The organism is Mesorhizobium sp. WSM1293, assembly GCF_000513875.1.
GTDB classification, from domain to species: Bacteria; Pseudomonadota; Alphaproteobacteria; order Rhizobiales; family Rhizobiaceae; genus Mesorhizobium; species Mesorhizobium ciceri.
The window spans coordinates 1-55811 of sequence record NZ_AZUV01000032.1 but is presented as its reverse complement, the minus strand read 5'-3'; the positions used below and the strand labels follow the sequence as shown (position 1 = coordinate 55811).

61 protein-coding genes are annotated in these 55811 nt (G+C 61.4%); 23 read left to right on the top strand and 38 right to left on the bottom strand.

Annotated elements, in window-relative coordinates:
* Positions 1 to 15: 15 nt before the first annotated feature.
* Complete coding sequence (locus M729_RS0127725; RefSeq protein WP_013531544.1) at positions 16 to 852, top strand: alpha/beta hydrolase; 837 nt, start codon at positions 16 to 18, stop codon at positions 850 to 852.
* 26 nt (positions 853 to 878) lie between these two features.
* Here M729_RS0127725 and M729_RS0127720 read toward each other — a convergent pair whose 3' ends face one another.
* The 4 genes from M729_RS0127720 to M729_RS0127705 all read right to left on the bottom strand — a co-directional run bounded on the left by M729_RS0127720 (position 879) and on the right by M729_RS0127705 (position 4546).
* Complete coding sequence (locus M729_RS0127720; RefSeq protein WP_027163498.1) at positions 879 to 2219, bottom strand: sorbosone dehydrogenase family protein; 1341 nt, start codon at positions 2217 to 2219, stop codon at positions 879 to 881.
* Positions 2216 to 2656, bottom strand: coding sequence for a DUF2231 domain-containing protein (locus M729_RS0127715; protein ID WP_050596360.1), 441 nt, complete (start codon positions 2654 to 2656; stop codon positions 2216 to 2218). The genes M729_RS0127720 and M729_RS0127715 overlap by 4 nt, the downstream gene beginning before the upstream one ends.
* 132 nt (positions 2657 to 2788) lie before the next feature.
* The gene (locus M729_RS0127710; protein WP_032809461.1) at positions 2789 to 3406 is read right to left on the bottom strand and encodes an alpha-ketoglutarate-dependent dioxygenase AlkB; all 618 of its coding nucleotides are present in this window, start codon (positions 3404 to 3406) and stop codon (positions 2789 to 2791) included.
* 390 nt (positions 3407 to 3796) lie between these two features.
* Complete coding sequence (locus M729_RS0127705) at positions 3797 to 4546, bottom strand: Crp/Fnr family transcriptional regulator (RefSeq protein WP_027163495.1); 750 nt, start codon at positions 4544 to 4546, stop codon at positions 3797 to 3799.
* A 571-nt stretch (positions 4547 to 5117) separates the two neighbouring features.
* On the opposite strand from M729_RS0127705, the gene M729_RS0127695 reads away from it, so the two are divergent.
* The 4 genes from M729_RS0127695 to M729_RS1000000137790 all read left to right on the top strand — a co-directional run bounded on the left by M729_RS0127695 (position 5118) and on the right by M729_RS1000000137790 (position 6533).
* The gene (locus tag M729_RS0127695) at positions 5118 to 5417 is read left to right on the top strand and encodes a PRC-barrel domain-containing protein (RefSeq protein WP_013531539.1); all 300 of its coding nucleotides are present in this window, start codon (positions 5118 to 5120) and stop codon (positions 5415 to 5417) included.
* Between the two features lie 73 nt (positions 5418 to 5490).
* Positions 5491 to 5925 carry a GFA family protein gene (locus M729_RS0127690; protein ID WP_027163494.1) on the top strand — a complete coding sequence of 145 codons (435 nt, stop codon included), beginning with the start codon at positions 5491 to 5493 and terminating at the stop codon, positions 5923 to 5925.
* A gap of 78 nt (positions 5926 to 6003) precedes the next feature.
* Entirely contained in the window at positions 6004 to 6204 is a 201-nt protein-coding gene (locus M729_RS0127685) for a KTSC domain-containing protein (RefSeq protein ID WP_013531537.1), read from the top strand.
* A gap of 164 nt (positions 6205 to 6368) precedes the next feature.
* Positions 6369 to 6533, top strand: a complete 165-nt coding sequence (locus M729_RS1000000137790; protein WP_084652738.1) for a hypothetical protein — start codon at positions 6369 to 6371, stop codon at positions 6531 to 6533.
* 57 nt (positions 6534 to 6590) lie between these two features.
* Here M729_RS1000000137790 and M729_RS1000000137785 read toward each other — a convergent pair whose 3' ends face one another.
* From M729_RS1000000137785 to M729_RS0127660, 4 genes are all read right to left on the bottom strand, one after another.
* Positions 6591 to 6803, bottom strand: coding sequence for a hypothetical protein (locus tag M729_RS1000000137785; RefSeq protein ID WP_063168031.1), 213 nt, complete (start codon positions 6801 to 6803; stop codon positions 6591 to 6593).
* A gap of 91 nt (positions 6804 to 6894) precedes the next feature.
* Positions 6895 to 7134, bottom strand: coding sequence for a hypothetical protein (locus tag M729_RS0127670; RefSeq protein WP_027163493.1), 240 nt, complete (start codon positions 7132 to 7134; stop codon positions 6895 to 6897).
* Between the two features lie 207 nt (positions 7135 to 7341).
* The gene (locus M729_RS0127665; protein ID WP_027163492.1) at positions 7342 to 8520 is read right to left on the bottom strand and encodes an acetate/propionate family kinase; all 1179 of its coding nucleotides are present in this window, start codon (positions 8518 to 8520) and stop codon (positions 7342 to 7344) included.
* On the bottom strand, positions 8517 to 10928 hold the full coding sequence (locus M729_RS0127660) for a phosphoketolase family protein (RefSeq protein ID WP_024505216.1): 2412 nt from the start codon (positions 10926 to 10928) through the stop codon (positions 8517 to 8519). Before M729_RS0127660 ends, M729_RS0127665 begins: the two co-directional genes overlap by 4 nt.
* 262 nt (positions 10929 to 11190) lie before the next feature.
* Between M729_RS0127660 and M729_RS0127655 the strand changes: the two genes are divergently transcribed.
* From M729_RS0127655 to M729_RS1000000137780, 4 genes are all read left to right on the top strand, one after another.
* Complete coding sequence (locus M729_RS0127655) at positions 11191 to 13182, top strand: protein-L-isoaspartate(D-aspartate) O-methyltransferase (protein WP_013531531.1); 1992 nt, start codon at positions 11191 to 11193, stop codon at positions 13180 to 13182.
* A gap of 97 nt (positions 13183 to 13279) precedes the next feature.
* Positions 13280 to 13486, top strand: coding sequence for a hypothetical protein (locus tag M729_RS0127650; RefSeq protein WP_013531530.1), 207 nt, complete (start codon positions 13280 to 13282; stop codon positions 13484 to 13486).
* A 47-nt stretch (positions 13487 to 13533) separates the two neighbouring features.
* Complete coding sequence (locus tag M729_RS0127645) at positions 13534 to 14004, top strand: YbhB/YbcL family Raf kinase inhibitor-like protein (RefSeq protein WP_013531529.1); 471 nt, start codon at positions 13534 to 13536, stop codon at positions 14002 to 14004.
* Positions 14005 to 14087: 83 nt separating this feature from the next.
* Complete coding sequence (locus tag M729_RS1000000137780) at positions 14088 to 14246, top strand: hypothetical protein (RefSeq protein WP_013531528.1); 159 nt, start codon at positions 14088 to 14090, stop codon at positions 14244 to 14246.
* Positions 14247 to 14336: 90 nt separating this feature from the next.
* Here M729_RS1000000137780 and M729_RS0127635 read toward each other — a convergent pair whose 3' ends face one another.
* A complete protein-coding gene (locus M729_RS0127635; RefSeq protein WP_013531527.1) occupies positions 14337 to 14765 on the bottom strand; it encodes a hypothetical protein in 429 nt (142 codons plus the stop codon).
* Between the two features lie 192 nt (positions 14766 to 14957).
* Here M729_RS0127635 and M729_RS0127630 point away from each other — a divergent pair, with 192 nt between their 5' ends.
* Positions 14958 to 16865, top strand: a complete 1908-nt coding sequence (locus tag M729_RS0127630) for a DUF4396 domain-containing protein (protein ID WP_027163490.1) — start codon at positions 14958 to 14960, stop codon at positions 16863 to 16865.
* A 55-nt stretch (positions 16866 to 16920) separates the two neighbouring features.
* Here the strand turns inward: M729_RS0127630 and M729_RS1000000137775 are convergent, their stop codons facing one another.
* Both M729_RS1000000137775 and M729_RS0127620 read right to left on the bottom strand, forming a co-directional pair.
* Positions 16921 to 17079: a hypothetical protein gene (locus tag M729_RS1000000137775; RefSeq protein WP_013531525.1), complete on the bottom strand. Its 159-nt coding sequence runs from the start codon at positions 17077 to 17079 to the stop codon at positions 16921 to 16923.
* A 131-nt stretch (positions 17080 to 17210) separates the two neighbouring features.
* Positions 17211 to 17438 carry a hypothetical protein gene (locus M729_RS0127620; protein WP_027163489.1) on the bottom strand — a complete coding sequence of 76 codons (228 nt, stop codon included), beginning with the start codon at positions 17436 to 17438 and terminating at the stop codon, positions 17211 to 17213.
* Between the two features lie 250 nt (positions 17439 to 17688).
* Between M729_RS0127620 and M729_RS0127615 the strand changes: the two genes are divergently transcribed.
* From M729_RS0127615 to M729_RS01000000135900, 3 genes are all read left to right on the top strand, one after another.
* A complete protein-coding gene (locus M729_RS0127615; RefSeq protein WP_013531523.1) occupies positions 17689 to 18084 on the top strand; it encodes a hypothetical protein in 396 nt (131 codons plus the stop codon).
* Positions 18085 to 18139: 55 nt separating this feature from the next.
* Positions 18140 to 19330, top strand: a complete 1191-nt coding sequence (locus M729_RS0127610) for an NADH-quinone oxidoreductase subunit D (protein ID WP_013531522.1) — start codon at positions 18140 to 18142, stop codon at positions 19328 to 19330.
* A gap of 402 nt (positions 19331 to 19732) precedes the next feature.
* Positions 19733 to 19918, top strand: coding sequence for a hypothetical protein (locus tag M729_RS01000000135900; protein ID WP_013531520.1), 186 nt, complete (start codon positions 19733 to 19735; stop codon positions 19916 to 19918).
* 39 nt (positions 19919 to 19957) lie between these two features.
* On the opposite strand, the gene M729_RS0127595 is transcribed toward M729_RS01000000135900, so the two are convergent.
* A complete protein-coding gene (locus M729_RS0127595) occupies positions 19958 to 20707 on the bottom strand; it encodes a metallophosphoesterase (RefSeq protein WP_013531519.1) in 750 nt (249 codons plus the stop codon).
* On the bottom strand, positions 20700 to 21509 hold the full coding sequence (locus tag M729_RS0127590; RefSeq protein WP_013531518.1) for a nucleotidyltransferase family protein: 810 nt from the start codon (positions 21507 to 21509) through the stop codon (positions 20700 to 20702). The genes M729_RS0127595 and M729_RS0127590 overlap by 8 nt, the downstream gene beginning before the upstream one ends.
* Before the next feature lie 376 nt (positions 21510 to 21885).
* On the opposite strand from M729_RS0127590, the gene M729_RS0127585 reads away from it, so the two are divergent.
* A complete protein-coding gene (locus M729_RS0127585) occupies positions 21886 to 22797 on the top strand; it encodes an agmatinase (RefSeq protein WP_027163487.1) in 912 nt (303 codons plus the stop codon).
* A gap of 2 nt (positions 22798 to 22799) precedes the next feature.
* On the opposite strand, the gene M729_RS0127580 is transcribed toward M729_RS0127585, so the two are convergent.
* The 10 genes from M729_RS0127580 to M729_RS0127535 form a co-directional block, all read right to left on the bottom strand.
* Positions 22800 to 23456, bottom strand: coding sequence for a DUF1629 domain-containing protein (locus M729_RS0127580; RefSeq protein WP_027163486.1), 657 nt, complete (start codon positions 23454 to 23456; stop codon positions 22800 to 22802).
* A 64-nt stretch (positions 23457 to 23520) separates the two neighbouring features.
* On the bottom strand, positions 23521 to 24183 hold the full coding sequence (locus M729_RS0127575) for a glutathione S-transferase family protein (RefSeq protein WP_024505208.1): 663 nt from the start codon (positions 24181 to 24183) through the stop codon (positions 23521 to 23523).
* Positions 24184 to 24233: 50 nt separating this feature from the next.
* Positions 24234 to 24704: a hypothetical protein gene (locus M729_RS0127570; RefSeq protein ID WP_027163485.1), complete on the bottom strand. Its 471-nt coding sequence runs from the start codon at positions 24702 to 24704 to the stop codon at positions 24234 to 24236.
* The gene (locus M729_RS0127565; protein WP_027163484.1) at positions 24694 to 25599 is read right to left on the bottom strand and encodes an aldose 1-epimerase family protein; all 906 of its coding nucleotides are present in this window, start codon (positions 25597 to 25599) and stop codon (positions 24694 to 24696) included. The genes M729_RS0127570 and M729_RS0127565 overlap by 11 nt, the downstream gene beginning before the upstream one ends.
* Positions 25600 to 25772: 173 nt before the next feature.
* Positions 25773 to 26489, bottom strand: a complete 717-nt coding sequence (locus tag M729_RS0127560; RefSeq protein WP_027163483.1) for a Bax inhibitor-1/YccA family protein — start codon at positions 26487 to 26489, stop codon at positions 25773 to 25775.
* A 23-nt stretch (positions 26490 to 26512) separates the two neighbouring features.
* The gene (locus M729_RS0127555) at positions 26513 to 27286 is read right to left on the bottom strand and encodes an anti-sigma factor (protein ID WP_027163482.1); all 774 of its coding nucleotides are present in this window, start codon (positions 27284 to 27286) and stop codon (positions 26513 to 26515) included.
* Complete coding sequence (locus M729_RS0127550) at positions 27283 to 27798, bottom strand: sigma-70 family RNA polymerase sigma factor (RefSeq protein WP_224674198.1); 516 nt, start codon at positions 27796 to 27798, stop codon at positions 27283 to 27285. Before M729_RS0127550 ends, M729_RS0127555 begins: the two co-directional genes overlap by 4 nt.
* Before the next feature lie 157 nt (positions 27799 to 27955).
* Positions 27956 to 28489, bottom strand: a complete 534-nt coding sequence (locus M729_RS0127545) for a response regulator transcription factor (RefSeq protein WP_024505205.1) — start codon at positions 28487 to 28489, stop codon at positions 27956 to 27958.
* Positions 28479 to 29801 carry an ATP-binding protein gene (locus M729_RS0127540; RefSeq protein WP_024505204.1) on the bottom strand — a complete coding sequence of 441 codons (1323 nt, stop codon included), beginning with the start codon at positions 29799 to 29801 and terminating at the stop codon, positions 28479 to 28481. Before M729_RS0127540 ends, M729_RS0127545 begins: the two co-directional genes overlap by 11 nt.
* Positions 29798 to 31111, bottom strand: coding sequence for an MFS transporter (locus M729_RS0127535; protein WP_024505203.1), 1314 nt, complete (start codon positions 31109 to 31111; stop codon positions 29798 to 29800). Before M729_RS0127535 ends, M729_RS0127540 begins: the two co-directional genes overlap by 4 nt.
* Before the next feature lie 166 nt (positions 31112 to 31277).
* Here M729_RS0127535 and cyoA point away from each other — a divergent pair, with 166 nt between their 5' ends.
* From cyoA to mazG, 7 genes are all read left to right on the top strand, one after another.
* Complete coding sequence (gene cyoA / locus M729_RS0127525; RefSeq protein WP_027163479.1) at positions 31278 to 32447, top strand: ubiquinol oxidase subunit II; 1170 nt, start codon at positions 31278 to 31280, stop codon at positions 32445 to 32447.
* Positions 32448 to 32462: 15 nt separating this feature from the next.
* Positions 32463 to 34475, top strand: a complete 2013-nt coding sequence (cyoB, locus tag M729_RS0127520; protein ID WP_024505201.1) for a cytochrome o ubiquinol oxidase subunit I — start codon at positions 32463 to 32465, stop codon at positions 34473 to 34475.
* Between the two features lie 5 nt (positions 34476 to 34480).
* Complete coding sequence (gene cyoC, locus M729_RS0127515) at positions 34481 to 35107, top strand: cytochrome o ubiquinol oxidase subunit III (RefSeq protein WP_027163478.1); 627 nt, start codon at positions 34481 to 34483, stop codon at positions 35105 to 35107.
* Positions 35104 to 35484 (top strand): cytochrome o ubiquinol oxidase subunit IV, encoded by a 381-nt coding sequence (gene cyoD, locus M729_RS0127510; RefSeq protein WP_013531503.1) that lies wholly within the window; start codon positions 35104 to 35106, stop codon positions 35482 to 35484. The genes cyoC and cyoD overlap by 4 nt, the downstream gene beginning before the upstream one ends.
* 96 nt (positions 35485 to 35580) lie before the next feature.
* A complete protein-coding gene (locus M729_RS01000000135895) occupies positions 35581 to 36288 on the top strand; it encodes an SURF1 family protein (protein WP_032809458.1) in 708 nt (235 codons plus the stop codon).
* Between the two features lie 244 nt (positions 36289 to 36532).
* Positions 36533 to 37717, top strand: coding sequence for an amino acid aminotransferase (locus M729_RS0127500; RefSeq protein WP_024505198.1), 1185 nt, complete (start codon positions 36533 to 36535; stop codon positions 37715 to 37717).
* Positions 37718 to 37797: 80 nt separating this feature from the next.
* The gene (gene mazG / locus M729_RS0127495) at positions 37798 to 38622 is read left to right on the top strand and encodes a nucleoside triphosphate pyrophosphohydrolase (protein WP_027163477.1); all 825 of its coding nucleotides are present in this window, start codon (positions 37798 to 37800) and stop codon (positions 38620 to 38622) included.
* A gap of 63 nt (positions 38623 to 38685) precedes the next feature.
* Here the strand turns inward: mazG and hflX are convergent, their stop codons facing one another.
* The 8 genes from hflX to dusB all read right to left on the bottom strand — a co-directional run bounded on the left by hflX (position 38686) and on the right by dusB (position 48821).
* Positions 38686 to 40077 carry a GTPase HflX gene (gene hflX / locus M729_RS0127490; protein ID WP_027163476.1) on the bottom strand — a complete coding sequence of 464 codons (1392 nt, stop codon included), beginning with the start codon at positions 40075 to 40077 and terminating at the stop codon, positions 38686 to 38688.
* Positions 40078 to 40323, bottom strand: a complete 246-nt coding sequence (hfq, locus tag M729_RS0127485; protein ID WP_006202172.1) for an RNA chaperone Hfq — start codon at positions 40321 to 40323, stop codon at positions 40078 to 40080.
* A 145-nt stretch (positions 40324 to 40468) separates the two neighbouring features.
* Positions 40469 to 41332: a D-amino-acid transaminase gene (locus tag M729_RS0127480; protein ID WP_027163475.1), complete on the bottom strand. Its 864-nt coding sequence runs from the start codon at positions 41330 to 41332 to the stop codon at positions 40469 to 40471.
* Positions 41333 to 41430: 98 nt separating this feature from the next.
* Complete coding sequence (locus M729_RS0127475) at positions 41431 to 42792, bottom strand: sigma-54 dependent transcriptional regulator (protein WP_013531496.1); 1362 nt, start codon at positions 42790 to 42792, stop codon at positions 41431 to 41433.
* Complete coding sequence (locus M729_RS0127470; RefSeq protein ID WP_027163474.1) at positions 42782 to 45067, bottom strand: PAS domain-containing sensor histidine kinase; 2286 nt, start codon at positions 45065 to 45067, stop codon at positions 42782 to 42784. Before M729_RS0127470 ends, M729_RS0127475 begins: the two co-directional genes overlap by 11 nt.
* 129 nt (positions 45068 to 45196) lie before the next feature.
* Complete coding sequence (gene ntrC / locus M729_RS0127465; RefSeq protein WP_013531494.1) at positions 45197 to 46657, bottom strand: nitrogen regulation protein NR(I); 1461 nt, start codon at positions 46655 to 46657, stop codon at positions 45197 to 45199.
* Entirely contained in the window at positions 46654 to 47796 is a 1143-nt protein-coding gene (locus M729_RS0127460) for a nitrogen regulation protein NR(II) (RefSeq protein ID WP_027163473.1), read from the bottom strand. Before M729_RS0127460 ends, ntrC begins: the two co-directional genes overlap by 4 nt.
* Positions 47793 to 48821 (bottom strand): tRNA dihydrouridine synthase DusB, encoded by a 1029-nt coding sequence (gene dusB / locus M729_RS0127455; protein WP_027163472.1) that lies wholly within the window; start codon positions 48819 to 48821, stop codon positions 47793 to 47795. The genes M729_RS0127460 and dusB overlap by 4 nt, the downstream gene beginning before the upstream one ends.
* 243 nt (positions 48822 to 49064) lie before the next feature.
* Here dusB and M729_RS0127450 point away from each other — a divergent pair, with 243 nt between their 5' ends.
* Positions 49065 to 50294 carry a bifunctional 2-C-methyl-D-erythritol 4-phosphate cytidylyltransferase/2-C-methyl-D-erythritol 2,4-cyclodiphosphate synthase gene (locus M729_RS0127450; RefSeq protein ID WP_027163471.1) on the top strand — a complete coding sequence of 410 codons (1230 nt, stop codon included), beginning with the start codon at positions 49065 to 49067 and terminating at the stop codon, positions 50292 to 50294.
* Complete coding sequence (locus tag M729_RS0127445; protein ID WP_027163470.1) at positions 50291 to 50773, top strand: CinA family protein; 483 nt, start codon at positions 50291 to 50293, stop codon at positions 50771 to 50773. The genes M729_RS0127450 and M729_RS0127445 overlap by 4 nt, the downstream gene beginning before the upstream one ends.
* Before the next feature lie 45 nt (positions 50774 to 50818).
* On the opposite strand, the gene plsY is transcribed toward M729_RS0127445, so the two are convergent.
* The 7 genes from plsY to M729_RS1000000137765 form a co-directional block, all read right to left on the bottom strand.
* Entirely contained in the window at positions 50819 to 51493 is a 675-nt protein-coding gene (gene plsY / locus M729_RS0127440; protein ID WP_027163469.1) for a glycerol-3-phosphate 1-O-acyltransferase PlsY, read from the bottom strand.
* Positions 51494 to 51502: 9 nt separating this feature from the next.
* On the bottom strand, positions 51503 to 51958 hold the full coding sequence (locus M729_RS0127435) for a type II toxin-antitoxin system RatA family toxin (RefSeq protein WP_013531488.1): 456 nt from the start codon (positions 51956 to 51958) through the stop codon (positions 51503 to 51505).
* A 12-nt stretch (positions 51959 to 51970) separates the two neighbouring features.
* On the bottom strand, positions 51971 to 52936 hold the full coding sequence (gene lipA / locus M729_RS0127430; protein ID WP_013531487.1) for a lipoyl synthase: 966 nt from the start codon (positions 52934 to 52936) through the stop codon (positions 51971 to 51973).
* 138 nt (positions 52937 to 53074) lie between these two features.
* A complete protein-coding gene (locus M729_RS0127425; protein ID WP_013531486.1) occupies positions 53075 to 53332 on the bottom strand; it encodes a GlsB/YeaQ/YmgE family stress response membrane protein in 258 nt (85 codons plus the stop codon).
* 89 nt (positions 53333 to 53421) lie between these two features.
* A complete protein-coding gene (gene lpdA, locus M729_RS0127420; RefSeq protein WP_013531485.1) occupies positions 53422 to 54867 on the bottom strand; it encodes a dihydrolipoyl dehydrogenase in 1446 nt (481 codons plus the stop codon).
* A 12-nt stretch (positions 54868 to 54879) separates the two neighbouring features.
* Positions 54880 to 55515, bottom strand: a complete 636-nt coding sequence (locus tag M729_RS0127415) for an SGNH/GDSL hydrolase family protein (RefSeq protein WP_013531484.1) — start codon at positions 55513 to 55515, stop codon at positions 54880 to 54882.
* 149 nt (positions 55516 to 55664) lie between these two features.
* Positions 55665 to 55811 (bottom strand): 2-oxo acid dehydrogenase subunit E2 (locus M729_RS1000000137765; RefSeq protein WP_198032143.1); only part of this gene is annotated, 147 nt, incomplete at its 5' end.

Sequence of the window (55811 nt, the reverse complement as noted above, 5' to 3'; positions counted from 1 at the left end):
GAAAATGGATAGACGATGCTCGTCCAGACCCTCGAAGCAGGCGATATGCAGCTGGCGGTATCCACGGCCGGCGATCCGCGCCGACCGGCCTTGATCCTTCTGCACGGCTGGCCCCATTCCCGGAAAATCTATGATGGCGTGATCGATGAACTCGGCACACGGTACTTTACGCTGGCTTTCGATCTTCCGGAGATCGGTGAATCGCGTGGCACTCCGCCGTCGGCGGAAAAGAAGGTTCTTGCCGGTATTGTGATTTCAGCCGCCGAGGCGCTTGGGGCCAAATCCATCGTCGTTGCAGGCTTCGATGTGGGCGGCATGATTGCCTTCGCTGCTGCTCGCCATCATGGCGGTCGCATCGTCGGCGCGGTGCCGATGAATACGGTTATCCCCGGCCTTCATCCATGGACGAAGGTAGTCGCAAACCCGGGCATCTGGCACTTTGCGTTTCATGCGGTGCCTGAGTTGCCGGAGTTGCTGGTGACGGGCCATCAACGCGCCTACTTCGATTTTTTCTTCGATCTGCTCGCCGGCCGTCCCGAAGCATTGACCAATGAAATGCGGGAGACGTTGACGCAGGCCTATGCGAGGCCGGAGGCACTTAAGGCCGGTTTTGATTGGTATCGCGCGTTCAAGCAGGATGCCGAGGCCAATGCCCCGGCGCGCATCGAAGTTCCGATCCTCTATATCCGCGGCGACGCGGATTTTGGATCGATCGACGATTACCTCGAAGGTCTGAGGATGTCTGGCGCAAAGAACCTGCAAGGTCACATGATCGCCAACTGCGGCGAATTCCTGCCGATCGAGGCACCGGCAGAATTCGTCAAGGCGCTGGTGGAATTCGCACCGAGATAGTGAAGCGATCAGCGTTATGCAGGTGCCTACTGGCTCGTGGAAGTTACGCGCCAGACCGTGTTCCCGACATCGTCGGCGATCAGCAGCGCGCCGGATTTGTCGACGGCAACGCCGACGGGCCGCCCGTGCGCCTTGTTGTCCTTGCCGAGGAAACCGGTGACGACGTCCTGCGGCTTGCCATCTGGATGACCGTCTTTGAACGGCACGAAAACGACCTTGTAGCCGTTGAAGCTCTTGCGGTTCCAGCTACCATGCTCGCCAACAAAGGCGCCGTTGCGATAGAGCTCCGGCAGGTTGGTTCCAGTGTAGAACGTCAAGCCCAGAGGTGCGACGTGGGAACTCAAGGCATAGGCGGGAGGGATCGCCTTGGCGACGAGGTCCGGCCGCTGCGGCATCACGCGCGGGTCGACATGCTGACCATAGTAGCTGTACGGCCAACCATAGAACGCGCCGTCCTTGACCGAGGTCATGTAGTCGGGAACCAGATTAGGACCGAGCTCGTCGCGCTCGTTGATCACAGCCCACAGCGCGCCGCTCTGCGGCTCCCAACTCAGCCCGTTGGGATTGCGCAGGCCGCTCGCGAAAATACGATAGCGGCCAGTGGCCCTGTCGACTTCCCAGATGGCGGCCCGGTCCTTTTCCGCCTGGATGCCGTTCTCGGTGATGTTGCTGTTGGATCCGATGCCGACATACAGCCGAGACCCGTCGGGGCTGGCCACGAGAGACTTTGTCCAGTGGTGATCGATAGGTCCGCCGGGCAATGGCGTCAGCACGGCGCCCGGCGCGGTGATCTTGGTGTCGCCCGACGTGTAGGGATAACGCACGATGGCGTCGGTGTTGGCGACGTAGAGATCGTTGCCGACCAGGGCCACGCCAAAGGGCGAATTGAGATGATCGAGGAAGACCTCCTGGACATCGGGCAGACCATCGCCGTTCGTATCCCGCAGCAGGGTGATACGGTTGCTTCCTTCGGTGCCGCCGCCCGAGGTCGCCATCGACTCGATCCAGCCCATGATCAGGTCTTTCGGCCGCTTGATCGCGGCACCGGGCGGCGCCACGGATTCGACCACCAGAACGTCACCATTCGGCAATGTGTAAAGCGAGCGCGGATGCCTCAAGCCCTTGGCAAAGGCCTGGATTTGCAAACCCTTGGCGACGGTCGGCTTCTCGTCTTGTTTCCAACCGACGACCGACGCGACATGCATGGGCGGCACCAGATACTGAATAGGTTCAGGCAGCGTCGGGTTTGCTCCGACCTGATCGGTGGGATCCGGTTCGTTATCGCTGCATGCGGGCAGCGCCAAAATCGATCCGAACAGCAGACCGAGGCTCGCGATACGCCGGATATGTCTGGCGGAGACATTCATTCGACCACCTCCACGTGAGTGCGACCGGAGCTCCATCCCAGCAGTCCCAGCAAGAGGATAACGATCACGGCGACGGCGGACAGGATGAGCCCCGTCGGCACGACCGAGGTCCAGGCATCACGGCTGTGCACCAGTGCGTTGAAGAGCGATATGACGAGCACGACGAGGCTGCCAAGGAGATATGGCCATGCAGGCCCGGCTTGACGGGCAATTCGGCCGGTAGACAAATCGACAAGTGCTGCAAGGACCGCGAGCACGCCTACAACCAGGCCGGCAAGGAGCAGCCAGGCGGAAAAATCTGCCCACATCATTTCAGCGCTTCGCCAATAGGCAACGTCGGTCAGCAATGTGCCGACGAAACATGCGTTTGCGACCGCCATCGGCGTTTTATGGAACGGACGCCTGGCTGCCACCAACACGGATCGGGCACGGGCCATGGACATTCTCCACCTTTGAAGCTGTACCTGTCCTCCAAACCAACTTGTGGTTGGGAGGTTCCCGGAACCGTTTTGCGTTCAAGAACTCGTGATGGCGCTGGCAATGCGACAGAACGGCTCGGCGCGCGATGCTCATGCGGAGTTGGCGCGCAATGTCCTCAAGGTGATCGAGTAGCGGTGCAGGTCAACCGCCGGAATGCTGTGCTCCCATTCCATGCGCGATGGTCCGGTCATGAGATACGCCGACCTTGGTTCGACGACGATGGTCCGGCGGTCCCATTTGGTGCCATTCTTCCGCCGGAGCCGGAAGCTGCAAGGCGCCAGCAACGAAACACCCGCAACGTCTTCGAAATGAGGCTTGTCTCGATGCCAGCCGATGCCGGCGCCGGGCCGGTATTCGTTGATCAACACTTGCGCGAAGGCGTTGGCGGGCCGGCCTGCCAACGCTGCGATCTTGTCGCGCAGGGACAGCAGGAAGTCAGGGATCGGCGGCGCCTCGACGACCTGGCGTCTGTCGTAGTCGTAACGCAGGCCAAAACCGACGACGCGCCGGTTTGCCAGATGGCCATGGAAATCGAACGCCTCGAACGGCAGGCCTTCCAGATGCCGGGCGAGTTCCGTTTCTTCTTGCGCCGTGATCAACTCGGGCTGATAGAAGAAACCTTCCGGCAGGTCGTCGGCAGCACCAAAGAGATCGTGCTGAAGCCCGGATGAGCCGGAGTCGAGTGTTTTCGATTTGGGTGTCGCCATCCCAGCTAAGATGGTGAAGGCCAGCCCGCCTGGCAATATCGGAACCTGGCCAGCCAATCTGCACCCACCCTGCGGACGTCACCCCAACGACGGACAGGGCCTGCCAATCCGGACTTTATCGAGGGACTGTATTCAACTCAGGATTTCGCGAGCATGCCTTGAACGCGACCGAGGGAGTTGCGTGCATGTACGTACGGTTCTTACCAAACCGTGAGCCTTCGTTGCCAGTTGCTTGTCGGCAACTAGATTGGCAACGCGGCATCCCCAAAACATGCCGCAGTGGCCGGCGCGGGTTTAGGCAACGGTGTCTCACCGGCATCATCGCGCCGGCCACTCGAAATGTCCTGTTGTCGGCTCAGTGGCGGAGAAGCCTCCGTTGGCCCGGCGCGCTCAAACGAGAGGCCGCTCCTGCCTCGCGGGATGCTTCGAGCCCAAATCTCCGACCAGCCGGCGGTACTGGGTTTCGGGTGGACCGTAAGAATCTCGCGCCAACGTCATGAGACCGTCTCGATCGCGGATCGTAATCTCTCCGCGGCGCGCTCGGATATAACCATAACTTTCGATCATCTGGAGGCCGACGGTAACCCCCGGACGCCTCACACCAAGCATGATGGACAGAAATTCATGGGTTATCATAAGCCTGTCGCCGACAGTGCGGTCGCTGCACATCAAAAGCCATCTTGCCAGTCGAACTTCCAGGCTCTGCCGCGCGTTGATCGATGCCGTATAGCTTGTCTGAACATGGAAATATTGGACATAGCGCAACAGGAACGACCGCAATGTAGGGCTGTCCTCCAGGGCTTCGACGAAGGGGACAGCCTCTATCCGGAGAGCCTCGCATGTCGACTGGACGTAACAATCAAAGTTGGCCTGGTCGTCCCCCATGACCAGGGCCGAACCGGTCATTCCTTCGAACCCGATGATTCCGACTTCGGCTTCGGTCGCAGGCGAAGTCCTCGCCACTACCGAGGCCAGCCCGCTTTCCAGAAAATAGACGGCTTCGATCTTCTGCCCCGCGGTCTCCAGCGGCGCGCGCAACTCAAGAAAAACACTCACCAGATGCGGACGTAGCCGCGCGAAATCGTCCGCGCTCATCCGGCGAAGCAATTCGCTCTTGGCTTGCAGTGTCTGGTAATCCACGAGACTCTTTTCCCTTGGGCAAGAGCACTGGGATCTCTTAGCCGGCCGCGCCCGTCGAACGAGCGGACGGTAACGAACCATAGACTTCGTCTCGCGCAGCACTAGACGGGCGGGCGCGTTGGTATGAAACCGACAGTTACTGCTGAAGACTCGAAGGCCTTGTTGGCTGACTATCTTTCGCCAGCAAACGAGCCTCCCGCAGGATAGAGGCGCGATCGAACCCGAGGAGCGATATGATTTCGCGTATCTGTTGTTCAGTGGCGCCTGTATCCCGCGCCAGCGCGGTCATCGCGCCCACTGGCAGACCGGGGTGCTCGGGCTCCTTCGCCGTGCAACACCATGCCTCGTGATGGGCAAGAGCGATGGTCACTCCCAAGCGTCAGCGCCCCAACTGTGCTGCTGACGATTTCCTTTTGTACGCTTCCGTACGGAGCTTTGCGAGTCAATTCGGACGGAGGCTGAGTTGAGGCTTCTAGCGTCCTTGCGTCGTCCGTCCGTCGCCCCCGGAATTGTTCGGAACGATTGCTCGGCTGAGAGGTTCAAATATTCCACCCAACAGGAGTCTCGAAAGATGGATCACACCAACCACGTACGCCTCACAAGCACCGAACTGACACCAGACATTCTCGAAGACGCCACGATTTACGACGCAGACGACAACAAAGTCGGCAGCGTTTCGCATGTGCACGGCTCAGGAGCCGCCAGTCAGGTCGTCATCGATGTCGGCGGCTTTCTCGGCATTGGCGCCAAGCCGGTGGCCGTTCCCGCAAGCCAGTTGGAATTCATGCGCGATGAAGACGGCGACGTTCACGCGGTGACGAACTGGACCAAGGATCAGCTCAAGAGCATGCCCGAGCATCACGATGCATGATTTCAAGGACTTCACCTTGAACGGGAGCGGCCACTCGGCCGCTCTCTCTTAGGCGCAACAGGGTGGACAGACGATGCGGCGCGAAACCGGAGCCTGCTTCTGCGGAGGGATCGCCGCAGCCCTGGACGGAGAGCCTTTCTGGATATGCTACGATCACGACGACGATTGCCGCCGGGCCATCGGAAGTCCGCTGACGATCTGGGTTGGTTACCGGCCGAAGCAATTTCAGCTCCTTAGAGGGACGCCGAAGGCCTTTTCCGAAACGCCAGGCGTCACCCGCACGTTCTGCCCAGACTGTGGAAGCTCGATAGGCTATAGCGACGAAGGCCTGCCGGACGAGTTCTATGTGACGATCGGCTTCTTTGACAACCCTGAAGGGTTTCGGCCGCAAGCCCATGCCTATTGGGACCTGAGGCTGCCGTGGATCGAGTTTGATGACAGCCTGCCACGCATCGACCGATATTCAAGGAAGCGCGACCCGAAGTTCGGCAACCCGCGCGACCGGTAGTCGCGGTGCGTGACGCCAGGATCGGCGGAACCTGACGATCGCTAACGGGTTATTCGGGCAGACCTGTCGGGTGCGACCATGCCATCGACCGTGATCCGAAATGCGCAATACGATCCCGCCACCAGGATCCTGTCGGTCTGGTTTGTGCCGAGCGGCAGACGCTACGAATATGAGGATGTTGCACCGGCAACTTATGCCGCTTTCACCAAAGCTTCCTCAAAAGGCCGCTTCTTCAATGAGTTCATCCGCGACCGCCATCGGTACCGCCGCGTGGCGTGACAAGTTTGGACATGAGCAGGCGATGCACGGAACCTGACCGGCATCGTCTCGTTGACGTCTCGTCGTCGAAGCAAGCCAGGCAACGACAGTGTTCATCTGGACATGCTCAGGTGTTCGCACCGGCAAAGATCGATCGGAAAAGGCTTCAAGGGAGTTCAAGAGCCATGACGGCCAAGAGGCAGAAGACCGAAAGCAAGGACAAGAAGGCATTGCGCTTGGCAGAGACCACCGACGTCTCACCCAAGCAGGCCAAGGAGCTCATGCAAAAGCATGGCAAGGACAACCCCAAGGTCGAGAAGGAAGCCAGAAACTTCAAGGCGGAAGGATAGGATCCGCATGAGGCGACCTGTATGGCCCTTGCAGGTGATCGGCCAGGCAATTCGGGATTAAGGGGGTGCCCCGGCCTTTTCGGCCGCGAGCGCAAAAGGAAAGCGCAGCACCAGGTTGCGGTTCTCGTCAAAAATCTCGAAGGTCAATCCGGTACGCAGCGGCCTGCCATGCAGCAGCTCTTCGGCAAGGATTTCCTTCGCCGACGCCATCGCGTTTTCCTCAGCGCTCGCGAGATCAGAAAATTCCTGGCCCTCGGGATCCTCCTGCAAGCTTCCGCTCTCATCTCGAAGGTCGAAAAAGTACCTGGACATGCCGACTGAACTCCTGCTCATCGCGACGGTGGCATCGGAAGCGCCTGCCTCAGACTTCAGTGCCTGATGTCCCCGGATTGTCGAAGAGCACAGCGAGGCCATGCTCGATGGCGCAGGCCGCTATCAGATCATCGAAGGCCTTTCCGGAAACCGGGCAACTTGGCATCACCTCTCGAATTGCGGTCCCGGCCTTGGCGGTAGAGATCACATCGTGGCGTTTCTTGCGTGTCTCGACATATTGCTCGACCAGGATTTTCAGGCGCCTCACCGCAACGTCGTCCGTAAACATGGATTCCTCAGCCAATGCCTGAAGTAAGGCTGTCGGCCTGATCATCCGCCGACGATCTCGGGGTTAGCCGGGATTGCTCGCACAATATTTCTATGGGCAGTTGGTTCCCCCGACCGCTTGCTTGGTAATTTTCGTACAGGGAATACCCTTGCCCGCGCTTTCATCGGGCCGAATCGACAGCCGATTTTCCGATGCCGAGGCGAGCGTTCAGGCTTGCATCACCATGCGGATGTGACGTGCAACGACACTTTCCTCATCGGTCGCAATCACCCGTACTTCCACCTTGCTCTCGGGACGACTGAGGATCTCGGCGTGGGTGTTGTTGGCGCGATCTTCAAGCACCACGCCAAGCCAGGTCAATTTTTCGCATATGGCCTTGCGGATGGTCGCGGACCGTTCGCCGATGCCGGCGGTGAACACCAGGCATTCAAGGCCACCCATCGTGTTTGCAAGCGCCGCGGCCTCTCTCGCGGCGCGAAAGGCGAAAAGCGCCATCGCCTCTTGCGCGCGAGGATCATTGCTCGCTTCGAGCGTCCTCATGTCGCCGGAAATACCGGATACGCCGAGCAGGCCCGACTTCTCGTAGAGCATCGCCTGCAGTTCTTCCGCCGCGATGCCTCTTTCCAGCAGGAAATACAACAGCACGCCGGGATCGATGGCGCCGCACCGCGTGCCCATGACGAGGCCATCCAGGGCCGAAAAACCCATCGTGGTATCGATGCTTTTGCCCCCGTGCAGGGCGCAAAGACTTGCCCCATTGCCGAGATGGGCGACGATCGTGTGTTTCGCCGCGAAAATTGGCGATATCTCGCTGAGCCGCCCGGCGATGTATTCATAGGAGAGACCGTGGAACCCGTAGCGGCGCAAGCCTTGCTCTTCATACTGGCGCGGAAGGGCAAAGCGCCGCACGAGCGGATCGATCGTCTGGTGGAAAGCGGTGTCGAAACAGCCAACCTGTGGCAGGTCCGGTTGCAAGGCGGCTATTGCACGGACGGGCGCGAGACTGCGAGGCTGATGCAGCGGAGCAAGCGGCGTAAGTTTGTCGATGGCGTCGATGATGTCTGGGGTCAGACGGACAGGTTCGATGAACTCGCTTCCGCCATGCACGATGCGATGGCCGGCGCAGATCAGGTTTCTTTCCCCAATTTCGCCCTGCACCCAATTCAGCATCTCGCCTATGGCCGCGTCACGCCGCTTGTCGGCGGTGAGCGGACGATCGCACTGCACCGTTCCGTCGGCCGCTTTTGCGCGCAGTGTGGGTTTGTCGCCCAGGTCCAGCGTGCCGCGTGAAACGAGTTGCATATCCCGTGATGAGACAAGATCGTAAAGCGCGAACTTGATGCTGGACGAGCCGGCATTCAGCGCCAGGATCGACCGACGCGTCATTGGCGCCCCTTTGTCGCGGCTTTGTCGGGCCAGCTCCATTTCTGGATTTCGGGCATGTCTTCGCCGTGCTCGCGCACATAGGCCTTGTGCTTCGCCAACCTGCCGTGGAGTTCGCCGGCAAGCCCTTCGGCCCTTTCGGCCAGTCCCGGCACGCGTTCGATGGCGGCGAGCGCGAGATGGTAGCGGTCGAGTTCATTGAGCACCACCATGTCGAATGGCGTCGTCGTGGTGCCCTCCTCGCGGAAGCCATGCACATGCATGTTGTCATGGTTGGCGCGGCGGTATGTCAGGCGATGAATGAGATAGGGATAGCCGTGATAGGCGAAGATGACGGGCCGTGTTTTCGTGAACAACGCGTCGAAGTCCCCGTCGGGCAGGCCGTGCGGATGCTCCGTGTTCGACTGCAATGTCATCAGATCGACAACATTGACGACGCGGATTTTCAGGTCGGGGATCGCGGAGCGCAGAATGTCTGTCGCGGCCAGTGTTTCCAGGGTCGGCACATCGCCGGCGCAGGCCATGACCACATCGGGCTCCTCGTGCTGAGCAACCGTGCCGGCCCATTCCCAGATGCCCGCTCCAGCTTTGCAATGCGCTCCGGCTTCTTCAATGGACAGCCATTGCGGTCCCGGCTGCTTGCCGGCGGTGATGACATTGATGCGGTTATAGGTTCTCAGGCAATGATCGGTGATCCACAACAGGGTGTTGGCGTCCGGCGGGAAATAGAGCCTTACCGTGTCGGCCTTCTTGTTGGCGACCAGATCGGCAAAGCCCGGATCCTGATGGCTGAAACCATTGTGATCCTGCCGCCAGACATGCGAGGTCAAAAGGTAATTGAGCGAGGCGATCGGCTTGCGCCAAGCGAGCTCGCCGGAGGTCTTCAGCCATTTGGCATGCTGGTTGACCATCGAATCGACGATATGAATGAAGGCCTCATAGCATGAAAACAGGCCATGGCGGCCGGTGAGCAGATAGCCTTCAAGCCAGCCCTGGCAGAGATGCTCGCTCAGCACTTCCATGACGCGACCATCACGGGAAAGATGGACGTCATAGGGCTCGATGCGCTCCATCCAGATCCGATCGGTGACCTCGAACACGTCGTCGAGGCGGTTGGAGGATGTCTCGTCCGGCCCCATCAGGCGGAAGTTTCGCGCCTCGGCATTGAGGCGGAACACCTCGCGAAGATAGCTTCCGCAAATCCGCGTCGCCTCGGCAATGACGCCACCTGGACGCGGCACTTCCAGGGCCAGGCTTTTCCAATCTGGAAGCATCAGATCGCGCTTCAGCAGGCCGCCATTTGCGTACGGGCTTGCGCCCATGCGCCTTGTCCCTGTCGGGGCAAGTGCCGCAAGCTCCGGCAACAGGTGCCCGCTTTCGTCGAACAGCTCTCCCGGTTCGTAGCTTCGCATCCAGTTTTCGAGGATCTTGCGGTGCTCCTCATTCCCTCGAGCGTTCGATACCGGCACTTGATGCGAGCGCCAGAAACCCTCGACTTTTTCGCCATCGACCTCCTTCGGCCCGGTCCATCCCTTGGGGCTGCGCAGCACGATCATCGGCCATTTCGGGCGTTGACCATGCCATCCCGGCGCCCGTGCCTGCTCCTGAATGGAACGGATGCGATCGAGCACCGTGTCGAGCGTCGCGGCCATGGACCGGTGCATGGCAAGCGGCTCGTGGCCTTCGACGAAGAACGGTTCGTAGCCATAGCCGGCGAAAAGGTCTCGCAATTCCTGATCGTCCATGCGGCCGAGGATCGTCGGATTGGCGATCTTGTAGCCGTTTAGATGCAGGATCGGCAGGACGGCGCCGTCCGACGCTGGGTTCAGGAACTTGTTGGAATGCCATGCCGCCGCCAGCGGACCGGTCTCGGCTTCGCCGTCACCAACGACGCAGGCAACCACCAGACCCGGATTGTCGAAGGCCGCACCGAAGGCATGAACCAATGCATATCCCAATTCGCCGCCCTCATGGATGGAGCCTGGCGTCTCGGGCGCGGCATGGCTTGGCACGCCACCGGGAAAGGAAAACTGCCGGAACAGTTTCCTGAGGCCGTCTTCGCCCTGCCCGATATCGGGATAGATCTCGCTATAGGTGCCCTCGAGCCATGTGTTGGCGACCATTGCGGGACCGCCATGGCCCGGGCCGCAGATAAACAGAACATCGAGGTCGCGTTCGCGGATAACGCGGTTCAGATGCAGGTAGAGAAAATTCAGGCCCGGCGTCGTGCCCCAATGGCCAAGTAACCGAGGCTTGACGTGCTCGGCCTTCAACGGTTCGCGCAACAGCGGATTGTCGAGCAGATAGATCTGGCCGACCGAGATGTAATTCGCGGCGCGCCAGTAACGGTCCATGAGGTCGATCCGTTCGTGGCCGATAGCCTGCGGCGTCGCGGCAGCCTTGTCGTTCATCGACATCTCCAGCTTTCGGTTCGCTGGTGATAACTGGGGCATCTTTGCGCTTGAGCAACCCCCGACTGCCGCCGTCCGGGACAGTGTCGCGACCCGAGCGGCCAAGAGAGGTCGCTATCCCGCTGGAGCGAGCGGCTCTGTCCGCAAATAGGCGGGAACCTTGAAGTCCTCCAGCGGTTAGAAACTGGAATCGCGAAGGCCAGGTTCAAGGCAGCTACCGCGAAGGACAACCTCGAAGCGTTGCACCAAAGGGAGCTAAAAAATGCTCGATCTTCCTCGTGCCCGTGATCGAATGGTCAATATCCACGTCGGCCGGCGTGGCATCCATGACCGTGAAATTCTGCAGGCGATGCGCGAAGTTCCACGCGAGGCCTTCGTAGAACCCGGTTTCGAGGAATTTGCTTATGAAGACACGCCGCTGCCGATCGCCGACGGCCAGACCATATCGCAACCCTACATCGTCGCATTCATGATCGAAATGGCGGACGTCAAACCGGGTGACCACGTGCTCGAAATCGGCACCGGCTCGGGTTACGCCGCCGCGGTGATGAGCCGGATCGTCGAACAGGTCTACACCATAGAGCGTCATCCCGGTTTGGCAGAAACGGCGAAACGGCGGTTTGAAAAACTCGGCTATCGAAACATCGAGGTCCGGACAGGCGATGGCACCAAGGGCTGGCCGCAGGCGGCGCCGTTCGATGCCATCGTGGTGACAGCCAGCGGTCCCGGCGCACCGCTCGCCCTTCAGGAGCAACTCGATGTCGGCGGCAGGCTCGTCATTCCGGTCGGCGACGACCCCGATTTGCAACGCCTGCTCAAAGTCACCCGGACAGGTGCCGCAACCTACAGCGAGGAGGATTTCGGCGGCGTGCGCTTCGTCCCTCTCATCGGCGAGCAGGGTTGGTCGGAAAACGGCACCGTCACCAAGGTCGGTCGTCCACTTCGACATCCGCATCCAATCAGCCTGCCCGATATGATCGCGGCCGCGGCTGAACCGCTGCCCGATTTCGACGATCCGGCCTTCGGCGCATTGTTCGACCGGTTCGCCGACCGGCGCGTCGTTCTGCTTGGCGAGGCAAGCCATGGCACGTCCGAGTTCTACAGGGCGCGCGCGGCGATCACCCGCAGGCTTATCGAACGGCACGGCTTCACCATCGTCGCGGTCGAGGCGGACTGGCCCGATGCGGCGGCGATCGACCGCTACGTTCGCCATCGTCGGCCGCGAACAGGCGCCGGTGCGCCATTCCAGCGGTTTCCGACGTGGATGTGGCGCAACACCGATGTCGCGGCCTTCTCCGACTGGATGCGCCGTCGCAACGAGAAGCTAGAACCTTCGGAGCAAGCAGGGTTCTACGGCCTGGACATCTACAATATGAGCGGGTCCATAGGCGCGGTCCTCGACTATCTCGACCGGGTCGATCCCCAGGCAGCCAAGATTGCACGCGAACGGTATGGTTGCCTGACGCCCTGGCAACACGAACCGTCTACCTACGGCCGTGCGGTGCTCACCGCCGGCTATAAAAAATGCGAGAAAGCCGTGCTGGAACAATGCCGGGACTTGCTCGCCAGACAACTCGATTATGCAAAACAGGACGGAACCGACTTTCTCGACGCCAGTCAGAATGCCCGGCTGATCGCGTCCGCCGAACACTACTACCGGATCATGTACTATGGCGGTGCGGAGTCCTGGAACCTGCGCGACACCCATATGTTCGAGACCTTGGAACATTTGTTGGACGCCGGCGGCCCCAACTCCAAGGCGGTGGTGTGGGCGCACAATTCCCATATCGGCGATGCCCGCTTTACCGAGATGGGTGTCGTCAGGGACGAACTGAACATCGGTCAGCTCTGCCGGCAGCGTTTCGGCGATGAGGCAGCGCTAGTCGGTATGGGCACGCATTCCGGCACTGTAGCGGCCGCAAGCGACTGGGATGGCGAAATGGAGGTGAAGCAGGTTCGCGCGTCGCACGCCGACAGCTACGAACGGCTTTGCCACGATTCTCTCGTGTCGCGGTTCCTGCTCGACCTCGGGCGCGACAAGACGCTGCGTGAGCGGCTGCTGGAACGCAGGCTGGAGCGATTCATCGGGGTAATCTACCGGCCGGAAACCGAGCTGGGCAGCCACTATGCGGACGCTTCCTTGCCCCAGCAGTTCGACGCGTTCCTATGGTTCGACAAAACCGCGGCAGTGACGCCGCTTGGCCCGGAGCATGCAAGAACCGGCGTTCCCGACACCTATCCATTCGGGCTCTAACCGGCGCGCGCGGCGAGCCGATGAAGCAGAGCCCTGGAACCGGAACGGTTATCTGGCTTGCATTTTTAAACTGAAATCCCGTCGAAGGAGTTTTCTCATGACCGGAACCAAACATCCGAAATGGAAAAAACCCAGCGATGCCGACTTGGCGAACAATCCTGGTATCGGGACTTCCAAGGGAACGATCAAGGAAGGCGAAGAGTTCGAGCTTGAAGGCGAGAACACGGTCGAAGGCGATGTCGAGAACGACACGACCGCTGCTGGCGGGATCGATCCAAGACAAAAGATGCGGACCAACAAATAGCATGCCGTTGGCATCGCTGCGATCAACTTCCCCGGAAGGAGTGAACCATGCCACTTGCCCTCAGCAGCGCCGCCTTTGCCGAAGGCGGACCAATTCCCGAAAGATATACACGAGACGGCAAAAACGTATCGCCGCCGCTGAAATGGTCTGGAGTACCGGACGACGCCAAAAGCCTCGTTCTCGTCGTTCAGGATCCTGATGCGCCGAGCGGAACGTTTGGTCATTGGGCGGTGTTCAACATCTCCGCGGAGACAAGGGAACTTCCCGAGGCGGAAAGCGGCAAGCCAGGTCCCGGTGCCCTTAGGCAAGCAACAAACGATTTTGGCAACGCCTATTACGACGGCCCTGAACCCCCGGTCGGACATGGCGTCCACCATTACCATTTCCGGCTGGCCGCGCTCGACACGCCGAGCCTTGCCATTCCGGCCAGCGCAGGCGTCGAGCGCATCTGGCGGGAGGCGCAGAAACACTCGCTCGAGCAGGCAGAACTCATCGGAACCTACGAACGCAATCCGTAAGTTGATGACCGAGGTGGCATTACCCTGCTGCTGCGCGGAACGGTTCTCCTCCTTGCCGGTTGTCTGGGAAAGGAGATGCCGCCATGTTTGGAGATATCATGTGGTTGGTCGTCGTTGCCGGCGGCCCATTGTTGCTGATCGTGCTGTTGGCCTATGCCGTTATCGCACGCCGCCGGCGTGGGCCCGCCGAACGAAGGGAAAGCGACCGGGCGACCGACCGGCTATACCAGGACAAGCGTTGATCCGCATCGCAAGATATCCGATCGGAAGACATCCAATCGGCAAGACAGGGGATCGTAAGCCGCAGCGGGCGACGACGATCCCCAACTGGGTCAGCGCATTATCCTTTGCCGCAACCACGCAAAGAACCTGCCGCTGACGGCTGAGCGGACTCGCGTCGCAGCCCAGCGCGCTTTCATGGTTGAGCCGACGTGGCAATCGCAGACGATGTCGTGCAACTGCCAGTCGTTCAGCTCGAAAAAGCGCTTTGCCTCGCCGTAGGTATCGTCTTTCAAACCCGATGCGCGCAGCACGGGATCTTCGAAAGCAACCGAAATTGCGGTTCCCTCGCCCCGCATCATTGCACGTGCTTCGGGGTGCAGATGTTCGGTGCCTGCAAACGCGCCAAGGCATCGCTCGGGATTACGCTCCAGCAGTTCAGCCCAGCGCTCTATGCGCTGATTTCGTGTCATTGCGGAATATGCAGCCGACGATTCAATCTTGGCGACGGCATGCAGTTGGTCGAGTGTTTGATGTTTCATGGCCAGCTCCTGTTGAGGCAGCGAAGCGCCCACGCCTTCAAGGGAATTACCGCGCCGTAATGCTTCGACAAGAGCGCCAGGCTGGAGAATTCGACACAACCGGATTGGGCCGGCGGGATCATAAACACACGTGCTGCGTTCATCGGCGGGGGCTGCTTGTGACAAGCCGCTGATCCGCGACGGGATGCATCCATGTTCATCCAGCCAATCGACTATTTCCTTGCCGTCTGGTTCGCTCTTGCCGCCGCCTCGACGCTCTATGTCGGCTTCGATCAATACCGCAACAATCCCGAACCGGTGGTGATGAAATGGGGTTTCATCCTGGTGACCCTCTATATGGGTCCATTGGGGCTGCTGCTTTATGTGCTTGCAGACAAGGAGCCACGACCGGGCGAGTATGAAGACTTCACCAGGCCGCTGTGGAAGCAGGGCGTCGGTTCGACCATCCACTGCGTTGCCGGCGATGCGACCGGCATCATTCTCGCGGCAGTCATCACGGCAACGCTTGGCCTGCCGATGTGGCTCGACCTCATCGTCGAATATCTGGCGGGTTTCGCCTTCGGCCTGTTCATCTTCCAGTCGCTGTTCATGAAATCGATGATGGGCGGCACCTACTGGGAGAATGTGCGCAAGAGCTTCCTGCCCGAGTTCATCTCGATGAATTTCATGATGGCCGGCATGGCGCCCGTCATGAGCTTCCTGATGATGGGGCGCGACATGCGCGCGATGGAGCCGACCGAGCTCTTGTTCTGGGGCGTGATGTCGATCGGCGTCATTGCCGGCTTCACACTTGCTTATCCCGCCAATGTCTGGCTGGTCGCCCGCGGACTGAAGCACGGGTTGATGACGCAGCGCCCGCAGGCGGCCGAAATGAGCAGTCGAGAGCCGACCGCCCAGCAACAGCACGCTACGCATCATGCCCGCGCCGGCGATGATCGACGACAAGGCCACGCCAACACATCCCACAAATCCAAACGCAACGGCCATCAGATGGAGACGGACGCCACGACGCCGCAGATAGCAGCCCTCGGCATGGTCTCGGTGCTGGCGCTGGCGATTGGCATGGCCGCACCGGCGAACTGGCTGAACCTGACGCTTTCGGCACGTGACGTCGGCGGGGCGATCATGCCGCAAGGCATGATCATGGGCCGCGACACGCCGGCGGAAGCCATGCGTGACATGGCTGCAACCGATCCGCATCGCGTCACGGCATCCTATGGCCTTGCCGCCAAGGGCGACCAGGAACTGCCATTCCGCCTGGAGAACGGCGTCAAGGTGTTCGACCTCAGGCCCTCAGTGGTCCGCTGGCAGATCCTGCCCAATGTCGCGGTCGACGCCTATGCCTACAACGGCCAGATTCCCGGTCCGCGCATCCACATTCGCCAGGGCGATAAGGTTCGCATCGACGTCACCAATGACCTGCCTGAGGAGACCACGGTGCATTGGCACGGCATGATCCTGCCGAACCAGATGGATGGGCCCGCCGAGATCACCCAGCCGCCGATCGAGCCTGGGCAATCCTATTCCTACGAATTCACCGCGACCCAGCACGGGACCTATTTCTATCATCCGCATGCCAAGCCGGACCGTACCCAGGCGCTGGGGCTCTATGGGGCGCTGATCATCGACCCTGCCAATCCCGCCGACGAGATTCAGGCTGACCACGACTATGTGATCGAACTTCAGGAATGGCTGGTGCGCGATGGACTGACCTATCCTTCGATGCCGATGGAAGGCGGTATGCCGAACTTCTTCACCATCAACGGCAAGGCCTATCCCGCAACCGACGCCATCCCCATGAAGGTGGGCGAGACGCTGAAGGTGCGTTTCATCGGCACCAATAATGGCTTCGTCCATCCCATGCATATCCATGGCGGACCCTTCGAGGTCGTCGCTCGTGACGGTGAGACGCTTCCTCCCTCGGCGCGCTTTCTGGCCGATACGATCAATGTCGGGCCAGGACAGCGCTATGACGTCGTCTGGAAGGCACGGCGTCCCGGCAAGTGGCTCATCCATTGCCACATCCCGCATCACACGACGAACAACAATGTCGAGGAAAAGGGCGGCGGCGGGCTGATGGTCGTGATCGACGTCGGTTAGATCTGCCACCCCCCTGTGGATTTACCTGTGTCATCCGGGGGCGCATTGTTGCGCGCTACTTCTTGATAATGGTTCCGTTGCGCAAGTCGAATGCTTCGGTACCGCGAGCCTGGCGGTAGAAATCATCCTGCAATTCACCCCATTCGCCGAGAAAGGCGCCGCAATTGCTGCAATGAATTGGCGTCGACTCGTTGGCGTCGTCGGGAATGTCCATTTGGATGGTCCCACAAGCCTTGCAATCGAGTTTGTCGTCCAGCCGTCGTCCCATTTCCCAATGATTGCGCATTTTCGACCATGAGCCAATTGTCGATTTCGTACCAAATCGCATCGACCATGGCTCATCGGTCAATCGCGAGAGTCAAAAAGGACGGCCAGACCCAGTTCCCGTGCCAGATCGACGATCGTCTCCATCAATTCATCATCTGTATCCTGCAAATAAGGCGCGTCCCTGCGAGCGGCCTCTATCGCCGCTTTGACCGAAACGATGTCGCCGTATCGCGCACTTCGAAGCTCTTCTGCCAGAAACGCCTTGGCGGTACCGACAGGTCTTATTGCCCATCTGGCGATGCTCATGCGGCTCCCTCCCATGGTCACCTCAGCTTCATTTTGATCCTGTCCAAGGTGCAGATCAATCGATGGTACGATTCCGTACGGAGCTGCCCAACCGGTTGGAGACAGCCGTGTGACGAACGCCTTGGCCAGGTTTTCGGCGTCTCTCTGGGGTGAGTTGGGGCGAAATCGCCCGGTGGGACCGGCCTTGCGGAACCATCGCTCAGCATGGGGGTTTCTTCAAAATCTCCCTCGAAGAATGCAAGGAGCGACCATGCGCATGTTGACGATAGCTGTCGCGCTTTCCGGGGCGGTCACCATTCAGCCCGTCTACGCCCAAACTATCGGACCGCAGCTTCCCCAGGTGACGCCACCGCAGGGCGAAGCGCAGCCGGAGCTGGCGCCGCCCGATCCAGGCTCTGCCGGTTTGAATTTCACCGGCGTCGCCATTGTCGCCGTCGAGGATTTGCCGGACGAAATCAAGGCGCAGGCCGATGCCGTGATTAACCAGACCAGCGCCGAAGATTTGCTTCGCCTGCAAAGCTCCGTCGATGCCTCACCTCAGGCGACGTCGGCTTTGAGAGCGAATGGGCTCAATTCCTCGCAGGTTGTCGCTGCAAACATAGATGGCGATGGCACGCTGACGCTGATCATTCAGACGACGACTTGAGGCATCGAACCATACGCATCACTGAATCGACGAAATGCAGTCGCGGAGAGCAGCAATGGTCGAAGCCGCCGTTCGCAACTTCACCATCAATTTCGGGCCACAGCATCCCTCCGCCCATGGTGTTCTTCGGTTGGTGCTCGAACTGGACGGCGAGATCGTCGAGCGTGCCGATCCGCATATTGGCTTGCTCCATCGAGGCACCGAAAAACTCATAGAGCACAAGAACTATTTGCAAGCGCTGCCCTATTTCGATCGGCTCGACTATGTCGCGCCGATGAACCAGGAGCATGCGTTCTGCCTCGCCGCCGAAAAACTGCTCGACATAACAGTTCCAAAGCGTGGGCAGCTTGTCCGTGTTCTTTTTTGCGAAATTGGCCGGCTTCTGTCGCATCTCCTCAATGTCACGACCCAGGCCATGGATATCGGCGCCCTGACGCCGCCGCTTTGGGGATTTGCGGAGCGCGAGAAGCTGATGGTCTTTTACGAGCGCGCCTCCGGCGCTCGCATGCATGCGAATTACTTCAGAATCGGCGGCGTGCACCAGGATTTGCCTGCGAAGCTTCTCGACGACATCTGGGCTTTCTGCGATCCGTTCCTCAAAGTCTGTGACAACCTCGACGATCTGCTCACCGGCAGCCGCATCTTCAAGCAGCGCAATGTCGATGTTGGTGTGATCGGGCTGGATGATGCCTGGCGCTGGGGGTTTTCCGGCGTGATGGTACGCGGATCGGGCGCGGCATGGGATTTGCGCAAGGCACAGCCATACGAATGTTACCCTGACATGGATTTCGACATCCCCGTCGGCAAGAACGGAGACTGCTATGACCGTTATCTCGTCCGTATGGAGGAGATGCGCCAGTCGGTGCGGATCATGAAGCAATGCCTGGAAAAACTGCGGTCACCCGAAGGCCAGGGGCCGGTCGCGATTCCGAACCAGAAGATCACGCCGCCGCGGCGCGCCACGATGAAACGCTCTATGGAAGCGACCATCCAGCATTTCAAACTTTATACCGAGGGGCATCGCGTGCCGGCGGGAGAAGTCTACGCCGCGGTTGAAGCGCCAAAGGGAGAATTCGGCGTTTATCTGGTTTCTGACGGGGGCAACGTCCCTTACCGGTGCAAAATACGTGCGCCATCTTTCGCCCATCTGCAGGCGATGGATTTCCTGTCTCGAGGGCACATGATCGCCGACGTTGCCGCGATCATCGGGTCGCTCGACATCGTGTTTGGCGAGATAGATCGTTAGTCCTCGGGAGGTTGCGCGCTTGCCCCGCGATGCAGAAACTCCCGTCTCATGCGTGGACGGGAGGCTCTTCATTCTCGTCGGGGTTGGGCAGCGGAGTCTCGTCCGGAAGCGTTTCCGGTTCGGGTTCCTCGATCGGCTCCGGCTTCCATGTTGGAGGCGGCACGGGCATATCGCGATTTGGGTCTGGCTGTCTTGGCTGTGGCATCTAACTATCTCCGTTCAGTCGGAACAACTCGTCCGCCGTGGCATGGTTCCTGGCAGAATCCAGTCATCGAGATCGTTGCGCCCTCAAGGCAGGCGCACGTTGGTCCGCCCACGGATGCCGGCGCAAAAGTTGCAGATCGTTCGGAACCGGTCGGATTTTCGAGCCGTTGTCGTCGAAATCGACCAAGGAGAAGCGTGATGAAGGACAAGTCAGGAGATATCGACCATACACTGCCGCAGGTCGCCATCGACGATCAGCAGGTGCGACAGCTGGCCGCCACGACCGATTTGCCGTCAAGGCAGGCACGCGAACTGGTGCGCCGTCACGGCAACGATCCCCGCAAGCTGGAAGAGTTGGCGAGGTCGATCAACGCCACCAACTGAGTCCAGGCCAATGGGCATCGACGGCGCAAGCCGTTGGCATCAGATTTCCAGCAAGGCGTAGGGGCGGCCGCCAGGTTTGGCCACATGCATGGCGACGTTGTAGACCTTGGCTCCGCCAGGCGTTTGGCCTTCGTAAGAACCGCGATGTGCATGACCGTGCACGACAGCACTGACCTGGAATCGATCGATCGTTTCGGCCAGACGTGAAGAGCCCAGAAACGGAAATATTTCCAGCGGTTCTCCCGCGACGGTGTCGGCAATCGGCGCGTAGTGAAGGATCACCAGCGTGCGCTTGGCCCGCACCTGGCGCATCGCATTTTCAAGTCGCATTGCCTCGTTCACGCTTTCCGCGACCATCGTCTTGATCGCCGGTTCCCCGAATGAGCCGAGCATGCGTGACCCGAAGCCGCCTATGAATCCCTTCACGCCGACAAAACCGACCTCCTCGATTTCGACTGTCTGCCCGTCGAGGAGGTGAACATGCGCCTGCCGCAGGATCTTCGTGACGTCTTCCACCGCACCGGACTCGTAGTCATGGTTGCCGAGCACCGCCACAACCGGGATCGAGCAGTTGCGCAGATCCTCGGCCAGCATCTCCGCTTCACGAGGCTTGCCGAGATTGGTCAGATCTCCCGTGAGAACGAGAATGTCCGCTTCGCTCGATATCTCGCCGAAGAGGTCTCGATACGAGTTTTGTGCATCTTCCCGCACATGGAGATCCCCGACCGCGGCAACTTTGAGCGCGCGTGCGCCGTCCTTGGGCGCGCTGCTCTTGACGGGATCAGCCATCACGGAATTCTCCCACACCACCGACGCCGGCGAAGCCCCATTCCTTGACGTCGATCTCGTAGTCGGTTTGCGAAAGCAGCCGCCCACGGCAGATCTTCATCCTTGGAGACGGCAATTGCCGTTGCTTGGCGAGGCGGTCGAGCAATTCATCGAGCAACCACGCCGGGATATGATCCCGCTCGCTCGGATAGATCCATCTGAAATTGATAAGCTGCATCAACAGAACCTCCCAATGAACCTCCAGATAAGAAAGCAGCCGGTGCCAATCGATCTGATCGCCCGCCTTGAGAATCGTATGAGCGATATCGGCGCCGTCGTGTCGCCCTCTGTCCTGGATAAAGCATTTGGACCAGATGAGTTCGGTCGGGCCGATGATCCGCACCCTGCTGCCCAACAGCTCGGTTTGGCGGGCGTGTTCCAGCCACAGGTCGCCAACAGGCACCGTGCCGTTGGCCGAGCCGAAGATGACGTCGAAGAAATGCGTGCCCTTGAACACCTTGCCGAGCCACCTGTCGTCCTCGATTTCGACGGCATATCCAAGCTGCTTGAAATGGGCGAGGATCCGCGCGTAGTCGCCTGCCTTGCAGAAGATATCGAGGTCCTTGGTCTGGCGGGTGACACCCGTATAGGCGCTTACCGCGTAGGTCCCGGCGACCAGAAAGGGAATGTCGGTGGCGGTAAGCTCGCGGATTGCTTCGGTATAAAATACCTCCGCCTCGGCATTTTTGAGCGTCGGCGCCGCCTTTGCGTCAATCATGGGAAGCGAGACCAGAACGTTTTCAGGCAATGGGCCATTGGTCATGAAACGATGACTCCGAATCCGGCAACCGGCAGTCGCCCGCTGTGGTAACAACGTGAACCCCGCCTGGTTCCGCTACCGGGCGGCCAGCCAAAGGTTCATTCTCGTCACGTACTGGAAATTTCGGGATCGCGCCTGCCGATCCAAGCCCGGCCCAACGTCATCGCCGGCGCGCAAGTCTCTATGTCGCCTCGGAATCGGCCCATGCCGCCGCCAATGTCCCATTGGCCCAAATTTGAAACACCCCGTGGGTGCTCGATCTCGATCGTTTTAGAGTTTATTGGGCTTACCCAATCGGGCACACAAAGCTGAAGCCGAGGCGCTTGATCTAACCGCAGCCGATCGGCGTGCGCCAAGCCACTATCAGGACCATCAAGGCATGACCCCCTCGCCTCCCTTTCTCGGCTTTCCCGACCGTCTCGCAGATAGCCGCGTCCCTCGTGCGGTAATCTTCGGGGCCGGTCACGGCAGCACCTATCCCGGCAACGACAGCAGCGGCTATGCCTTGGCCGCCAACGCCATCCGTGCTGCCAGCCAGGACGATGCCGCGTTCGTCGAGCACTGGGATTTCGATCTTGGCGGCCCGCTGTTCGACGGCAAGCCGGACTCTTGCGTCGACGCCGGCGATATCTTGACCACCATGCATGACAATGCCGGCAACCGGGCCAGGATCGAGGCAAAAACGCGCGAGATCCTGACGTTGCCGGCTGTGCCGATCCTGATCGGCGGCGACTGTTCCATGACCATTCCCTTCCTCGCCGGCTTTGCAGAGCACGGGCCGGTCTGGGTCCTGCAGGTCGACGCCCATATAGACTGGCGCGACGAGGTTCATGGCGAACGCCACGGCTATTCGAGCCCGATGCGCAGGGCAAGCGAGATGCCGCATGTCGCCGGCATGGTGCAGGTCGGTCTGCGCAGCGTCGGCAGCGCGCGCATCGCCGAAATCGAAGCAGCCCGGCGCTATGGCAGCCGCTTCGTGACCGCCCGCGAGGTTCATGCCCAGGGCGTCGAGGCCGCGCTACGGCATATTCCGGAAGCCGCGCGGGTCGTCGTCACCCTCGACTGCGACAGCCTTGATCCAAGCATCATGCCGGGCGTGGCGGCGCGTACACCGGGCGGCCTCACCTACACGCAGGTAATCGACCTGATCGCCGGCCTCGGCAGGCGGGCCAGGATCGCAGGGTTCGACCTTGTCGAGTTCTATCCTCCGGCCGATATTGACGGCCTGTCAGCGCTGACCGCCGCGCGCCTTCTCGTCAATGTGGTCGGCACCGTCGCCCGGCAGGTTTGATGTCAAAATCCCGCTCTTCGCCGCAGAGCGGCCCAAAGGCGCGTGAGCGAGCTTGCGGTTGAAATGCCCTTTTTGACACCTGGGTATTCGATCCTGCCTCGTCCGACCGGCTCGTCGCTCCAGACCAGGTTGAAAGCAATGCCCTTGAGCCCAAGCTCCCCGATCCGGCGTACGATCGTCTCCTGCAGATAAATATCGGATGTTCGCACCCCGTCGGCACGCTCGGGCAGCTTGAATATCTCGGTACCGCCGATTGCGTCCGCTCGAAGGACGAGGCTTTCGATCACCATGACGCCGCCATCGTCAAAGCGAACGATCTTTGAACGTTCCTCGTCCAGCGCATCGATCACGGTGGTGACATTGAAGAGCGATATTGGCTCGTCAGCAGGAAGCGGCAGGAATTCACCGTATGGTTGGAGGGTTGGCCGAAGCAATTTCGACGCCCTCGCTCGCAGGATGAGCACATGCTCGCCAAGCCATGGAAAATCTGAATATTGCCGGAGCGCACCGTCGTCGTGTTCGCGCAGGATCTCCATCCTGGGCGGATGCCATTGTGTCTGCTTCCGGCCGCAGAGCGTCGAAAACAGCTGGTAGTCGTCCGCCTGCCGAGGAAGGACCCATTCCTGTCCTTCGATCACGCTCAGGACATAGATATTCATCCGGTCCCCCGCACATCATCGCCTTGGTAGGCTCGGCCTGCTGCGCTGCTCTTCGCGCGCGTTCTCACCGCTGATCCGCGACGGCCATTTGCGGCACCGGCGGCAATTCGGGTGCATCCATCCCTTTGAAAGGGTCACGCCAGGCGTCGATGTCTTCAAGTCGACGGTACCAGCGGCTGACAGAGGGATAATCGTCGAGCGGCAGTCTGGCGGCGTCGTTGAACGGTAGGAAGGTCGCCATTCGAAAATCGGCATAGGAAACCGAATTGCCGACCAGCCACTGCCGCTCGGCAAGCACGGCGTCGAGTATTGCCGCAGCCGTATGGAATTGGTTCAGGCCCTCCTCCACCCGCTTCTGATCGATCGGGCCGATGCCGTACCGCTGTTTCGTCCCACGTTCGAAATGCACCGTGTCGCAAGCGAGTGCGAAGTGCTCCTTGCCCCAGCTGAGCCACCGGATCATCTCAGGTTCGTCATCGCCGGTGCGCCAGAAATCCGAATGCGCGTGGCGCGACAGCCTGCAGGCTATGGCGTCTGCCTCCCAGAGGCTCTTTCCCTCATCATCCACAAGGATGGGCAGTGAGAGGTTGGGATTTAACCGGCGAAATTTCTCCATTTGCCCGGCAGCGAATGGCGAGGCGAATTCGAAGTCCAGTTTCGTTTCGAGATAGCGTGCGACCGCGACCGCCAATCGAGGATTGGGATTGCGGCTGAAGTACAGCTTCATTGGGCACCGACGATCTGGGCGACCACGCAATAGTCGATCATGAGCAGCCTCTATGCAGCTTCGAAGTCAGCCCAAGCGCCCATGTATCCCAATGGATTGGGCTCGCCTTTCATCATCGTTTTTCGCCAAGCTTCCTGCTCGGCATTCATCAGAGCCAATTCCCAAACACAGGCAATAACAGGTCTCTTAACCGTGTCCATCGGTTCGGTTGCGGAATACAGCTTCCGATAGATGTGCTGACAAAGCACCGAACCCTGTATCCACCAGTGAGCTAAGATGGACACACCGAGCTCACCAGGATGAATGATCACAAAGCCCATGCCATTCTCGTCACCCTCGTCCGCCACACGCGGCAGAACCTCCTGTCGCACGAATGACTGCGCCAGAGTCGCCATGGGTTCGTCGATCTTTTTGTTGTCTGCGACGAGACCATAGACTTTGAGCTTGAGACCACCAATGTCCCATTGGCCCAAATTTGAAACACCACGTGGATGGTAGATCTCGATCGTTTCAGAATTCACTGAGCGCACTCCAATTGGCTATTGGCAGCAGACGTACCTGATAGCTCATCACGCGACTTGCACCCGGCGCGATCAGCATCAGGCCTGGTTTGTCGACAAAATCACCATCGAAATCCACCGGGCTTGCAAGGCCGTGCCAGGGTTCGATGCAAAGGAATGGCGCGCCGCCCGGCTTTGACCAGACGCCCAACTCCCGAACCCCTTGCCAGGACATTTCCAGAGCCGGGCCACGCTCGGCGGCATAACGCACGCTGGAGCTGGCGGGCTGGTCCATGATCATGGCGTCCTCGTCGAACAACCGCTCGGAGAGCGGGAGTATGTTGCCTTCGACAGGCGTGGGCTGTGGCGTTTTCAGCAGCAGTCCGTCCTTAAGGCGGCGGATCGGCGCCGGCTCATCATCGGCAAAGATCAGCCGGTAGTCCGTCTTGGCCTGATCCGGCTGCAAGGGCCAATTGAATGCCGGGTGCGCCCCGATCGATGCCGGCAGGAGCTCATCACCAGTGTTGGTGATGTCGAAAGTCACATCAAGCTGCTGGCGGACCAGCGTGTAGGTCACTTCAAGCCGAAAGGCGAACGGATAGCGCGCCCGGGTGTCGACATCGTCGGTGAGCACCAGCGTGCAGGATCGCGGCCCCTTCCGCGCCCAGGCAAACGGCTTGTCGCGCGCGAACCCGTGCTGCGTCATTGGATAGGTCCGGCCGCGATGGCGCAGATGATCGCCCGCCAGCCGCCCTACGATCGGGAACAGCACCGGCGAGTGACGCCGCCATTCCGGCCCCGCCTGCCACAGGAATTCGAATCCGTGCGCATCTTGCAGCGAAATCAGTTCGGCGCCCTGCGCAACGATGGTCGCCGAGATACCGTCGCCATGAAGCGTTTGGCTGTCCTGTGCCACATTTCCTCGCGGGTCGTTGTTGAAGGCCGGCGGTGGGCAGACTAGCAAAAGCGCTTCGGGACTCAAGGTGCAGCCTGGTTCTGCAGGAACGAATTGTGGCCGGAGGATCTCCCTCCGGCCACCTCTCCGCATCAAGAGCAATAACCCTCGCTCTTGCCCACAGCGGATAGTCGTTATTCGCGTTCGCCGGTGAAATTCAGCAGCAGCTGGAAGATGTTGATGAAGTTCAGATAGAGCGAGAAGGCGCCGAAGACGGCAAGTTTCTGGCGCGATTCCGCGTCGAAATTCTCGGCATACTGTTCCTTGATCGTCTGCGTGTCCCAGGCGGTCAGGCCGATGAACACGGCGATGCCGATCACCGAGATGGCGAACTGCAGCGCGGTCGAGCCGAGGAAGATGTTGACGATGCTGGCGATCACCACGCCGATCAGGCCCATGATCAGGAACGACGAGAACTGGGTCAGGTCGCGCTTTGTCGTGTAGCCGTACAGGCTGGTGGCGCCGAACATGGTGGCTGCGATGAAGAAGGTGCGCGCGATGCTGGTTCCGGTGAACACCAGGAACACCGAGGCGAGCGAGAGGCCCATGACCGCGCAGAAGGCCCAGAACATCGCCTGGGCACTCGCCGCGGACATGGTCTGCATCTTGAACGAGAACAGCATGACGAAGGCGAGCGGTGCCAGCATCACCACCCATTTCAGCGGGCTGGAGAAGATCGGCACGTAGAGCGCCGGCGTCGACGAGATCATGAAGGCGACGAGGCCGGTGACCACCAGGCCGACACCCATGTAGTTGTAGACGCGCAGCATATGCTGGCGCAGGCCCTCGTCGAAGACGGCTCCGGTTTGGGCGCCGGCGCCGACGCGATATCCCAGATTGGGGGTGTTCATTTGCGTTCTCCTTTGTGGATCGATCAGTAGAGCGTCTTGGCGAGCGTCTCTGCGGCGCGGTCGAGGTCGTGGACCTCGCTTCGTCCGACCACCGCATAAGCCACATCGCCGATCTGGAAATAGGCCGATGAAATGTCGCCCGAGGGCGCGATCGTTGGCTTGACGACGTCGAAGGTTCCAGGCCGGATCGCAAACAGCGACACCAGCCCCATGTCTTTCGTCTCGACCGCCATCTCGACGCTCGGACCAAAGCGGGACGGATAGATCTGCACATCGCGGACCTTCCAGTCCTTGGGCAGCGACGGCATGACGATGGCGGTCGCGGCGCGAATCTCGCCGGCGTTGTAATTGGGCGCCTCGGGCTGCGACGGCATGCTCTCGCGCACCAGCGTGGTCCTGTGGGCCCGCACTGCGTCGTCGACATAGGCGGGCGGCTGCGGCGAGGCGACGACCTTGGTCACCGACATCGGCCCGATGATACCGTTCGCCAGCCACCCGGCGGCGACGAAGACAGCAACCACCGCGGCGCGCTGCAGCACACCGAAGATGCGGCCGCGGGCAAGCCCCCTCTCCAGCCGCCGCGCGGCATCGGCGGTCGCGGGCCGTGCCATGCCTTTGGAGCCGGCAAGCGCCACGCGCAGTTCATCGCGGGTCCTGAGATCCGACATCACGCGCGCCGCCGCCGCCGGGCGAGCGGACAAGAATGCCTCCACCTCGATGCGGCGGGTGACGTCGATCTGGTCGTCGACATAGGCGTCGAGGTCGATATCCGTCACGGGATCGACAGTTGCGGTCATGAAGGGCCTCCAACGATCCTGAGGTGGTTTTTTGCCTTCGCCGGCTCCTCCATCTCGCGCAGTGCGGCGCGCGCCCTGCCGATGCGCGACATCAGCGTGCCGAGCGGCACGCCGCTGGCGTCGGCGGCCTGCTGGTAGGAGAGGCCTTCGATGGCGACGAGGTGCAGCGCTGAACGCTGTTCTTCGGGCAGGCTGAAAAAAGCCTGGCGCACCTGCGCCAGGCGCACCGAATGTTCCTGTGGTGCCGGCGTGCTGCCGTCGGCCAGGTATCCAGCCTGTTCGACGCGCGACGCCTCGGACTTGCGGGACCGCATCCTGTCGATGAAGGTGTTGTGGACGATCGACAGCAGCCACGCGCGCAGGTTTCCGCCGGAGCGGAAGGTGCTGCGCCGCTCATAAGCGCGCACCAGCGCGTCATGGACAAGGTCCTCGGCGTCGGTGCTGTCGCGCGTCAGCGAGCGCGCATAGCGGCGCAGCGAACCGAGCTGTCCTATGATGTCAAAGCGTGGCATCGGCGGTTTCATGTCCTGTTTACGGAGCATGTGGGGATTTTAATCCCTGCCCTGCCAATTTTTTCCTTTGGAGGACATCGTTCGAATGCAACGATTGTTGCCGGCATCAATCTTATCATCGGCATCGCCACGATGTGCCATGCCCGGTGGATCGTGCCTACTTCACACGCCTCTTCTCCAGCTTCCGCGCCAGTGTCCGGCGGTGCATGCCGAGCCGTCGTGCCGTCTCGGAAATGTTGAAGTCGGCTTCCACCAGCGTCTCGTGGATGCGCTCCCATTCGAGGTTCTTTATCGAGGTTGGCCGCTCGGCGAGCGGCACCGAAGCATTGCCCTCGACCTGGCCGAAAGCCGCTTCAATGTCGTCTGTATTGGCGGGCTTGGCGAGATACTGGCAGGCGCCGAGCTTGATCGCCTCGACAGCGGTGGCGATGCTGGCAAAGCCGGTCAACACGACGATCCGCATTTCAGGATCGTGTTCGTGCAGCGCCCTGACGCACTCAAGGCCCGAGCCGCTGGCAAGCTTGAGATCGACGACGGCATATTGGAAGGCAACGGTGCCGATCAGCGCCTGCACGCCGTCGACGCTCCGGCAGCTATGCGTTTCGTAATCACGCCGTTCGAAAGACCGGCGCAGTGCGTTGGCAAAGGCGATGTCGTCCTCGACGATCAGCAGCGTGCGTTTAGTCGGCATTGTGCCCTCGCGGAGACAGAGCAGCCAGCGGCAGATGCAACGTAACCGAAGCTCCCCCTTCGGTTCTGTTTCTTACGGTGACGCTACCCCCCAGCTTGCGGATGACATTGACGACCAGAAACAGGCCGAGCCCGCTACCTGGCCGGTTCTTGGTCGACGTGTAGGGCTTGCCGAATTCAGCAAGCATGGTTTCTTCAAATCCCCGTCCCGCGTCGACAACTTCGATGATGAGATCGTTCGCGTGGCGGCTGACGATCAAACCGACCCATAGAGGCGACGCTTCAAGTGCGTTGTCCAGTACATTGAACATCACCTGTTTGAGCGCGGGATCGGAGACGATCTCCTGGTTGGCGCCGAAACGCCTGGTGTATTCGAAACCTTGCGGCAGCCGTGTCGACTTCCATTCGGCCACCAGCTCCGCCAGAAAGGCATCGACGGAGGTGCGAACCGTGCCTTCGCCGCGCAATTCGCCCGACGACATCAGGATTCCCGAAACGATCTTCTTGCAACGGTCCAACTGGCCCTGCATCTCCCGGATTTCCTGCGCCAGATCCGGATCGGCCTCGAGAACCGGCATGCGCTGCCAGTCGTTGAGGATGACGGAAAGCGTAGCCAGCGGCGTGCCGAGCTCATGCGCGGCGCCAGAGGCGAGCAGGCCCATCCTGACGATGTGAGCCTCCTCCGCCGATTGCTGGCGCAAATCCGCAAGATGAGCGTCGCGGGTGCGAATGTTGTTCTGGACCCTGGTGATGAACAGCACCAGAAGCGTTGCCGCCAGGACGAAACAGATGAACATGCCCTGAATGTGCAGGCTGAACAGCCCGGCACCGTGTGCGGCGGGCAGGCTGATCTCACGGTAGAAGGTGGTCAGCGCGATGAAGCACGTGCTTGCAATGAGGACAAGCGCCCAGACCGACCATGTCTCCAGCAGTACCGCGCCCAGGATGACCTGGAGCAGGTAAAGCGAAATGAAGGGATTGGACGCGCCGCCGCTCAGGTAAAGCTGGACCGTCAACGCGGTGACGTCGAGCAGCAGTCCAAGAAACAGCTCGGTGTTGGTGATCGCGTCCTGGCTGCTGTGCCGGCGCAGGCTGGCGACGTTGAGAGCGATCAGCAGCAGGATCACCACTGCCATCGGCACCAGCGGCAGCCCGATGCCAAGCGCGTAGCGGACGAACAGGATCGTCACGATCTGACCGCCGACGGCGATCCAGCGCAGTTGGATCAGAAGCAGGAAATTCTGCTTGTTAGTCTTGTCGTGCAGCGTCATTGGGCCGGGAGGTCCCCAGCCCTGGCCAAGCAGGTCACTCAAGCGGGAGTCCGATCCAGGCGCTGGTTGAGCCGCAGCGCCAGCAGCGTGCATAGCGCTCCCGACAGCAGATAGGCGCCTGACGAGATCAGCCCGAAATGGGCGGACAGGAACAGGGCGACAATGGGGGCGAAGCCGGCGCCGAACAGCCAGGCGAGATCCGAGGTCAGCGCAGCACCTGTATAGCGGTAGTTCTTTGAAAAGTTCGAGGCGAGTGCTCCCGAAGACTGGCCGAACGACAGGCCGAGCAGGACGAAGCCCAACACCATGAAGACGGACTCTCCGACGAAGCCGCCATCGAGCAGCTGTGGCGCGAAACCGCTGAACACGGCAATGGCCACCGCCGAGCCTCCAAGCAAGGGCCAGCGCCCGACCCGGTCGGCAACGACGCCCGAGATCGCGATTGCCGCCAGGCCGAAGAAGGCTCCGATCGTCTCGATGACCAGGAACCGTGCCGGTCCCTCGCGCGTGAACAGGAATATCCAGGACAGAGGAAACACCGTCACCATGTGGAACAGGGCGAAGCTCGCCAGCGGCGCGAAAGCGCCGAGCACGACAGTGCGCCCTTCGGCGCGCAACGTCTCGCGGACGGAAGTCGGCTCCAGTTCCTGGCCTTCGAACAGTTTGGTGTATTCCGGCGTCACCACGATGCGCAGCCGCGCGAACAGGGCGACGACGTTGATGGCGAAGGCGACGAAGAACGGGTAGCGCCAACCCCAGCTGAAGAAGTCTTCAGCCGACAGATTGCCGACGAAATATGCAAACAGGGCACTGGCGACGATGAGCCCGAGTGGCGCGCCCAGCTGCGGGATCATCGCATACCAGCCGCGACGCTTTTCGGGGGCATTCAACGCCAGCAGCGAGGCAAGTCCGTCCCATGTCCCGCCCAGCGCCAGTCCCTGACCGATCCGGAACATGGCCAGCAGCCAGGCCGAAGCCGGGCCGATCTGGTCGTAACCGGGCACGAAGGCGATCGACACGGTCGAGGTCCCCAGCAGGAACAGCGCGATGGTGAGCTTGGCGCTGCGTCCGTAGGCGCGGTCGAGCGCGGTGAAGATCGCCGTCCCGATCGGCCGCGCGATGAAGGCAAGCGCGAAGATGGCGAAGGAGTAGAGCGTGCCGGTCAACGGGTCGGCATATGGAAATACGAGCTTGGGGAAAACGATGACGGAAGCGATCGCGTAGACGAAGAAGTCGAAGAATTCCGACGTCCTGCCGATGATGACGCCAACGGCGATTTCGCCGGGCTTCACCTCATGATGCCGCGCATTGATCCGTCTTGCGTCGGCTTCGATCTTCGAAGTTGGGCTCACAGCATTCTCCGTCGCCCCGCCGCGGTCTCATACGATCGCTTGCCATGTGCGCGGGCCAGATGCTTTGATGACGCCTGCCGCGTCATTGCGGCATTGGACAAATTGTCCAATGCCTTCATCGCCGCGGTACGGTTAGCACTGGGGGGAACAACCGACAGGTCATACATTGAGCCGTCTTCGTACCCTTTTCCTGCTGCCCCTGCTGGCATCGCTCGGCTCCTGCAGCATGGTCGTCCTGAACCCTGCCGGCGACGTCGCCGAGCAGCAGCGCGACCTGCTGATGGTGTCCACGGCACTGATGCTGATCGTCATCATACCGGTGATGGCTCTCACCATATTCTTTGCCTGGCGATACCGCCAGTCCAACCGCGAGGCGCGTTACGAGCCGGATTGGGACCACTCGACCCATCTCGAACTCGTCATTTGGGCTGTGCCGCTTCTGATCATCATCTGCCTGGGCGCAGTGACCTGGATGGGCACCCACCTGCTCGACCCCTATCGTCCGATCGGACGTGTAGCGGCCGGCAAGCCGCTGCCGCCGGACGTGCGCCCGCTTGAGGTCGAAGTCGTCGCGCTCGACTGGAAATGGCTGTTCATTTATCCGGAATACGGCGTCGCCGTGGTCAACGAACTGGCTGCGCCGGTCGACCGGCCGATCAGCTTTCGCATCACCTCCGCATCGGTGATGAACTCCTTCTACATTCCAGCACTGGCCGGCCAGATCTATGCGATGCCGGGTATGGAAACCAGGCTGCACGCCGTCATCAACAAGTCCGGCGACTATGAAGGGTTCTCTGCCAATTACAGCGGCGCCGGCTTCTCGGGAATGCGCTTCGCGTTCCACGGCCTCGACGATGCCGGTTTCCAGGCATGGATCGCGAAGGCAAAGGACAGCGGCGGCAAGCTCGACCGAAACGGCTATCTGGAGCTCGAACAGCCCAGCGAGAACCAACCCGTGCGCCACTATGCGGCGGTGGATAGCGATCTCTACAAGGCGATCCTCAATATGTGCGTCGAGCCCGGCAAGATGTGCATGAGCGAGATGTCGCAGATCGATGCCAAGGGCGGTCTGGGAATGGCCGGCATCCGCAACACGCTTCCGCTGCTGTATGACAAGTTCGCCCGGCGCGGCACGATATTCGGCCCTGCCCCATCCTATGTCGCCAGCATATGCACGACCGAAGAAGCACTGGCCGCTTCGAAGGCTGATCAATCCGCCACGCCGATGACCTCGACGCCGATAGTCGGCGCTGGTCTGCAACGGCCACTGCCCCTGTCGATCCGACTGCCGTCACCTTCCGCAACCGGCACGCTTCGGTCGCCCTTCAACTCCTGAGGCGCCACGCAAGACATGTTCGACAATCCTGCTCTTCTCAAGGCGATCTTCGGCCGGCTTACGCTCGAGTCGCTGCCGCTGCACGAGCCCATCGTGGTCGCGACCTTCATAGTCGTCGCGCTGGGCGGCATCGCCCTCGTCGGCGCGCTGACCTATTTCAAGCTCTGGGGCTATCTGTGGCGCGAATGGTTCACCAGCGTCGACCACAAGCGCATCGGTGTGATGTACATGGTGCTCGGCATCGTCATGCTGCTGCGCGGCTTCAGCGACGCCATCATGATGCGGCTCCAGCAGGCGATGGCCTTCGGCGGTTCGGAAGGCTATCTCAATTCGCATCATTATGACCAGATCTTCACCGCGCACGGCGTCATCATGATCTTCTTCGTGGCGATGCCGCTGGTGACGGGCCTGATGAATTTCGTCGTCCCGCTGCAGATCGGCGCGCGCGACGTGTCGTTTCCGTTCCTCAACAATTTCAGCTTCTGGATGACGGTCGGCGGCGCGGTCATCGTCATGATGTCGCTGTTCGTCGGCGAATTCGCGCGCACCGGCTGGCTCGCCTACCCGCCGCTGTCGGGTATCGGCTACAGTCCCGATGTCGGTGTCGATTATTATATCTGGGCGCTGCAAGTGGCGGGCGTCGGCACGCTGCTGTCGGGCGTGAACCTGGTCTGCACCATCGTCAAGATGCGCGCGCCTGGCATGACCATGATGAGAATGCCGATCTTCACCTGGACCGCGCTCTGCACAAATGTGCTCATCGTCGCCGCCTTCCCGGTGCTGACGGCGGTGCTGGCCCTGCTGGCTCTCGACCGCTATGTCGGCACCAACTTCTTCACGAACGACTTCGGCGGCAATCCGATGATGTACGTGAACCTGATCTGGATCTGGGGCCACCCCGAGGTCTACATCCTGATCCTGCCGGCCTTCGGCATATTTTCCGAAGTGACCTCGGCCTTCTGCGGCAAGCGGCTCTTTGGCTACACCTCGATGGTCTACGCCACCATCGTCATCACCATCCTGTCCTATCTCGTCTGGCTGCATCACTTTTTCACCATGGGGTCGGGAGCGAGCGTCAACTCGTTCTTCGGCATCACCACGATGATCATTTCGATCCCGACAGGCGCCAAGATATTCAACTGGCTGTTCACCATGTACCGCGGCCGCATCCGCTTCGAACTGCCGATGATGTGGACAGTCGCCTTCATGCTGACCTTCACTGTCGGCGGCATGACCGGCGTGCTGCTCGCGGTTCCGCCGGCCGACTTCGTGCTCCACAACAGCCTGTTCCTGGTCGCGCATTTCCACAACGTCATCATCGGCGGCGTGCTGTTCGGCCTGTTTGCCGGTATCAGCTACTGGTTCCCCAAGGCATTCGGCTTCCGGCTCGATCCGTTCTGGGGAAAGATGTCCTTCTGGTTCTGGGTGGTCGGCTTCTGGTTCGCCTTCATGCCGCTGTACATCCTCGGCCTGATGGGCGTAACGCGCCGGCTACGCACCTTCGAGGATCCCTCGCTGCAGATCTGGTTCATCATCGCCGCTTTTGGCGCCTTCCTGATCCTGCTTGGTATCCTGTCCTTCCTCATCCAGATCTTCGTCAGCGTGCGCCGGCGCGAGCAGCTTCGCGACGACACCGGTGATCCGTGGGACGGGCGTACACTCGAATGGGCAACCTCGTCGCCGCCCCCGGCCTACAATTTCGCCTTTACGCCGGTCGTCCACGATCTCGACACCTGGGCGGACATGAAGAATCGCGGTTACCAGCGTCCGTTGACGGGCTTCCACGACATCCACATGCCGCGCAACACCGGAGCCGGCGTCATTCTGGCTGGGTTGAGCGTGGTGCTTGCCGTGGCACTCATCTGGTACATCTGGTGGCTGGCGATCGTGAGCTTCGTTGCTCTGATCGGCTACGCCATCGCGCATACCTTCAATTACGACCGGGACTTCCACATTCCGTCCAGCGACGTCACCCGCGTCGAGGACGAGCGGACACGCCTGCTCGCAGCCACCAGCCAGGCGGGATGAGCACCATGGCACACGCCGACACCGTGATCGACGACACGATCTTCCACCTGGAAGACGACCACGGCCATGCCGAGAGCGGCAGCAGCACCATGCTCGGCTTCTGGATCTACCTGATGAGCGACTGCCTCATCTTTGCGGTGCTGTTTGCAGTCTACGGCGTGCTCGGTGGCAACTACGCCGCCGGGCCCGCGCCGAAGGACCTGTTCGATCTTCCGCTGGTCGCGCTCAACACCACCATGCTGCTCCTGTCCTCCATCACCTACGGCTTCGCGATGCTGGAGATGGCGAAAGGGCGAGTGAGGCCGATGCAGGTGTGGCTGGTGATCACCGGCCTGTTCGGCCTCGCCTTTCTCGGCATCGAACTCTACGAATTCGCCCATTTCATCCACGAGGGGGCGACGCCGCAGCGCAGCGGCTTTCTTTCGTCGTTCTTCACGCTGGTCGGAACACATGGCCTGCACGTCACCTTCGGCCTGGTCTGGCTGGTGGTGCTGATGGTGCAGGTCTCCAGGCATGGGCTGATCGCCGCGAACCAGCGGCGCCTGATGTGCCTGAGCATGTTCTGGCACTTCCTCGACGTCATCTGGATCGGCGTCTTCACCTTCGTTTATCTGATGGGAATGTTGCGATGAGCGCCGGGCACCAAACAGACACCAGCAACCACAGCCACGCGCATCACGGCGTCAATCACGGCTCGCTGGCCGGCTATCTGACAGGCTTCGGCCTGTCCGTCGTGCTGACCGCCGTTCCCTTCTGGCTGGTCATGACCAACGCGCTCGGCAATCAGATGGCGTCGGCGATTGCCATCATGGCCTTCGCCGTCGTGCAAATCATCGTCCACATGGTGTTCTTCCTGCATATGAACACCAGGTCGGAGAGCGGCTGGACCATGATGGCGCTGATCTTCACCCTCATCCTGGTGATGATCGCGCTGACGGGCTCGCTCTGGGTCATGTACCATCTGAACGTCAACATGATGCCCGGCCATGACATGAGTCAGATACCCTGAGAGCGGGACCTGACTTTGGACGAACAGGCGCGGACGACACCGCATCCGACTACAGCCGACGGCCAAAGGGTTACGCGTTCGAGATGGACGCTATTGATGCTTTGCCTTTGCGGAGCCATCGGCATCGCAGGGTTCTCGGCGCTCGGTATCTGGCAGCTGGAGCGCCGCGTCTGGAAGCTCGACCTGATCGAGCGTGTCGACCAGCGTCTCAAGGCAGTACCCGTGGCCGCCCCGGCGCCTTCGGCCTGGCCAGCGATCAACGCCAGGGATGACGAGTATCGCCGCCTCGTCGTCACGGGCCGGTTTCTCGGTGATCGCGAGACCCTGGTCCAGGCGGTCACCGATCTCGGCGGTGGCTTCTGGGTAATGGCGCCGTTCCGAGCGGATGATGGCTTCACGATTCTGGTGAACAGGGGCTTCGTGCCGACGGACAAGCGCGATCCGGCAACCCGCCTCGCAGGCAAGCCCTCGGGCGATCACACCGGAATTCACGGCCTGTTGCGCATCAGCGAACCGAAAGGCGGCTTCCTGCGCACCAACGATCCGGCTGCCAACCGCTGGTATTCGCGCGATGTACAGGCGATCGCCGCCAAGCAAGGCGTCGGGCAGGTCGCTCCTTATTTCATCGATGCCGATGCCACGCCCAATCCGGGAGGGTGGCCGGTCGGCGGCCTGACGGTCGTTTCGTTCCACAACAACCATCTGGTCTATGCCCTGACATGGTTCGGACTGGCCTTGATGGTGCTGGGCGCGGTCGCCTGTCTGTTGCGGCAGGCTGTGAAAGACAGGCCCGGCGGGGGCTGACCGCTGGCCGAGGCAAAGCCGAAATTACACACGGAAGCGCTCATGCCGGCGCAGAGGATGGCGTGATCGCTCTGCTCGTGCCGGCTGGTCATTTCCGACGCGCATCAATGGGTTTCCCCTCAACCCTTATCCATGAGCGCGCAGGGCAGGCTTCCCAGCCGTCTCGGGCTGGAGCACCTAGCTAAAACCGCTGGCGAAACGCGACCGATTTGCGTATCACTCCGCCGCCATTGGAGCCCTATCGATGTTTGAGACCCTGCAGCCCGCCCCCGCCGACAAGATCCTCGCCCTGATCGGCCTTTATCGCGCCGACCCGCGTCCCGACAAAGTCGACCTCGGCGTCGGCGTCTACAAGGATCGCGACGGCAAGACGCCGGTTATGCGCGCCGTGCGCGAGGCGGAAAAGCGCCTGCTGCAGGCCCAGGACACCAAGACCTATCTCGGCCTTGCCGGCGATACCGGCTTCAACACGGTGATGGCCAAGCTCGCCTTCGGTCCGGGCGCCGACATGACGCGCATCCGCGCCGCACAGGCGCCTGGCGGCTCCGGCGCGCTGCGGCTGGTGGCGGAATTGCTGAAGCGGACGCGTTCGGACGCAACCATCTGGCTGTCGGACCCGACCTGGCCGAACCACATGCCGGTGATGCGCGCCGCCGGCCTGCAGATCCGTGAATACCCGTATTTCGACGCCGCGTCGGGTGCTGTTCGCTTCGACGACATGCTGGCGGCCCTGCGGACCGCAAAGAGCGGCGACGTCGTGCTGCTGCATGGCTGCTGCCACAACCCAACCGGCGCCAATCTGGATGCGGCACAGTGGGCAGCCGTTACCGATCTGGTCGTCGAGCGCGCGCTGCTGCCGTTCGTCGACATCGCTTATCAGGGCTTTGGCGATGGCCTTGAGGCCGACGCCCTCGGCTTGCGCCTGCTGGCGGCGAAAGTTCCGGAAATGGTCGTCGCGTCGAGCTGCTCGAAGAATTTCGCCGTCTACCGCGACCGCGTCGGCGCAGCAATGATCCTGGCCAAGGACGGCGCACAGGCAGATGTGGCGATGAGCCAGATGCTGTCGGCGGCGCGCGCCATGTATTCGATGCCGCCGGACCACGGGGCAGCAGCCGTACGCATCGTGCTGGAGGACGCCGCCTTGCGTGCAGACTGGGAAGCCGAGCTTGAAGAGATGCGGCTGCGCATGCTGAGACTCCGTGTCCAGTTCGCCGAAGCCCTGCGCCGGCAATCCAATTCCGACCGCTTCGATTTCGTCGCCAGCCATCGCGGCATGTTCTCCCGCCTTGGCCTCACCGAAGCGCAAGTCGAACGGCTGCGCGCCGAGCACGGCGTCTACATGGTCGGCGACAGCCGCATCAATGTCGCCGGCCTGCCCGAAGACGGCATGGACGAGCTCGCCAAGGCGATCGTTTCTGTGCTCGACTGACGTGGCTCGCCTGTGGACAAGGCACTCTCGCCGGCTGACAGCGTTGGCCGCGCGGCCGGCCGCGCGATAGCATCAGCCCTATGACGCCATCGAAAGACATTTCGCGCCTGATCGAGATCATGGCGGCGCTGCGGGCGCCGAAGACCGGCTGTCCCTGGGATATCGAACAGGATTTCTCGACCATCGCGCCCTACACGATCGAAGAGGCCTATGAGGTCGCGGATGCCATCGCGCGCGGCGACCTCGACGATCTGCGCGACGAACTCGGCGATCTGCTGCTGCAGGTCGTCTACCACGCGCAAATGGCCGAGGAGGCCGGCGAGTTTGCCTTCCCCGATGTGGTGCAAGCCATCACGACGAAAATGATCCGACGCCATCCGCATGTCTTCGGCGACGAAAAGGCCCGCAGCGCCGGCATGGCCAAGGGCATGTGGGAAAAGATCAAGGCAGAAGAGAAGGCAGAGAAACGAAGCGCCCGCCTCGCGCGCGGTCTCGATCCCGAAGACAATGGCAAGGGGTTTCTGGACAGCGTGCCGGTCGCCCTGCCCGCGCTGACCCGGGCGCTGAAACTTCAGGAGAAGGCCGCCCGCGTCGGCTTCGACTGGAGCGAGGCAGCGCCCATCCTCGACAAGATCGAGGAAGAGATCGGCGAATTGCGCGAGGCGCTGGCCAAGGGCGACACCGCCTCGATCAAGGACGAGTTCGGCGACATGCTGTTTGCCGTCGTCAATCTCGGTCGCCACCTCAAGCTCGATTCGGAAGCAGCGCTGAGCGGCACCAACGAGAAATTCCGCTCACGTTTCCATTATGTCGAGCAGGCTTTGGAGAAAGGCGGCAACACGCTGGACAAGGCTGATCTGGCCGAGATGGAAGCGCTCTGGCAGGAAGCAAAGACTGCGAAGTAGTCTCTCTTTTCGGGCAACTCCCGACGGAAAGCCGCTATACACTTTTCCTGGAACTGCTCCGGATTATCCGTTGTTTTTACGACGCAATCTGCTTTCGATCTCTTCGCGCGCGCTTTGCGTGGCCTTCAGCGAGATGGTGGCGCTGCCGTCGTCATTGTCGCTTCGCGAAACCACATCGCCATTGCGGTAAAGCCAGTCGACAAGGCCGAACTGTGCCGGCTCGATCGTCACGGTGAGGTCTTCGAGTTCGCCCGCCATGCGCGTTTCGATGATCGCCTTCAGCGCATCGATGCCCTCGCCGGTCACCGCCGACACCGCAATCGGCGGCGCCTTGTTGGCATCGGCGCCGTCTGCAAGCAGTCGGGTCCGGTTGCCTTCGTCGAGCCGGTCGATCTTGTTCCACACTTCGATCACCCGCTTGGCATCACCAGCGTCAACGCCAAGATCTGCAAGGATACGCTCGACATCCTCGGCCTGGGCGGCCGTGTCCGGATCGGAAATGTCGCGCAGATGAAGCACGAGATCGGCTTCGACCACCTCTTCCAGGGTGGCGCGGAAAGCCGCGATCAGATGTGTCGGCAGGTCCGAAATGAAGCCGACCGTGTCGGAGAGGATGATCGGCGTGCCATGTGGCAGGCGCACGCGGCGCAGCGTCGGGTCGAGCGTGGCGAACAGCATGTCCTGTGCCAGCACATCCGCCCCGGTCAGCCGGTTGAACAGCGTCGACTTCCCGGCATTGGTGTAGCCGACGATCGCCACCACCGGGAACGGCACCTTCCTGCGCTTGGCGCGGTGCAGGTCGCGCGTGCGCCGCACCGTTTCCAGCTCTTGCTTCAGCTTGATGATCTTTTCCTGCAACTGCCGCCGGTCGGATTCGATCTGTGTTTCGCCGGGGCCCCCAAGGAATCCGGCGCCGCCGCGCTGACGCTCCAAATGGGTCCAGCTACGCACGAGGCGGCCCTTCTGGTAGTTGAGATGGGCGAGCTCGACCTGCAGCGTGCCTTCCTTGGTGCGCGCGCGCTCGCCAAAGATTTCGAGGATCAGCCCGGTGCGGTCCAGCACCTTGGCGTTCAGCTCTTTCTCGAGATTGCGCTGCTGCACCGGGGTCAGCGGATGGTCGACGACGACCACTTCCGCATGTCCCTCTTTGACGATTTCCGCGAACTCGGCGACCTTGCCGCTGCCGAGCAGCGTCGCCGGGCGCGGATCGTTGACGGTCACCACCGCGGTGTGAATCAGATCAAGGTTGATGGCGCGGGCAAGGCCAACGGCCTCGTCGTGACGCGCATCAGCCGAACGCATCAGCCGCGGGCGGTTGGTCTCGTCGTCGTTGCGCTGGTGGCGGGTAAGGACGGGCACAATGACCACGGCCCGGGTCGGGCCCTTGGCCTCAGTCCCGGGGTGATGCGCTGGTTTCCCGCGAACGGTGGCGTCCGCGTCTTTCTCACGTGCCAATCAGGCGCCCTGGCTTTCCTCGCCATCGAACATCTGAACCGGCTGGCTCGGCATGATCGTGGAAATGGCGTGCTTGTAGACGAGCTGGGAGTGACCATCGCGGCGCAGCAGGACACAGAAATTGTCGAACGAAGTGACCACGCCGGTCAGCTTCACGCCGTTGATGAGGAAGATGGTGAGCGGGTTCTTGCTCTTGCGAACTGAATTCAGGAACAGGTCCTGAAGGTTTTGCGATCGTTCCGCCATTGTTCTTGTCTTTCGCCGATCCCCTTCGGTTTGCAAGCCAATGCGCCAAATTAACGGGCGCATGTCAAGCTCGCAAACACCGTCTTGTCGTCAGTAACGACAAGCAGAACGAGATATATTGATGTTCATTCCACCTGTGCGGTTATCAGGCTGGACTTTTTTCCGCAATGTCAAAAAAGGCTTGCCGCAACGAAAGTGTTATTGAGCCGGGGTGCCCATTGGCGACCGTGTCGCCATCGATGGTCACCACCGGCATGGCGATCGTCGTTGCGGAACTGATGAACGCCTCGCGTGCCGTCTTGGCCTCGGCGACGGAAAAGCCGCGCTCCTCGATCTTCAGGCCAAGCTTGGCGGCCACTTCGAACATGGTCGTGCGGGTGATGCCGCGCAGGATGCCATGCTCGGCCGGCCTGGTGACCAGAACGCCGTCCCTGGTGACGATCCAGGCGTTGGACGAGCCGCCTTCCTTGACGTTACCTTCGGTGTCGACGAACCAGGCTTCCTGCGCACCGGCTTCCTTTGCCTTCTGCTTGGCCAAGACATTGGGCAGCAGCCCGACAGTCTTGATGTCGACCCTGTCCCAGCGGTTCTCCGGCACGGTAATGACCGCGATGCCTGTCTCGGCTCGCTTTGCACCAGCGGCAGGATCGGCCTTCCTGGCGGTTACCACCAGCGAAGGCTTGGTGTCGGCGGAAGGGAAGACGAAGTCGCGGCTGGCCACGCCGCGCGTCACCTGCACGTAGACCAGGCCATTGGCGACGTGGTTGCGATTGACCACCTCACGCAGAATGAGCGGCAGCACGTGAGAGGTGACCGGCCAGGCGATCGACAATTCGGTCAGCGAACGGTTCAGCCGGGCCAGGTGGCGCGGCATGTCGACGATGAAGCCACGCGCCACTTCGCAGACCTCATAGACACCGTCGGCGAACTGATAGCCGCGATCCTCGATATGCACGGCAGCGTCGGCGTGCGTGACATAGCGCCCGTTGACATAGGCAATGCGCGGCATTGGCGACCCCTCAGAAATTCTCGGGCTTTCTTATGCGATTCCACCGCGGGCGTAACCGGCAAATGGTTGGACCACGCGCGGCTGGTCGGACGTCGCGCTTAGACGCCCAGGGACTTCAGCTTGCGATGCAGAGCGGAGCGCTCCATGCCGATGAACTCGGCGGTCTTCGAGATGTTGCCGCCGAACCGGTTGATCTGGGCGATCAGGTAATCCTTCTCGAACTGCTCACGCGCTTCGCGGAGCGGCAGCGCCATGATGTGTTGGTCGGATTGATTCGGGGTGCGCGGCATGACATCGCCGATCTCGGCCGGCAACAGATCAGCGGTGATCGGCGCATCGACGTCGTCGCCGCGCGCCAGGATCATCAGGCGCTCGACATTATTGCGCAGCTGGCGAACGTTGCCCGGCCAGTTGTGAGCCTGCAGAACGGCCAGCGCGTCGTCGCCGATGCGGCGCGGCTTGATGCCGGCCTGGCGGGCGATCTGCTTCATGAAGTTGTCGACGAGGTAGGGAATATCCTCTCGCCGCTCGGCCAGTCCCGGGACGATGACCGGAACCACCGCCAGGCGATGGTAAAGATCCTCGCGGAAACGACCGTCGGCAATCATCGCTTCGAGGTTCTGCGAGGTCGAGGAGATGATGCGGACATCGACCTTGACCCGCTTGGTTCCCCCTACCCGCTCGAACTGTTGTTCGACCAGCACGCGCAGGATCTTGTTCTGCGTCTCGCGCGGCATGTCGGCCACCTCGTCGATGTAGAGGATGCCGCGATGGGCCTCCTCGAGCGCGCCGACCTTGCGCTCGACGCCATTCGATTCGGTGCCGAACAGTTCGATCTCCATACGCTCGGGCGTGATGTTGGCGGCGCTCAGCGTCACGAAAGGCGCGCCCTTGCGCGCCGACAGCGTGTGGATGGCGCGCGCGGCCAGTTCCTTGCCCGAGCCAGACGGGCCGATGATCATCACGCGGCTGTTGGTCGGCGCGACGCGTTCGATGGTCTGACGCAACTGGCTCATCGCCGACGACATGCCGATCAGATCGAAGGTTTCGCCGCTGCGCAGCTTGAGATCGGAAACCTCGCGCCGCAATTTCGAGGTCTCGAGCGCACGTTCGGCAATAAGGATCAGCCTGTCGGCCTTGAACGGTTTTTCGATGAAGTCATAGGCGCCGCGACGGATGGCGGAGACCGCCGTTTCGATGTTGCCGTGGCCGGAAATCATCACCACCGGCAAGGTCGGATGCATCGTCTTGATCTCGTCGAGCAGCGCCAGCCCGTCGAGACGCGAGCCCTGCAGCCAGATGTCGAGGAAAATCAGCCGCGGCGCGCGATCAGCTATAGCAGCGAGCGCACTGTCGGCATCGAATGCGGTGCGGGTTTCGTGACCTTCGTCGCTCAGTATGCCCGCGACGAGTTCACGGATGTCTTCCTCGTCATCGACGATGAGAATATCAGACGCCATTACCGACCTTTTCAGTTTCTCTTTCGTTTTCCGCCCTGCTTTCGCCGCGCGGAGCCGTTGCGGCCGCAGGCGGCAGGATGATGCTGATCATCGCGCCGCGCCCATCGTGGAAGTCCGCGGGAGCATCGTGTAGTTCCAGCCTGCCACCATGGTCCTCCACGATCTTCTTGACGATAGCGAGGCCAAGTCCGGTGCCCTTCTCGCGTGTGGTCATGTAGGGCTCGAGCAGCCGTTGGCGATTCTCGCGTGGCAGGCCTTTGCCATTGTCGATGACGTCGATTCGAATCGCACCATTCTGGCGCCCGGCCTGAATCCGGATTATGCCGTGCGAACCATCCTTCTGTTCCAATCCGTCGATTGCCTCGGCAGCGTTCTTGATCACATTGCCGAAAGCCTGCGCCATCAGCCGGCTGTCGAACGTGCCCTTCAGTGGCTCGCTGCCGAAGATCCGCTCGAAAGTGATGTCGGCGCGGCTGACCTCGACCAGGAACGAGGCCTCGCGCAGCGATTCGCGCAGATCTATGGCCTTCATCTCGGGCTTCGGCATGCGCGCGAAAGCCGAGAATTCGTCGACCATGCGGCCGATATCCTCGACCTGCCGGATGATGGTGTCGGTGCACTGGTCGAAAACCTCGCGGTCCTCGGTAATCACCTTGCCATAGCGGCGCTTGATGCGTTCGGCCGAGAGCTGGATCGGCGTCAGCGGGTTCTTGATCTCGTGGGCGATACGCCGCGCCACATCCGCCCAGGCCGACGAGCGCTGCGCCTGGACCAGGTCGGTGATGTCGTCAACCGTCACGACATAGGATTTTTCCTCCGAGCCGTCATCGCCGGCCTCGATGGTGATCTGAACGTTGAAGGTCCGCTCGGCGCCGGCGCGGTAGAAGGTCACCTGCTCACGATAGACAGGCTTGCCGGACTTGCGGCCGATCTCGAAGACGCGGCCGACATGCGGCAGCACGGCGGAAAGGTTCTGCCCAAGGGCTGCGCTGGCCGAAATGGCCAGCATCGCCTCGGCCGAGCGATTGACGATGGTAACGATGCCGTAGGGATCGACGCCGATGACGCCGGCGGTAACGCCGGCAAGCACAGCTTCCGAGAAGCGGCGCCGTTCGTCGATCAGGTCCTTGGCCGACAGGATCTCGTTGCGCTGCGATTTCAGTTCGAGAAGCATTTTGTTGAACGTATCGCCAAGCGAGGCGACGTCGCCGTCCGAGGGCCTGACCGGAACCGCGACGTCGAGATTGCCGGTCGCCACTTCGTCGGCGGCGCCGATGAGCTGGCGAATGGGCCGCACCAGACGGTCGGCGACCGCAATGCCGGTCCAGATCGCGGACAGGATGATGATGAGGGTGAGCGAAAGATAGGGCAGCGCGAAGGCCACCTGCGAGGTGCGGCGGTTGTCTTCCAGCCCCCGATATTCATCGGTGTTGGACCTGACGATCTGCCGCGCCTTGATGACCTCCGGATCGACGAGGCGAATGGTATAGAGATAGAGCCCTTCGATCTCACGCAGCTTGACGATGGCGCCCATGATGTTGCGCGTTTTCGGCTCGATCAGCACCGGCTTGCCGTCGGCAGCGCTGGCCACGGCGCCTTCCGGCGGCTCAGGCATGGCAAAATCCGTGTCGGTCTTGGCGCTCATGACGAAAGAGCCGTCAGGTTTGATCAGCGCCGCATGAGCCAGCGAACGGCCCACGGCTTCCTTGTTCATCAGGTCGAGAAAGCCGGTACGATCAAGGCCGTAGAGTGTGCGTGACGCATCGAGATCATAGGCCATGGACAGTGTCGTACCCTGCAGGTTGCGGGCATTTTCCTGAACATAGGCGTCGGCGATCGACAGCGACGAATTGACGATCGTCTTGGTGCGGATCTCGAACCAGCGGTCGAGGCCGATGTCGAGCGTGATCGACGCGATGATGGCCACCATGATGGCCGGAATGGCGGCAACCAGGGCGAACATGGCGACAATGCGCACATGCAGCCGCGAAGCGGCCTTGCCATGCCGGCGCGCCATCAGGATGCGGTGCACCTCACGCCCGACCAGCGCGATAAGAATCAGGACGAAAGCCGCGTTGAGGGCAATCAACGCCAGCGTCGTCGACTCGTTCGGTGTGATCGGCGTGGCGCCAACGAGGATGGTGAACGAGATCGCCGCCGTTATCAGCGCGCCGACGACCGCGATCACGCCTGGCAGCGCAAGCAGCCGGCGCCCGTCACGAGCGCCGGGTTCGCTGAAAAGCGGTTGGTTTGTTGTCGGTGCCTGCGGGGCCATGTCGCCGTCTAGTGCCATGATTGCGTCGGATGTATGCAACGCATTGTGGCGATTATGCAACAAGTGTGACCGAGACGGAAATCTTTCGCGAGCCGATCCCCTGAAAAGAGCGCGGGCTCAGATCAAGGCTCAGCCCTGGCGCGACGATTTGTAGACGTTGACGCCGAGTTCGCGAATCTTCTTGCGCAGCGTGTTGCGGTTCAAGCCAAGCAGTTCCGCGGCCTTGATCTGGTTGCCGCGGGTTGCCGTCATCGAGGCCAGGACGAGTGGAAACTCGACCTCGGACAGGATGCGTTGATAAAGCCCGGCAGGTGGCAAATCGCCGGCAAACGAGGCGAAATAGCGTTGCAGGAAGTGCTCGACCGCCTGGCCGATCGACAAATCGTCGGGAATGAGGTTGCCGCCACCCGGCACCACGGGACGTTCGCCGGTCTTGAGCTCGGCCTCAATGACCTCGGCGGAAATCTCGTCCTGCGAATAGAGCGCGGCGAGCCTGCGAACCAGGTTTTCCAGTTCGCGCACATTGCCCGGCCACGGATAGCGCTTCATCAACTCGATGCCGCCGGAAGAAATGCGCTTGGTCTGCAGGCCTTCCATTTCGCCGAGCTTGAAGAAGTGACGGACAAGGTCGGGCACATCCTCGGAGCGCTCACGCAGCGCGGGCAGCCGGAGCGGCACCACGTTGAGGCGATAGAACAGATCCTCGCGAAAAAGCCCCTGGTTGATCAGGGTGCGCAGATCTTTGTTGGTGGCGGCGACGATGCGCACGTCGGTCTTGATCGGCGTGCGTCCGCCAACCGTCGTGTATTCGCCCTGTTGGAGCACGCGCAGCAGCCGCGTCTGCGCTTCCATCGGCATGTCGCCGATTTCATCGAGGAACAGCGTGCCGCCTTCAGCCTGCTCGAAGCGTCCGGTCGAGCGATTCTGCGCGCCGGTGAAGGCGCCCTTCTCGTGACCGAACAGTTCCGATTCGATCAGGTCGCGCGGGATCGCCGCCATGTTGATGGCGACAAACGGGCCGCCGCGGCGGCGGCCATATTCATGCAGCGCGCGCGCCACCAGTTCCTTGCCGGTGCCGGATTCGCCCGAGATCATCACCGTCAGGTCGGTCTGCATCATGCGCGCCAGCATGCGGTAGATGTCCTGCATGGCGGCCGAACGGCCGACCAGCGGCATTGCATCGGGCTGCTCTTCCGGCCGCGCATCGATCTTCGGCCGTCGCGGCTCGGAAAGCGCCCGGTTGACGATGTTGAGCAGTTCGGTCAGGTCGAACGGCTTGGGCAGATACTCATAGGCGCCGGTTTCAGACGCGCGGATCGCCGTCATGAAGGTGTTCTGGGCGCTCATGACGATGACCGGCAGTTCCGGCCTCGCCTTCTTGATGCGCGGCAGCATGTCGAAGGCGTTTTCGTCCGGCATCACCACATCGGTGATGACCAGATCGCCCTCGCCCGCCGCCACCCAGCGCCACAAAGTCGAAGCATTGGAGGTGACGCGCACCTCGTGGCCGACGCGCGAAAGCGCCTGGTTGAGGACAGTGCGGATCGCCGCATCGTCGTCGGCGACGAGAATATTGCCGCGAACGGTCATTTGCGGTCTCCTTCACCGTCTTCATCGGCGCCGTATGGCGCTTCTTTCCAGGCCGGCATCAGGATGCGGAATGTGGTCCCGCGCGGCGTCGATTCGCATTCGATGATGCCGCCATGTTCGCCGACGATTTTGGCGACCAGCGCCAGCCCCAGCCCCGAGCCGTTCGGCTTGGTGGTGATGAACGGGTCGAACAGGATCGGCAGGATATCTTCCGAGACGCCGGAACCATTGTCACGCACGCAAAATTCCAGCGGCAGCGACACGCGGTCCTGCGTGCCCGGAACGGAAACACGGATGCCTGGCCGGAAGGCGGTCGACAGCATGATCTCGCCCTGCGGGTCACTGCCGATCGCCTCGGCGGCGTTCTTGACCAGGTTGAGGAACACCTGGATCAACTGGTCGCGGTTGGCAAACACCGGAGGCAACGAAGGATCATAGTCCTCCAATATCTTGATTCTCTTGGCAAAACCGTTCTTGGCAATGGCCTTCACATGGTCGAGCACGACATGGATGTTGACGGGGTAGCGGTCGATCGGCCGCTCGTCGGAAAACACCTCCATGCGATCGACCAGCGACACGATGCGGTCGGTCTCGTCGGTGATCAGCCGCGTCAGCGCACGGTCTTCGTCGGAAGCCGACAGTTCCAGCAACTGGGCAGCGCCGCGGATGCCGGAGAGCGGGTTCTTGATCTCATGGGCAAGCATCGCCGCCAAGCCGGTGACCGAGCGCGCCGCACCGCGATGCGTCATCTGCCGGTCGATCTTGTCGGCCATCGACCGTTCCTGGAACATAACCACCACCGAGCCCGGAAATTCCGGTACCGGCGCGACATAGAGATCGACGACCTTCTCGATGCCGAGACGCGGCGACGACACGTCGACCCGATACTCGTTGACCGGTGCCAGGCGCTCGCGCACCTGGTCGACCAGCGTCAGCAGCGGGCTGCCGAAGGGAATGAGTTTTGACAGCGTGTTGCGTGCGAGCATGGTCGCGCTTGAACGAAAGAAGTCCTCCGCGTCGGCGTTGGCAAAGGTGATGAAGCCTTCCTCGCTGATCATGATCACCGGGCGGCGGATGGTGTTGAGTACGATCTGGGCGGCATCCGCCATTTCAGCGCCTTGGCCGGCGGCGGCGTTCATGCGGCACTCCGCAGGGTCAAAGGTTGCGGATCGCGCGAAAACACATCGCGCAGCAAGGCAATGACGCGCGCGGGCTCGAATGCGGTCAGTACGGCCTTTCGGCTGTCGTCGGCGACGCCGCCTGCATGCCGATCAAGATACCAGCCGAGATGCTTGCGCGCCTGGCGCAGGCCGCTTTCGGCGCCGTAGAGCGCCAGCATGTCCTCATAATGGGCCACGATGTAATCGGCGAGCGCCGTCGGGTTCTGTGGAATATTTGGCGTCGCTTCGCCTGTCGCTGCGGCCGCAATGCCACCTGCGATCCAGGGCGCGCCATAATGGGCACGGCCGATCATCACGGCGTCGGCACCCGATTGATCGAGAATGTCGGCCGCTTCCGCCGGCGAAGAGATGTCACCATTGGCGACGACCGGGATGGACACGGCTTCCTTGACGCGGGCGATGGCGCGCCAGTCGGCCTTGCCCTGATAGAACTGGCAGCGCGTTCGGCCGTGCACGGTCACCATGCTGACACCGGCCTGCTCGGCGCGGCGCGCCAGCATCGGCGCGTTGAGCGCGCCTTCGTCCCAGCCAAGCCGCATCTTGACCGTCACTGGCACCTCGACCGCGCCGACAACGGCGTCGATCAGCGACAGTGCGTGGTCGAGATCCAGCATCAATGCCGAACCAGCGTAGCCGCCAGTGACCTTCTTGGCCGGGCATCCCATGTTGATGTCGATAATGTCGGCGCCCTCGCCGGCGGCGATTCTGGCACCTTCGGCCATGTGCACCGCCTCGCGGCCTGCAAGCTGAACCATATGGACGGGCAGGCCGGAGTGGCGTATGCGCAGGTTGAAACCGGCCCTGCCCTTGGCGAGCTCGCCGCTGGCAACCATTTCGGACACGACCAGGCCCGCACCATGCGCGTGGGCACGCTGCCGGAACGGCTCGTCCGTAATGCCCGACATCGGCGCGAGGAACACGCGATTGCGGAGTTTCACGCCGCCGACGTTAAGCGGCGCGGCCAATTTGGTCAAATTAACCATGCACAAAAACCAAGCATCTTCATTCGTTGCACATTCTCTAGCCATATCGGCCGCAATGTGCAACGCGGAATGACGCCACATTAAGGCGCAATTGGGAAAATGCTGGCCTTCGGGATTGGGTGTGGCCAAAGCGCCGCGCGCCCCGTGGGACGCGCAAAGGACGCTTTGGGATTCATATTTGACGCACGATCTTTGCCGAAAACCGATTACACTTTTCGGGATCGTGCGCTAAGCCAATCTGCAATGACTGACGCAAGTGAAAATCACGTTTCGAGTGCGGATGGCAAGGTCGCGGTGGTAATCGTCGCGGCCGGCCGTGGCGCGCGCGCCGGACAGGCCAACGGACCGAAGCAATATCAACACATTGGCGGCTTTGCCGTCATTGCACACACGCTGGACATTTTTCTGGCCCACCCGCGGACCAGCGAGGTCGTCGTCGCCATTCATGCCGACGACCATGAACTGTTCCGGCAGGCGGCGGGCACCAACGCCGAGCGCGTTAGCGCCGTTATCGGCGGGGCGACCCGGCAGGAATCCGTCCGGCTCGGCCTGCTTGCCCTTAGAGACCACGCGCCGGGGCAGGTTCTGATCCACGATGCCGTGCGTCCGTTTGTCGATGCGGACCTGATAGATCGCACCATCGCCGCCATCGGCGAGCGCGAGGGCGCATTGCCCGCTTTGCCCGTCGCCGACACGCTGAAGCGCGAGTCGGCCTCCGGCGTGGTTGGCGAAACCGTTTCGCGCAGCGGTCTTCACGCGGCGCAAACGCCGCAGGGCTTTCCGTTCTGGCCCATCCTTGCCGCGCACGAGAAAGCCCATCATCTGGGAAAAATGGATTTTACCGACGATGCCGCGATCGCCGAATGGGCGCATATTCCGGTCAAGATCGTTCCGGGCTCGCCGGATAATGTCAAACTCACCTGGGCACGGGATATTGCCATGGCGGACCAGCGGCTTTCCGGCGAACGTGTGCGCTTTCCCGACATCCGGACCGGCAATGGCTACGACGTCCATGCTTTCGAGCCCGGCGACCATGTCACACTGTGTGGCGTCGCCATTGCACACGACAAGAAACTGTCCGGCCATTCCGACGCCGATGTCGGTCTGCATGCTCTGACCGATGCGTTGCTGGCGACCTGCGGCGCCGGCGACATCGGCACGCATTTTCCGCCGTCCGACCCGCAGTGGAAAGGCGCTGCGTCGCGGATCTTCGTCGAGCATGCGGCAGGGCTGGTGCGCGAGCGCGGCGGCCGCATCGCCAATGCCGATATCACGTTGATCTGCGAAGCGCCGCGCGTCGGCCCGCACCGCGAGGCGATGACGGCAGCCCTGTCGCAGATGCTGGCAATTTCCGCGGATCGCATCTCGATCAAGGCGACAACCAACGAGAAGCTCGGCTTCGTCGGGCGCGAGGAAGGCATTGCGGCGATCGCCACTGCCAGCGTGGTGTTTCCCGGCGAGGTGCCGGAATGACCAACAGCGACCTGGCAAATGCCTTGCTTAAAGCCTGCCAGAAACGCGGCATCATGCTGGCAACGGCGGAAAGCTGCACCGGCGGCATGATCATCGCGGCACTCACCGACATCGCCGGCTCGTCCGCCGTGGTCGATCGCGGCTTCATCACCTATTCCAACGAAGCCAAGATGGACATGCTCGGCGTTTCCGCCGCCACGCTCGATGCGCATGGCGCGGTTTCGCGCGAGACTGCGATCGAGATGGCGACAGGCGCGCTTACCCGTTCGCGCGCCGGGCTCACCCTGGCGGTTACCGGGATCGCCGGGCCAGGCGGCGGTTCGGCGGAAAAACCGGTCGGCCTGGTCTGGTTCGGGGTTGCGCTGGACGGCCGACCGATTGTCGCCGAGCACCAACACTTTGCAGACAAAGGCCGCGATTTCATCCGTCGCGAAACGGTCCGGCAAGCGCTGGAACTGGGCCTGCAAGCACTCGGATAGGATTATAAAACGTTGGGCGGGCGGACCCGAAAGCCGGATTTGCGGCTACGTTTTCGATTCCGGGCTGCTTTGCCCCAAGTGTGGCTCTGTCCCAGCCAGCAGCCGCTGAATGTTGGCACGATGGCGCATAACCACGTAGATGCTGCCCGCAATCACCAACAACCGATAGGCCAATGGTTGCTCCAGGCCACAGATGAGGGCGATCGCGGTCAACGCCGCTACCATCGAACTCAGGGAAACTATCCGAGACGTAGCCAGCACAGCACCAAAAGCCGCCGCAGCCCCCACACCTACCGGCCAAGACAGAGCCAGCAACACGCCAAGCCCCGTCGCAGCGGATTTGCCACCTGTAAAATTCAACCAGATCGAACGGCCATGTCCCAACAACACGGCAATTCCGGCCAGGCAAACAGCCCAAGGCACCCAAGCTTGCAGGTCAAGCGGGGTCGATGGCGTAACCAACGGCAACGTGATGAACCAGGGATAGAACCAGCGGGTAAAGACGATCGCCGCAGCACCTTTCAGCACATCCACCAGCAACACCACCAACGCAGGCCATTTTCCCAAGACCCGCAAAACGTTCGTTGCCCCGGTGGATTTGGAGCCATGCTCCCGGATATCGATGCCCTTGAGCAGCTTCCCCGCCAGATAACCCGTGGGCATGGAACCGAAGAGATAGGCGATCGCCAGTCCAACGGTGCTCGCTATCCAGAAAAGCATGCGCAAGCCTCAAGACGGTTTTGTACCGTAGATGACGTCGGCGCGCTTCTCAAAGGCTTCGGCGAACATGCGGAAGGCACGATCGAACATGGTTCCCATGACCGCGCCCAGAATGCGGCTCTTGAACTCGTAGTCGATGAAGAAGCGGACGGCGCAACCGGCGCCGTCGGGTTCGAAACGCCAGACATTGCTCAAATATTTAAACGGCCCGTCGATGTACTTCACGTCGATGGTGTTCTCGTCGGGCTTCAGCAGTACCTGCGTCGTGAAGGTTTCGCGGATCGCCTTGTAGCCGATGCTCATGTCGGCAAGGAGAACGGTACGCCCGTCACGCTCCTTGCGCGAGCGAACCGTCAGCGCTTCGCAAAGCGGCAGGAATTGCGGATAGGATTCAACATCGGCGACCAAAGCGAACATCTGCTCGGGTGTATGGGATACGCGTCGGGTAGCTTCGAATTTTGGCATGAAACCGGCTGATTAAGCTGATTTCTTGAGAATCGCTTCCCGTGCCGCACGCAGCTTGGCGAAATCGTCGCCGGCGTGATGCGATGAACGCGTCAGCGGGCTGGACGCCACCAGCAGGAAACCCTTGGTCCGGCCGATCGTCTCAAAGGATTTGAACTCCTCCGGCGTAACAAAGCGGATCACCGGGTGGTGCTTCTTCGACGGCTGCAGATACTGGCCTATGGTCATGAAGTCGACATTGGCCGAACGCAGATCGTCCATCAACTGCAGGATTTCATTCCGTTCTTCGCCCAGCCCCACCATGATGCCGGACTTGGTGAAGATCGACGGATCAAGCTCCTTGACCCGCTGCAACAGCCGGATCGAATGGAAATAGCGGGCGCCCGGACGAACCGTCAGATAGTTCGACGGAACGGTTTCGAGATTGTGGTTGAAGACGTCGGGTTTGGCCGCCACGACGATCTCCAGCGCGCCGTCTTTGCGCAGGAAGTCGGGCGTCAGGATTTCGATCGTCGTCAGCGGCGTCGCCGCCCGGATGGCGCGGATGACCTCGGCGAAATGCTGCGCACCGCCATCGGCGAGATCGTCGCGGTCGACCGAGGTGATGACGACATGGGTAAGGCCCATCTGCTTGACCGCATGCGCGACGCGGGCCGGTTCATCCGGGTCAAGAGCGGTTGGAATGCCCGTGGCGACGTTGCAGAAAGCGCAGGCGCGGGTGCAGATCTCGCCCATGATCATGAAGGTGGCGTGCTTCTTTTCCCAGCACTCGCCGATGTTGGGGCAGCCGGCCTCTTCGCAGACCGTCACCAGCTTGTGCGACTTCACGATTTCGCGCGTTTCGGCATAGCCCTTCGACGTCGGCGCCTTGACGCGTATCCAGTCGGGCTTGCGCAGGACATCCTGATCAGGCTTGTGCGCCTTTTCCGGATGCCGCAGGCGCGGTGCGTTGGCGATCGTATCGAGGACAGTGACCATCGGGAAACCTGGTTCATTGGCGAGCGCCAGTCAGGCGTTCGTTGTCATAACGTCATCTAGGACTTTTCGGCGCAAAGAAAAAGGCCGCTGCGGCGCATGCCGCAACAGCCTTTTTCGCATGGCAGCTCTTCAGGGATGTCAGCGGCGCACCAGGCGTCCCGCCCAGATCAGCAGGCAGGCACCGATAAAGCCGGTGATCAGATAGGCAATCCAGCCGACGCCGAACGGGCCAAAATTGAGAGCCTGCAGAATAGCGTTCAGTACGATCGCGCCGACGATGCCCATAACGATGTTCATGAAGATGCCGGTGTTGCTCTTCATGAACATTTCGGCGAACCAGCCTGCCAGGCCGCCGATGATGATGGCTGCTATCCAGCCGACGCCATTCAGGTGCATATGCCTTCTCCTTGTGTGATGGATGAAAGTGCATCCGCAAACGATGTACCTTGCCGCCGGGTTCCATCTGTAGCAGCGCTTTCAATCTATCACGCGTTGAGCGCGCGGCCATAGGCGTCGAGCACGCTTTCCTTCATCATCTCCGACAGCGTCGGGTGCGGGAAGATGGTGTGCATCAGCTCTTCCTCGGTCGTCTCCAGGTTCATCGCCACGACAAAGCCCTGGATCAGTTCGGTCACTTCGGCCCCGACCATGTGGGCGCCGAGCAATTGACCGGTCTTCTTGTCAAAGATGGTCTTGATGAAGCCCTGATCCTCACCGAGCGCGATCGCCTTGCCATTGGCGGCGAACTGGAAGCGCCCGACCCGGATATCCCAGCCCTCTGCCTTGGCCTTGGCTTCGGTCAGGCCAACCGAGGCGACCTGCGGATTGCAGTAGGTGCAGCCCGGAATCTTCAGCTTGTCGGTGGCATGTACGCCAGGAAAATCAGCGATCTTCTCGATGCACACGACACCCTCATGTTCGGCCTTGTGGGCGAGCATCGGCGGGCCGGCGACATCGCCAATGGCGTAGATGCCTGGCACATTGGTCTTGCCGTAACCATCGATGACGACGCAGCCGCGTTCGGTCTTCACGCCAAGCGCCTCAAGCCCGAGGCCTTCGATATTGCCCTGCACGCCGACGGCCGAGATCATCCGGTCGGCGGTGATCTTCTCGACCTTGCCGTCTTTCATCTCGACATGCGCCGTGACCGAGTTCGTGCCCTTCTCGACCTTAGTCACCTTGGCTTCGAGGATGATCTTCATGCCTTGCTTCTCGAACTGCTTTTGCGCGAACTTCGAGACTTCGGCGTCCTCGACCGGCATCACCGCCGGCAGCAATTCGACCACCGTCACCTCGGCGCCCATTGTGCGGTAGAAGGAGGCGAATTCGATGCCGATGGCGCCCGACCCCATGACGAGCAACGACTTCGGCATCTCCTTCGGCACCATGGCCTCGAAATAGGTCCAGATCAGCTTTCCGTCCGGCTCGATGCCGGGCAGCGCGCGTGGCCGGGCGCCGGTCGCCAGGATGATGTGCTTGGCGGTATAGGTGCCCTCGCCCTTGACGCCTTTCGGCACCGGCGGCTGTGGCTCCATCGGCTTCTTGGCCGTCTTGGACACGACGATCTCGCCCGCCTTCGAAAGCTTGGCCTCGCCCCAGATGACGTCGACCTTGTTCTTCTTCATCAGGAAGGCAACGCCGCCATTGAGCCGCAGCGACACCTTGCGCGAGCGGTCAACGACGGCCGATGTGTCCACGCTGACCTTGCCGTCGAGCTTCAGCCCGTAATCCTTCAGGTGATCCGAATAGTGCATGATCTCGGCCGAGCGCAGCAGCGCCTTGGTCGGGATGCAGCCCCAGTTAAGGCAAATGCCGCCGAGATGCTCGCGCTCGACGATCGCCGTCTTGAAGCCGAGCTGCGCGGAACGCACCGCGGTGACATAGCCGCCGGGACCGGAGCCGATGATGATGACGTCATAGTTCTCAGCCACGGGTTTTCTCCTTCACAATTCCAGCATGACGCGCACGACTGGTGTCAGCGCCTCGCCGATGTTTCGCGTATTTTCGGCGTCAAGATGAACACCGTCGAGAGGTGTGGTTTGCGCCACGCTGCCGGCGTCGAAGAAGCCGCAGCCGGCCTCATCGGCGAGCGCGGCATATTGCGGTGCCAAAAACTTCGAGGCGTCGTCGCCGCCGGCAAACATTTCCTTGAATTCGGCATTTTCGGTGCGACTGACGACAGGCGGCGAAACGATGAGGATCTGCGGCGCCGGCCAGTCGAACGGATAGTCGTGACCGCGCACGATGTCGATCAGCCGCTGGATACCCTGCTTGGCCGCGACGGGATTGCCGTGGATCCACGGCTTCATGTCGTTGGCGCCGAGCATGATGACAATCAGGTCGATCGGCGCATGCGTCGTCAGCACCGTTGGCAGCAGCCTGGCGCCGTTGCGATCAGCACCCGCCAGGTGGTCGTCGAAGGCGGTGGTGCGGCCATTGAGGCCTTCGGCGATAACTTCGACGCCACTGCCAAGGCCGGCCTGCAGCACGCTTGGCCAGCGGTCTTCCAGCGCATGGCGGCCACCTTCGGCATTGTAGCCCCAGGTCAGCGAGTCGCCGTAACAAAGAACCGTCTTCATGCACCCACCTGCGCGTCGATCAACCCACGCTTCACCCGCCATCCATGGGTTGTGACCGCCCGTTTCCGAGCAGCCAGTCCGGTGGCGAATCCGGAAATGATGAAAGCGAAGAGGCTGGTGAAGACTATCCGCACCGCCCTCTCGCTTCCCTAAACCAGCATGCCCATCGGGTTCTCGATCAGGCGCTTGAAGGCGACCAGCAGTTCGGCACCCAGCGCACCGTCCACGGCGCGGTGGTCGGTCGACAGCGTCACCGACATCACGGTGGCTATTCTGATCTCGCCGTTCTTGACCAC

Excerpts from the sequence above, each read along its gene's own strand:
- M729_RS0127500 (WP_024505198.1), top strand. The coding sequence starts at position 36,533 with ATGTTTGAGACCCTGCAGCCCGCCCCCGCCGACAAGATCCTCGCCCTG.
- mazG (WP_027163477.1), top strand. The coding sequence starts at position 37,798 with ATGACGCCATCGAAAGACATTTCGCGCCTGATCGAGATCATGGCGGCG.
- M729_RS0127590 (WP_013531518.1), bottom strand. The coding sequence starts at position 21,509 with ATGACCAATGGCCCATTGCCTGAAAACGTTCTGGTCTCGCTTCCCATG.
- M729_RS0127450 (WP_027163471.1), top strand. The coding sequence starts at position 49,065 with ATGACTGACGCAAGTGAAAATCACGTTTCGAGTGCGGATGGCAAGGTC.
- M729_RS0127650 (WP_013531530.1), top strand. The coding sequence starts at position 13,280 with ATGACCGGAACCAAACATCCGAAATGGAAAAAACCCAGCGATGCCGAC.
- M729_RS0127550 (WP_224674198.1), bottom strand. The coding sequence starts at position 27,798 with ATGCCACGCTTTGACATCATAGGACAGCTCGGTTCGCTGCGCCGCTAT.
- M729_RS0127425 (WP_013531486.1), bottom strand. The coding sequence starts at position 53,332 with ATGCACCTGAATGGCGTCGGCTGGATAGCAGCCATCATCATCGGCGGC.
- M729_RS1000000137790 (WP_084652738.1), top strand. The coding sequence starts at position 6,369 with ATGACGGCCAAGAGGCAGAAGACCGAAAGCAAGGACAAGAAGGCATTG.
- cyoD (WP_013531503.1), top strand. The coding sequence starts at position 35,104 with ATGAGCGCCGGGCACCAAACAGACACCAGCAACCACAGCCACGCGCAT.
- cyoB (WP_024505201.1), top strand. The coding sequence starts at position 32,463 with ATGTTCGACAATCCTGCTCTTCTCAAGGCGATCTTCGGCCGGCTTACG.
- M729_RS0127670 (WP_027163493.1), bottom strand. The coding sequence starts at position 7,134 with ATGTTTACGGACGACGTTGCGGTGAGGCGCCTGAAAATCCTGGTCGAG.
- M729_RS0127580 (WP_027163486.1), bottom strand. The coding sequence starts at position 23,456 with ATGAATATCTATGTCCTGAGCGTGATCGAAGGACAGGAATGGGTCCTT.
- M729_RS0127655 (WP_013531531.1), top strand. The coding sequence starts at position 11,191 with ATGCTCGATCTTCCTCGTGCCCGTGATCGAATGGTCAATATCCACGTC.
- hfq (WP_006202172.1), bottom strand. The coding sequence starts at position 40,323 with ATGGCGGAACGATCGCAAAACCTTCAGGACCTGTTCCTGAATTCAGTT.
- M729_RS0127445 (WP_027163470.1), top strand. The coding sequence starts at position 50,291 with ATGACCAACAGCGACCTGGCAAATGCCTTGCTTAAAGCCTGCCAGAAA.
- M729_RS0127415 (WP_013531484.1), bottom strand. The coding sequence starts at position 55,515 with ATGAAGACGGTTCTTTGTTACGGCGACTCGCTGACCTGGGGCTACAAT.
- M729_RS0127555 (WP_027163482.1), bottom strand. The coding sequence starts at position 27,286 with ATGACCGCAACTGTCGATCCCGTGACGGATATCGACCTCGACGCCTAT.
- M729_RS0127635 (WP_013531527.1), bottom strand. The coding sequence starts at position 14,765 with ATGAAACATCAAACACTCGACCAACTGCATGCCGTCGCCAAGATTGAA.
- M729_RS01000000135895 (WP_032809458.1), top strand. The coding sequence starts at position 35,581 with ATGCTTTGCCTTTGCGGAGCCATCGGCATCGCAGGGTTCTCGGCGCTC.
- M729_RS0127545 (WP_024505205.1), bottom strand. The coding sequence starts at position 28,489 with ATGCCGACTAAACGCACGCTGCTGATCGTCGAGGACGACATCGCCTTT.
- M729_RS0127660 (WP_024505216.1), bottom strand. The coding sequence starts at position 10,928 with ATGAACGACAAGGCTGCCGCGACGCCGCAGGCTATCGGCCACGAACGG.
- M729_RS0127460 (WP_027163473.1), bottom strand. The coding sequence starts at position 47,796 with ATGAACGCCGCCGCCGGCCAAGGCGCTGAAATGGCGGATGCCGCCCAG.
- M729_RS0127720 (WP_027163498.1), bottom strand. The coding sequence starts at position 2,219 with ATGAATGTCTCCGCCAGACATATCCGGCGTATCGCGAGCCTCGGTCTG.
- M729_RS0127575 (WP_024505208.1), bottom strand. The coding sequence starts at position 24,183 with ATGAAGCTGTACTTCAGCCGCAATCCCAATCCTCGATTGGCGGTCGCG.
- dusB (WP_027163472.1), bottom strand. The coding sequence starts at position 48,821 with ATGGTTAATTTGACCAAATTGGCCGCGCCGCTTAACGTCGGCGGCGTG.
- M729_RS0127665 (WP_027163492.1), bottom strand. The coding sequence starts at position 8,520 with ATGACGCGTCGGTCGATCCTGGCGCTGAATGCCGGCTCGTCCAGCATC.
- M729_RS0127645 (WP_013531529.1), top strand. The coding sequence starts at position 13,534 with ATGCCACTTGCCCTCAGCAGCGCCGCCTTTGCCGAAGGCGGACCAATT.
- M729_RS0127630 (WP_027163490.1), top strand. The coding sequence starts at position 14,958 with ATGTTCATCCAGCCAATCGACTATTTCCTTGCCGTCTGGTTCGCTCTT.
- lipA (WP_013531487.1), bottom strand. The coding sequence starts at position 52,936 with ATGGTCACTGTCCTCGATACGATCGCCAACGCACCGCGCCTGCGGCAT.
- M729_RS0127560 (WP_027163483.1), bottom strand. The coding sequence starts at position 26,489 with ATGAACACCCCCAATCTGGGATATCGCGTCGGCGCCGGCGCCCAAACC.
- M729_RS1000000137780 (WP_013531528.1), top strand. The coding sequence starts at position 14,088 with ATGTTTGGAGATATCATGTGGTTGGTCGTCGTTGCCGGCGGCCCATTG.
- M729_RS0127435 (WP_013531488.1), bottom strand. The coding sequence starts at position 51,958 with ATGCCAAAATTCGAAGCTACCCGACGCGTATCCCATACACCCGAGCAG.
- M729_RS0127620 (WP_027163489.1), bottom strand. The coding sequence starts at position 17,438 with ATGAGCATCGCCAGATGGGCAATAAGACCTGTCGGTACCGCCAAGGCG.
- M729_RS0127475 (WP_013531496.1), bottom strand. The coding sequence starts at position 42,792 with ATGGCGTCTGATATTCTCATCGTCGATGACGAGGAAGACATCCGTGAA.
- plsY (WP_027163469.1), bottom strand. The coding sequence starts at position 51,493 with ATGCTTTTCTGGATAGCGAGCACCGTTGGACTGGCGATCGCCTATCTC.
- M729_RS0127595 (WP_013531519.1), bottom strand. The coding sequence starts at position 20,707 with ATGGCTGATCCCGTCAAGAGCAGCGCGCCCAAGGACGGCGCACGCGCG.
- M729_RS0127695 (WP_013531539.1), top strand. The coding sequence starts at position 5,118 with ATGGATCACACCAACCACGTACGCCTCACAAGCACCGAACTGACACCA.
- M729_RS0127615 (WP_013531523.1), top strand. The coding sequence starts at position 17,689 with ATGCGCATGTTGACGATAGCTGTCGCGCTTTCCGGGGCGGTCACCATT.
- M729_RS1000000137775 (WP_013531525.1), bottom strand. The coding sequence starts at position 17,079 with ATGGACATTCCCGACGACGCCAACGAGTCGACGCCAATTCATTGCAGC.
- M729_RS0127480 (WP_027163475.1), bottom strand. The coding sequence starts at position 41,332 with ATGCCGCGCATTGCCTATGTCAACGGGCGCTATGTCACGCACGCCGAC.
- M729_RS0127715 (WP_050596360.1), bottom strand. The coding sequence starts at position 2,656 with ATGGCCCGTGCCCGATCCGTGTTGGTGGCAGCCAGGCGTCCGTTCCAT.
- M729_RS0127610 (WP_013531522.1), top strand. The coding sequence starts at position 18,140 with ATGGTCGAAGCCGCCGTTCGCAACTTCACCATCAATTTCGGGCCACAG.
- M729_RS0127690 (WP_027163494.1), top strand. The coding sequence starts at position 5,491 with ATGCGGCGCGAAACCGGAGCCTGCTTCTGCGGAGGGATCGCCGCAGCC.
- M729_RS0127685 (WP_013531537.1), top strand. The coding sequence starts at position 6,004 with ATGCCATCGACCGTGATCCGAAATGCGCAATACGATCCCGCCACCAGG.
- cyoC (WP_027163478.1), top strand. The coding sequence starts at position 34,481 with ATGGCACACGCCGACACCGTGATCGACGACACGATCTTCCACCTGGAA.
- M729_RS0127585 (WP_027163487.1), top strand. The coding sequence starts at position 21,886 with ATGACCCCCTCGCCTCCCTTTCTCGGCTTTCCCGACCGTCTCGCAGAT.
- ntrC (WP_013531494.1), bottom strand. The coding sequence starts at position 46,657 with ATGACCGTTCGCGGCAATATTCTCGTCGCCGACGACGATGCGGCGATC.
- M729_RS0127470 (WP_027163474.1), bottom strand. The coding sequence starts at position 45,067 with ATGGCCCCGCAGGCACCGACAACAAACCAACCGCTTTTCAGCGAACCC.
- M729_RS0127725 (WP_013531544.1), top strand. The coding sequence starts at position 16 with ATGCTCGTCCAGACCCTCGAAGCAGGCGATATGCAGCTGGCGGTATCC.
- M729_RS0127710 (WP_032809461.1), bottom strand. The coding sequence starts at position 3,406 with ATGGCGACACCCAAATCGAAAACACTCGACTCCGGCTCATCCGGGCTT.
- M729_RS01000000135900 (WP_013531520.1), top strand. The coding sequence starts at position 19,733 with ATGAAGGACAAGTCAGGAGATATCGACCATACACTGCCGCAGGTCGCC.